The organism is Limosilactobacillus antri DSM 16041 (assembly GCF_000160835.1).
Taxonomy (GTDB): domain Bacteria; phylum Bacillota; class Bacilli; order Lactobacillales; family Lactobacillaceae; genus Limosilactobacillus; species Limosilactobacillus antri.
The window spans coordinates 710,890-767,667 of record NZ_GG700733.1 but is presented as its reverse complement, the minus strand read 5'-3'; the positions used below and the strand labels follow the sequence as shown (position 1 = coordinate 767,667).

At 52.5% G+C, this 56,778-nt stretch carries 57 protein-coding genes, 1 other RNA gene, 1 pseudogene and 1 other annotated feature (1 of these 60 only partly in view); of the genes and pseudogenes, 14 read left to right on the top strand and 45 right to left on the bottom strand.

Features of this window, described 5'->3' with window-relative positions; all coding sequences use genetic code 11:
- The 13 genes from HMPREF0494_RS07130 to tadA form a co-directional block, all read right to left on the bottom strand.
- Positions 1-69, bottom strand: partial view of a hypothetical protein gene (locus HMPREF0494_RS07130; protein ID WP_007124281.1) — the 5' portion only. 1,446 nt of this gene lie to the left of the window's left edge; only the first 69 of its 1,515 coding nucleotides appear in the window; the start codon lies at positions 67-69; its stop codon lies beyond the left edge, outside the window.
- 351 nt (positions 70-420) lie between these two features.
- The gene (locus tag HMPREF0494_RS07125; RefSeq protein WP_040458893.1) at positions 421-1,179 is read right to left on the bottom strand and encodes an acyl-[acyl-carrier-protein] thioesterase; all 759 of its coding nucleotides are present in this window, start codon (positions 1,177-1,179) and stop codon (positions 421-423) included.
- Between the two features lie 2 nt (positions 1,180-1,181).
- A complete protein-coding gene (gene rsmI / locus HMPREF0494_RS07120; protein WP_007124279.1) occupies positions 1,182-2,051 on the bottom strand; it encodes a 16S rRNA (cytidine(1402)-2'-O)-methyltransferase in 870 nt (289 codons plus the stop codon).
- 1 nt (position 2,052) lies between these two features.
- Positions 2,053-2,412, bottom strand: coding sequence for an initiation control protein YabA (locus tag HMPREF0494_RS07115; RefSeq protein WP_007124278.1), 360 nt, complete (start codon positions 2,410-2,412; stop codon positions 2,053-2,055).
- Entirely contained in the window at positions 2,409-3,440 is a 1,032-nt protein-coding gene (holB, locus tag HMPREF0494_RS07110; RefSeq protein ID WP_007124277.1) for a DNA polymerase III subunit delta', read from the bottom strand. Before holB ends, HMPREF0494_RS07115 begins: the two co-directional genes overlap by 4 nt.
- Positions 3,441-3,453: 13 nt before the next feature.
- Complete coding sequence (locus HMPREF0494_RS07105) at positions 3,454-3,777, bottom strand: cyclic-di-AMP receptor (RefSeq protein WP_007124276.1); 324 nt, start codon at positions 3,775-3,777, stop codon at positions 3,454-3,456.
- Between the two features lie 21 nt (positions 3,778-3,798).
- Entirely contained in the window at positions 3,799-4,443 is a 645-nt protein-coding gene (gene tmk, locus HMPREF0494_RS07100) for a dTMP kinase (RefSeq protein WP_040458940.1), read from the bottom strand.
- Positions 4,444-4,451: 8 nt separating this feature from the next.
- Complete coding sequence (locus HMPREF0494_RS07095; protein ID WP_007124274.1) at positions 4,452-4,700, bottom strand: YaaL family protein; 249 nt, start codon at positions 4,698-4,700, stop codon at positions 4,452-4,454.
- A 2-nt stretch (positions 4,701-4,702) separates the two neighbouring features.
- On the bottom strand, positions 4,703-5,302 hold the full coding sequence (recR, locus tag HMPREF0494_RS07090) for a recombination mediator RecR (RefSeq protein WP_007124273.1): 600 nt from the start codon (positions 5,300-5,302) through the stop codon (positions 4,703-4,705).
- Positions 5,303-5,307: 5 nt separating this feature from the next.
- The gene (locus HMPREF0494_RS07085; RefSeq protein WP_003715920.1) at positions 5,308-5,616 is read right to left on the bottom strand and encodes a YbaB/EbfC family nucleoid-associated protein; all 309 of its coding nucleotides are present in this window, start codon (positions 5,614-5,616) and stop codon (positions 5,308-5,310) included.
- 20 nt (positions 5,617-5,636) lie between these two features.
- A complete protein-coding gene (dnaX, locus tag HMPREF0494_RS07080) occupies positions 5,637-7,433 on the bottom strand; it encodes a DNA polymerase III subunit gamma/tau (protein WP_007124272.1) in 1,797 nt (598 codons plus the stop codon).
- 234 nt (positions 7,434-7,667) lie between these two features.
- Positions 7,668-7,754, bottom strand: an RNA gene (gene ffs, locus HMPREF0494_RS10805) — signal recognition particle sRNA small type.
- 41 nt (positions 7,755-7,795) lie between these two features.
- Positions 7,796-8,290 (bottom strand): tRNA adenosine(34) deaminase TadA, encoded by a 495-nt coding sequence (tadA, locus tag HMPREF0494_RS07075; protein WP_040458892.1) that lies wholly within the window; start codon positions 8,288-8,290, stop codon positions 7,796-7,798.
- Positions 8,291-8,537: 247 nt separating this feature from the next.
- Here tadA and nrdH point away from each other — a divergent pair, with 247 nt between their 5' ends.
- From nrdH to HMPREF0494_RS07045, 6 genes are all read left to right on the top strand, one after another.
- Entirely contained in the window at positions 8,538-8,759 is a 222-nt protein-coding gene (gene nrdH / locus HMPREF0494_RS07070) for a glutaredoxin-like protein NrdH (protein WP_004564562.1), read from the top strand.
- A gap of 96 nt (positions 8,760-8,855) precedes the next feature.
- Positions 8,856-11,027, top strand: a complete 2,172-nt coding sequence (nrdE, locus tag HMPREF0494_RS07065; RefSeq protein WP_007124269.1) for a class 1b ribonucleoside-diphosphate reductase subunit alpha — start codon at positions 8,856-8,858, stop codon at positions 11,025-11,027.
- 75 nt (positions 11,028-11,102) lie between these two features.
- The gene (gene nrdF / locus HMPREF0494_RS07060; RefSeq protein ID WP_007124268.1) at positions 11,103-12,122 is read left to right on the top strand and encodes a class 1b ribonucleoside-diphosphate reductase subunit beta; all 1,020 of its coding nucleotides are present in this window, start codon (positions 11,103-11,105) and stop codon (positions 12,120-12,122) included.
- Between the two features lie 330 nt (positions 12,123-12,452).
- Entirely contained in the window at positions 12,453-15,089 is a 2,637-nt protein-coding gene (gene adhE / locus HMPREF0494_RS07055) for a bifunctional acetaldehyde-CoA/alcohol dehydrogenase (RefSeq protein ID WP_007124267.1), read from the top strand.
- 272 nt (positions 15,090-15,361) lie between these two features.
- Complete coding sequence (gene mscL / locus HMPREF0494_RS07050) at positions 15,362-15,739, top strand: large-conductance mechanosensitive channel protein MscL (protein WP_040458891.1); 378 nt, start codon at positions 15,362-15,364, stop codon at positions 15,737-15,739.
- A 178-nt stretch (positions 15,740-15,917) separates the two neighbouring features.
- The gene (locus HMPREF0494_RS07045; protein WP_007124265.1) at positions 15,918-16,205 is read left to right on the top strand and encodes a hypothetical protein; all 288 of its coding nucleotides are present in this window, start codon (positions 15,918-15,920) and stop codon (positions 16,203-16,205) included.
- A gap of 274 nt (positions 16,206-16,479) precedes the next feature.
- On the opposite strand, the pseudogene HMPREF0494_RS07040 reads toward HMPREF0494_RS07045, so the two are convergent.
- From HMPREF0494_RS07040 to HMPREF0494_RS07030, 3 genes and pseudogenes are all read right to left on the bottom strand, one after another.
- A pseudogene (locus tag HMPREF0494_RS07040) lies at positions 16,480-17,517 on the bottom strand (DUF5692 family protein).
- A gap of 205 nt (positions 17,518-17,722) precedes the next feature.
- Positions 17,723-18,943: an NAD(P)/FAD-dependent oxidoreductase gene (locus tag HMPREF0494_RS07035; RefSeq protein WP_007124262.1), complete on the bottom strand. Its 1,221-nt coding sequence runs from the start codon at positions 18,941-18,943 to the stop codon at positions 17,723-17,725.
- A 24-nt stretch (positions 18,944-18,967) separates the two neighbouring features.
- Complete coding sequence (locus HMPREF0494_RS07030) at positions 18,968-19,870, bottom strand: prenyltransferase (RefSeq protein WP_040458890.1); 903 nt, start codon at positions 19,868-19,870, stop codon at positions 18,968-18,970.
- Between the two features lie 60 nt (positions 19,871-19,930).
- On the opposite strand from HMPREF0494_RS07030, the gene HMPREF0494_RS07025 reads away from it, so the two are divergent.
- Positions 19,931-20,914, top strand: coding sequence for a polyprenyl synthetase family protein (locus HMPREF0494_RS07025; protein ID WP_040458889.1), 984 nt, complete (start codon positions 19,931-19,933; stop codon positions 20,912-20,914).
- A gap of 10 nt (positions 20,915-20,924) precedes the next feature.
- Here the strand turns inward: HMPREF0494_RS07025 and cydC are convergent, their stop codons facing one another.
- From cydC to rplJ, 6 genes are all read right to left on the bottom strand, one after another.
- Positions 20,925-22,673 carry a thiol reductant ABC exporter subunit CydC gene (gene cydC, locus HMPREF0494_RS07020; RefSeq protein WP_007124259.1) on the bottom strand — a complete coding sequence of 583 codons (1,749 nt, stop codon included), beginning with the start codon at positions 22,671-22,673 and terminating at the stop codon, positions 20,925-20,927.
- Positions 22,674-24,386: a thiol reductant ABC exporter subunit CydD gene (gene cydD / locus HMPREF0494_RS07015; protein ID WP_007124258.1), complete on the bottom strand. Its 1,713-nt coding sequence runs from the start codon at positions 24,384-24,386 to the stop codon at positions 22,674-22,676.
- Positions 24,386-25,405: a cytochrome d ubiquinol oxidase subunit II gene (gene cydB, locus HMPREF0494_RS07010; RefSeq protein ID WP_007124257.1), complete on the bottom strand. Its 1,020-nt coding sequence runs from the start codon at positions 25,403-25,405 to the stop codon at positions 24,386-24,388. Before cydB ends, cydD begins: the two co-directional genes overlap by 1 nt.
- Entirely contained in the window at positions 25,406-26,839 is a 1,434-nt protein-coding gene (locus tag HMPREF0494_RS07005; protein WP_007124256.1) for a cytochrome ubiquinol oxidase subunit I, read from the bottom strand.
- Positions 26,840-27,165: 326 nt separating this feature from the next.
- Positions 27,166-27,531 carry a 50S ribosomal protein L7/L12 gene (gene rplL / locus HMPREF0494_RS07000; protein WP_003716085.1) on the bottom strand — a complete coding sequence of 122 codons (366 nt, stop codon included), beginning with the start codon at positions 27,529-27,531 and terminating at the stop codon, positions 27,166-27,168.
- Positions 27,532-27,593: 62 nt separating this feature from the next.
- Complete coding sequence (rplJ, locus tag HMPREF0494_RS06995; protein ID WP_007124254.1) at positions 27,594-28,094, bottom strand: 50S ribosomal protein L10; 501 nt, start codon at positions 28,092-28,094, stop codon at positions 27,594-27,596.
- A gap of 31 nt (positions 28,095-28,125) precedes the next feature.
- Positions 28,126-28,242 (bottom strand) — a sequence feature (ribosomal protein L10 leader region).
- A gap of 184 nt (positions 28,243-28,426) precedes the next feature.
- Between rplJ and HMPREF0494_RS06990 the strand changes: the two genes are divergently transcribed.
- Entirely contained in the window at positions 28,427-29,803 is a 1,377-nt protein-coding gene (locus tag HMPREF0494_RS06990) for an amino acid permease (RefSeq protein WP_007124253.1), read from the top strand.
- Positions 29,804-29,881: 78 nt separating this feature from the next.
- Here HMPREF0494_RS06990 and HMPREF0494_RS06985 read toward each other — a convergent pair whose 3' ends face one another.
- The 12 genes from HMPREF0494_RS06985 to HMPREF0494_RS06935 form a co-directional block, all read right to left on the bottom strand.
- Positions 29,882-31,072 (bottom strand): aminotransferase-like domain-containing protein, encoded by a 1,191-nt coding sequence (locus HMPREF0494_RS06985; RefSeq protein WP_040458887.1) that lies wholly within the window; start codon positions 31,070-31,072, stop codon positions 29,882-29,884.
- Between the two features lie 763 nt (positions 31,073-31,835).
- On the bottom strand, positions 31,836-32,528 hold the full coding sequence (gene rplA, locus HMPREF0494_RS06980; RefSeq protein ID WP_007124251.1) for a 50S ribosomal protein L1: 693 nt from the start codon (positions 32,526-32,528) through the stop codon (positions 31,836-31,838).
- Between the two features lie 94 nt (positions 32,529-32,622).
- Positions 32,623-33,048 carry a 50S ribosomal protein L11 gene (rplK, locus tag HMPREF0494_RS06975; protein ID WP_007124250.1) on the bottom strand — a complete coding sequence of 142 codons (426 nt, stop codon included), beginning with the start codon at positions 33,046-33,048 and terminating at the stop codon, positions 32,623-32,625.
- A gap of 163 nt (positions 33,049-33,211) precedes the next feature.
- Entirely contained in the window at positions 33,212-33,757 is a 546-nt protein-coding gene (nusG, locus tag HMPREF0494_RS06970) for a transcription termination/antitermination protein NusG (RefSeq protein WP_040458886.1), read from the bottom strand.
- 109 nt (positions 33,758-33,866) lie between these two features.
- Positions 33,867-34,043 carry a preprotein translocase subunit SecE gene (gene secE / locus HMPREF0494_RS06965; protein WP_003716062.1) on the bottom strand — a complete coding sequence of 59 codons (177 nt, stop codon included), beginning with the start codon at positions 34,041-34,043 and terminating at the stop codon, positions 33,867-33,869.
- Between the two features lie 11 nt (positions 34,044-34,054).
- Positions 34,055-34,204, bottom strand: coding sequence for a 50S ribosomal protein L33 (gene rpmG / locus HMPREF0494_RS11005; RefSeq protein ID WP_007124248.1), 150 nt, complete (start codon positions 34,202-34,204; stop codon positions 34,055-34,057).
- Positions 34,205-34,279: 75 nt separating this feature from the next.
- Entirely contained in the window at positions 34,280-35,026 is a 747-nt protein-coding gene (gene rlmB, locus HMPREF0494_RS06960; protein ID WP_007124247.1) for a 23S rRNA (guanosine(2251)-2'-O)-methyltransferase RlmB, read from the bottom strand.
- Complete coding sequence (locus tag HMPREF0494_RS06955) at positions 35,016-35,429, bottom strand: Mini-ribonuclease 3 (protein ID WP_007124246.1); 414 nt, start codon at positions 35,427-35,429, stop codon at positions 35,016-35,018. The genes rlmB and HMPREF0494_RS06955 overlap by 11 nt, the downstream gene beginning before the upstream one ends.
- 11 nt (positions 35,430-35,440) lie before the next feature.
- Entirely contained in the window at positions 35,441-36,856 is a 1,416-nt protein-coding gene (gene cysS, locus HMPREF0494_RS06950; protein WP_007124245.1) for a cysteine--tRNA ligase, read from the bottom strand.
- Positions 36,857-37,343: 487 nt separating this feature from the next.
- Positions 37,344-38,477, bottom strand: a complete 1,134-nt coding sequence (locus tag HMPREF0494_RS06945; protein ID WP_040458885.1) for a PIN/TRAM domain-containing protein — start codon at positions 38,475-38,477, stop codon at positions 37,344-37,346.
- 28 nt (positions 38,478-38,505) lie between these two features.
- Positions 38,506-39,882: a DNA repair protein RadA gene (gene radA, locus HMPREF0494_RS06940; protein ID WP_007124243.1), complete on the bottom strand. Its 1,377-nt coding sequence runs from the start codon at positions 39,880-39,882 to the stop codon at positions 38,506-38,508.
- 13 nt (positions 39,883-39,895) lie between these two features.
- Positions 39,896-40,432, bottom strand: coding sequence for a dCTP deaminase/dUTPase family protein (locus tag HMPREF0494_RS06935; RefSeq protein ID WP_040458884.1), 537 nt, complete (start codon positions 40,430-40,432; stop codon positions 39,896-39,898).
- A gap of 128 nt (positions 40,433-40,560) precedes the next feature.
- Between HMPREF0494_RS06935 and HMPREF0494_RS06930 the strand changes: the two genes are divergently transcribed.
- From HMPREF0494_RS06930 to HMPREF0494_RS06920, 3 genes are all read left to right on the top strand, one after another.
- The gene (locus tag HMPREF0494_RS06930; protein ID WP_040458883.1) at positions 40,561-40,857 is read left to right on the top strand and encodes a GNAT family N-acetyltransferase; all 297 of its coding nucleotides are present in this window, start codon (positions 40,561-40,563) and stop codon (positions 40,855-40,857) included.
- A 10-nt stretch (positions 40,858-40,867) separates the two neighbouring features.
- On the top strand, positions 40,868-41,551 hold the full coding sequence (rpiA, locus tag HMPREF0494_RS06925; RefSeq protein WP_007124240.1) for a ribose-5-phosphate isomerase RpiA: 684 nt from the start codon (positions 40,868-40,870) through the stop codon (positions 41,549-41,551).
- Between the two features lie 92 nt (positions 41,552-41,643).
- Positions 41,644-42,984, top strand: a complete 1,341-nt coding sequence (locus HMPREF0494_RS06920; protein WP_007124239.1) for a C1 family peptidase — start codon at positions 41,644-41,646, stop codon at positions 42,982-42,984.
- Positions 42,985-43,054: 70 nt separating this feature from the next.
- Here the strand turns inward: HMPREF0494_RS06920 and HMPREF0494_RS06915 are convergent, their stop codons facing one another.
- The 3 genes from HMPREF0494_RS06915 to HMPREF0494_RS06905 form a co-directional block, all read right to left on the bottom strand.
- Positions 43,055-43,921 carry an alpha/beta hydrolase gene (locus HMPREF0494_RS06915; protein ID WP_040458882.1) on the bottom strand — a complete coding sequence of 289 codons (867 nt, stop codon included), beginning with the start codon at positions 43,919-43,921 and terminating at the stop codon, positions 43,055-43,057.
- A gap of 1 nt (position 43,922) precedes the next feature.
- A complete protein-coding gene (locus tag HMPREF0494_RS06910) occupies positions 43,923-44,606 on the bottom strand; it encodes a 2,3-bisphosphoglycerate-dependent phosphoglycerate mutase (RefSeq protein WP_187368696.1) in 684 nt (227 codons plus the stop codon).
- A 66-nt stretch (positions 44,607-44,672) separates the two neighbouring features.
- Positions 44,673-45,623 carry an AEC family transporter gene (locus HMPREF0494_RS06905; protein WP_040458939.1) on the bottom strand — a complete coding sequence of 317 codons (951 nt, stop codon included), beginning with the start codon at positions 45,621-45,623 and terminating at the stop codon, positions 44,673-44,675.
- 169 nt (positions 45,624-45,792) lie between these two features.
- Between HMPREF0494_RS06905 and HMPREF0494_RS06900 the strand changes: the two genes are divergently transcribed.
- The gene (locus HMPREF0494_RS06900) at positions 45,793-47,553 is read left to right on the top strand and encodes a glycosyltransferase family protein (RefSeq protein ID WP_007124235.1); all 1,761 of its coding nucleotides are present in this window, start codon (positions 45,793-45,795) and stop codon (positions 47,551-47,553) included.
- Positions 47,554-47,651: 98 nt separating this feature from the next.
- On the opposite strand, the gene HMPREF0494_RS06895 is transcribed toward HMPREF0494_RS06900, so the two are convergent.
- From HMPREF0494_RS06895 to HMPREF0494_RS06875, 5 genes are all read right to left on the bottom strand, one after another.
- A complete protein-coding gene (locus HMPREF0494_RS06895) occupies positions 47,652-50,072 on the bottom strand; it encodes an MMPL family transporter (RefSeq protein ID WP_007124234.1) in 2,421 nt (806 codons plus the stop codon).
- Between the two features lie 79 nt (positions 50,073-50,151).
- Complete coding sequence (locus HMPREF0494_RS06890) at positions 50,152-50,778, bottom strand: GyrI-like domain-containing protein (RefSeq protein ID WP_007124233.1); 627 nt, start codon at positions 50,776-50,778, stop codon at positions 50,152-50,154.
- 15 nt (positions 50,779-50,793) lie between these two features.
- Positions 50,794-51,273, bottom strand: a complete 480-nt coding sequence (locus tag HMPREF0494_RS06885) for a prolyl-tRNA synthetase associated domain-containing protein (RefSeq protein ID WP_007124232.1) — start codon at positions 51,271-51,273, stop codon at positions 50,794-50,796.
- Positions 51,274-51,296: 23 nt separating this feature from the next.
- Complete coding sequence (locus tag HMPREF0494_RS06880; RefSeq protein ID WP_040458881.1) at positions 51,297-52,406, bottom strand: low temperature requirement protein A; 1,110 nt, start codon at positions 52,404-52,406, stop codon at positions 51,297-51,299.
- 41 nt (positions 52,407-52,447) lie between these two features.
- The gene (locus HMPREF0494_RS06875) at positions 52,448-53,242 is read right to left on the bottom strand and encodes an SDR family NAD(P)-dependent oxidoreductase (RefSeq protein ID WP_007124230.1); all 795 of its coding nucleotides are present in this window, start codon (positions 53,240-53,242) and stop codon (positions 52,448-52,450) included.
- 199 nt (positions 53,243-53,441) lie between these two features.
- Between HMPREF0494_RS06875 and HMPREF0494_RS06870 the strand changes: the two genes are divergently transcribed.
- On the top strand, positions 53,442-54,149 hold the full coding sequence (locus tag HMPREF0494_RS06870; protein ID WP_007124229.1) for a Bax inhibitor-1/YccA family protein: 708 nt from the start codon (positions 53,442-53,444) through the stop codon (positions 54,147-54,149).
- A gap of 402 nt (positions 54,150-54,551) precedes the next feature.
- On the opposite strand, the gene HMPREF0494_RS06865 is transcribed toward HMPREF0494_RS06870, so the two are convergent.
- From HMPREF0494_RS06865 to HMPREF0494_RS06855, 3 genes are all read right to left on the bottom strand, one after another.
- The gene (locus tag HMPREF0494_RS06865; protein WP_007124228.1) at positions 54,552-54,899 is read right to left on the bottom strand and encodes a hypothetical protein; all 348 of its coding nucleotides are present in this window, start codon (positions 54,897-54,899) and stop codon (positions 54,552-54,554) included.
- 129 nt (positions 54,900-55,028) lie between these two features.
- On the bottom strand, positions 55,029-55,610 hold the full coding sequence (locus tag HMPREF0494_RS06860; RefSeq protein WP_007124227.1) for an NAD(P)H-dependent oxidoreductase: 582 nt from the start codon (positions 55,608-55,610) through the stop codon (positions 55,029-55,031).
- Positions 55,607-56,149, bottom strand: a complete 543-nt coding sequence (locus HMPREF0494_RS06855) for a TetR/AcrR family transcriptional regulator (protein ID WP_007124226.1) — start codon at positions 56,147-56,149, stop codon at positions 55,607-55,609. Before HMPREF0494_RS06855 ends, HMPREF0494_RS06860 begins: the two co-directional genes overlap by 4 nt.
- A 207-nt stretch (positions 56,150-56,356) precedes the next feature.
- On the opposite strand from HMPREF0494_RS06855, the gene HMPREF0494_RS06850 reads away from it, so the two are divergent.
- On the top strand, positions 56,357-56,776 hold the full coding sequence (locus tag HMPREF0494_RS06850) for a YjdF family protein (RefSeq protein WP_040458880.1): 420 nt from the start codon (positions 56,357-56,359) through the stop codon (positions 56,774-56,776).
- Positions 56,777-56,778 lie beyond the last annotated feature (2 nt).

Here is a 56,778-nt window from a genome sequence, read left to right as displayed (position 1 = left end):
CAGCTCAATAATCCGCAAGCTTACTTGGTTCGGCTCCAAGTAAATTACTGCTGTTAATGACTTGGCCATTTTATCCCTCCTCAATATGGTTCGCAGTTCTTTATAGATCCATTATAGCTTATGATTCCGCCGGGCCAAAACAGAATTTATTACTAAAATCATATTTATAAATTAACGGGCAGTTAAACCGGGCCAGAATGAGGATGGGCGCCCAACCGTGAAACAGGAATCAGGATGAGTTCGTTTTTGAACGGTTCTAACGCGGAAGCCGGTTAGGACTTCCGTTTTGGTCCCCTGGGCTCGGCTTTAGGAAACAGAAATGAGGTCTAGAGTTCGACCTTGCCGAGCTTTAGACCTCATTCTGTACCACATTATTTGATTTTCAGCTTAATAATAGTGCTCCGCGTACCATTCGGCCCGTTAAGCTGTCTGCCAGCTAAGTTCAGCCGTGGTGCAGCGCCGTCCCCCGGCCCAGATTTCGTGAACGGTGGTGAGGGTTGGGCGGTCAAGAACGTAGCGGCTCTCAACCGTGGCCCCCTCCTGGACCTCCGCTTCATAGTTGATCTTAAAGGCTACTGGGCGGTGCTGCCGCAGGAAATCCGGGCCTAACGGGTCCAACATCCAGTCAAGGTAGCGGGCGTTGTTGACGTGATGGTTAATATCAATATCAAAGTAGCGCACCCGGTAGTCGCGAGCCGCGTACTCCGCGGGCAGCTGTCCCGGTTTGGCCAAACGGGGCAAGCGTTTCTTTAATGGCGACGCAAAGGGGGTAATTAACCTGGCCGGAATCCGCATCAGCCGCCGGGCCGTCAAGTCCATCATGACAAAAAGGGCCTTAACGTGGACGTACTGCTGCTGGTGGTCGAGGTCCGAAAGCCAGAACTCCCGCAGGGCAAAGAAGCGGTTGTAAGCCAGCGCCCGGGTGCCAATGATCACCTGGTCGCCAAAGCAGGGCTGGTGGGGCGCCAGCTGACCATCATAGCCAACGATTACCCAGGCCCCTCCGCTCTTATCAACAGCGGCCCGATCGAGGCCCACAAAAATTGAATGGGCGTCCGAAACCATCGTCATCATGCTCAGCAGCATACTCATGCTGGGATGACCAGAATCGGTACATTCGTAATAGGTCAGCTGGTGCTGCATTTCATAGCAATTCGCGTTTTGAATTAACTTGGTCACAACTATTCTCCTATGTGGTGGTATTCCCGGTATAATTCCTGCCGGTTAATGCGGTTGCGCTTGGCAACCAGTTTAATCGCCGCGTTGGTCGACAGCCCCCGGCTAATTTCCTGATCGACCTGTTCGACCGGGCTCCCAGCACTTTGGGGCTGCCCGGCAGTCGGGTGGTCATTGCCGGCAACCAGGATCACAAACTCCCCCCGGGACTGGTGGTCGGCAAAGTAGTCCCGTAGTTCAGCCAGCGTACCCCGGCTGAACTCCTCGTAACGCTTGGTTAGCTCCCGTGCCAGTACGGCCCGCCGGTCATTTCCCAATACCTCGGCCATCGTCGTCAGGGTCTTTTTGAGCCGGTGGGGGGCTTCATAGAAAATCATTGTTTCCGGCCGGTCAGCCAACTGCTGAAGTTCACTAACCTGCTGCTGGTGCTTGCGTTCTAAAAAGCCATAAAAGTAAAAGGGCTGGGGCGCCAGTCCCGAGGCAATCAAGGCGGTCAGGCCGGCATTGGCCCCCGGCAACGGGACAACCGGGATTCCGGCCGCCACCGCCGCGGCAACCAGTTCCTTTCCCGGGTCGGAAATTGAGGGCATCCCCGCGTCGCTGCACTGGGCAACTTGCTGTCCCGCCTTGAGTTTAGCCAGCAACTCGGGAATCCGCTGCTCGGTGTTATGCTCGTGAAAACTAACCTGACGGGTCGAAATTTCAAAGTGGTTGAGCAGCTGCTGGGTATGGCGCGTATCCTCTGCGGCAATCAGGTCGACCGCCTGCAGGGTCTTAATCGCCCGAAAGGTCATATCATCCAGGTTGCCAATCGGGGTGGGCACCAGGTAGAGCCGCCCCTGCTGGTCACCGTTAAAACTGCTAATCCGTTGCATCTCAGTCCTGCCCCCCGTTCTGCTTGTCCAAGCCGCTGAAAATTGCCTCATCACAAAAAATACAGCTCTCGTGAGGAGCAAGGCGCTCGCCAAAGTGCTTCCGACAGACGTGGAAACCCTGGTGGTAAAGCTCATTCAGCGTCCGCCGGCCCGTGGAAAGCTGCTGCTCGCCCCGCTGGTCCCGAAGCTTCTTGATTGCCTCTTGGAGGTGACGGTTTTCGATCGTCAGCTCTGCGTTCTGGGCCAGGGCTAGGTTCAACTGTGACTTCAGTGCCGCCAGTTCGTTTCCCATTTCCGTCAGGTGGCTGCCGAGCTTGGCCAGGTGATCGTAAATATTATTCTGCTGTTGATTTTCGTTCATTTGCGTGCCCCCGTATTCCCGTTTAAGGTCTGGACAATTTGAATCGTCAATTGCTCGCTAACGTTTTGGAAACTGATGTTTTGCTCCAACTGATGGCGGGTATCTAACGTTAACTGGCTGACCGCGAGCAGCTGGTCAAGTGAGTAGCGCTGGCTAACCTGCTTAACCAGGTCCAAGTCATCCGCAAAGTGCAAGCGGCTGCTTACGGTCACCCCGCTCGCTACTAATAGCGTATCCCGCCACAAGAGGGTCATCAAGTCCAACAAGACCTGTTGGCGCTCCCGGTCATGCCCCGCCAGTTTAACCAGGTCCGTCGTCACGTCAACAAAGGCCAGCATCTGCCCGGCACTGGCATGCTGGTACCAGCGGGTGACCCCCTGAACGGCATTGGATAGCCAGTCGTCCCCGCACCACCGTTCAATTGCCGCTACCGAATCGGTCAGGCCGACCGCCACCTGTGCTAATCGCTGACTGACCCCGTGATCGGCTAAGACCCTGAGGAGGTCCGCCCGCTTCAGGGGAGCCATTTCCAGCACCTGGGTCCGGGATTGAATCGTCGGTAGGACGGCACTCTTATTGCTGGTCAGCATCAAAATATAAGTGCCCGGCCCCGGTTCTTCAATAAACTTCAACAGGCTGTTGGCCGCACTGGTCGTCATCTTCTCCGCGTCTTGAATGATGAAGAGTTTCTGGCTCCCTTCCATCGCGCTCTTGGTAAACTCGCTCTTGAGGTAGCGAATGCGGTCCACTTTAATCTGCCGGCCCTCGGGCGCCGCGACAACCACGTCTGGATGGTTGCCGCTCAAAATTCGTTGGCATTCCGGACAGGTCAGGTCGGGTTCATCGTCTTGCGGGTGCAAGCAAAAAAGGCGCAAGGCCAGCCACTGCGCCACTTCACTTTTCCCTGAACCCGCGGGGCCGACGAGGAGGTAAGCGTGTGCTAATTCCTGCCTGTCAATCACCCGCTTGAGCCGGTCAATTAACGCCGGCTGGAGCTGCCGGACCGTCCTTACTTGTTTGCCTGCCACCTAAATCACCCGCTTAAAACTTGAGGAACTGTTCAATCGGCAGCACAAAGACGGTTGCGCCGCCGATCCGAACATTCACCGGAAAGGCCGAACCGCCCTCGGCGTCAACGTGCATCTGCGAGGTCACGTACTGTTCCCGTGATTCAGCATTCTTCTTAATTACGTCGAGGACGGTCTGGACCCGTTCATCCTTGACCCCAATCAAGAAGGTCGCGTTGCCCTCGCGGAGAAAGCCCCCGGTCGTGGACAGTTGGGTAACCTGAATTTCCGCCTTGTTAAAGGCCTTACGCAGACGGTTGCTGTCTTTGGATTGAACAATTGCAATAATCATCTTCATCGCATTCACCCCTAAACTTAGTTATTCAAATCGGTCTGGAAAACGTTGTTCGATTGTCTGGGCAACATCGGCAATCACCTGATCCAGGGGCTGACTAGCATCAATCAGCTTAATCCGGTCCGGGTGAGCACGGTAAAGGCGCAGGTAGGCGGCCCGCACCGTCTGATGAAAGGCGAGCTTTTCCTCATCCAGCCGGTTCACCTGGTCGGCCCGGTGTTCGGCAATCCGCCGCAAGCCCACCGCCGACTCAACGTCGAGGTAGATTGTCAGGTCCGGCAGTAGGCCGTCAATGGCAAACTGGTTCATCTGCCAAATCGCTTCCTCGCCAAGCTGACGGCCGGCCCCCTGGTAGGCAATCGAACTGTCAACGTAACGGTCACAGAGGATGACCTTGCCGGCCCGCAACCCGGGCACAATTTCCGAAACAATGTGCTGACGCCGGGCGGCCGCAAAGAGCAGGGCCTCGGTCCGGCCGTCCATGTCGGTATTTTCCGGACTAAACAGGACCCGGCGGATCTGCTCCGAAATGTGGTTGCCCCCCGGCTCCCGCGTGTACATTACCCGGTCGGCGCCGAGCTGGTCGACGAGCCGCTTTTGGATGGCCCGCAAGACACTGGTTTTCCCCGCACCGTCCGGGCCCTCAAACGAAATAAACTTCCCCCGCACTTGTTCATTCACTGGCTGATAACCCCCTTATTCAGCTTGCCGTGCAGCTTATACCGACGGGCCAGGTTATACAGATAGAGGTATTTTTGCTCTTGGATCTTAGCCCGATCGCTCAGCTCACTGCTGACGTTGGCCTCGTATACAGCCCGCTGGGTTTCGCGGGCGTGATCCCAGCTCGCCTTGGTATCGTAAATGGTATCTAGCAGGCGTTGATTCCGGGCCTGTTTCACCCGGTCGTGCTGACGCTTAAACAGCATTTTTACATCTCCGTTCGTCCTTGAACCGCCTTGAACAACGTCATTTCATCAGCGTAGTCGATGTCGGCACCGACTGACAAACCGTGGGCCAGCCGGGTAACCTTGATCTGGGCCGGCTTGATTAATTTAGCAAGGTACCCGGCCGTCAGCTCCCCGTCAGATGACGCGTTGGTGGCAATGATAACTTCCTTAACCGCTTCGTTTTTTTGCAGGCGCTTCAACAGGCTCGCAATGTTAATGTCCTCCGGTCCGGTGCCGGCAACTGGTGAAATCACCCCGTTGAGGACGTGGTACAGGCCATGGTATTCGTGCATCCGCTCCAGGGCCATAATGTCTTGCGACTGCTCAACCACCAGGATCTGGGACTGGTCGCGGGTCTTGTCCCGACAGATCGGACACGGGTCATCTTCGGTGATGTTGCCGCAAATGCTGCAGCTGTGCAGGTCCCGTTTCGCTGATAGCAACGACTTGGCAAAGTTGGTAACGTCATCTTCTTGCATCCCCAAAGTGTAAAAGGCTAGCCGGGTCGCGGTCTTTTGGCCAATGCCGGGGAGTTTGGTATAACTCTCGATCAACTTAGCTAGTGGTTCTGGGTACTGCATCGTGGCTACATCCCCATACCGCGCGTGTACTTGCCCAGTTTCTGCTGGGTCGCGTCGTTAACCTGCTTCATGCCATCGTTAATCGCAGCAACAACCAGGTCTTGCAGCATATCCACGTCATCAGGATCAACTGCTTCCGGCTTAATCTTCAGGTCAACCAGGGTATTGTCGCCCGTAAACGTGGCCGTCACCATGTCATCGGGGGCCTTGCCAATAAATTCCTGCTTAGCCAGTTCTTCGTGTTCGGCCATCATTTTCTTCTGCATTGCTTTGGCCTGCTTCATCATTTGCTGCATATTCATTCCGCGCATCATTCTTCATCATTCCTTTTCTATTAATTATCTTCTATTTTAACAATTTCGCTGCCAAATAGCTCCTGCGCCTTGCTGACCGGATCAGCCGGCCCGACAGAATCCTTCGCTGCTGGGGGACGCTGCTCGTCAGCGGCCGTACTCTCCGCCGGCTGCTGGCCGCTAGTGGACGGGGCCGCGCTTTTCTTAGCGGGTTGGCGTTTATCCAGCCCATGGTCCCGAATGTACTCGCGCCGGATCTGGGGCCACTTGTCCTTCGGTACAAACACAACCTTGCGCTCGGTCCCGGTCAGCTCCTGCAGCCCCTGTTCCATGCTCGTTAGCAGGGCTGAATCATCCATTGCCTGCTGGAAGAGGAAGGCGTAGTCAAAGGCAACGATAACGCCGCCCGTGCTAGCCGCCACCGGTTTGGAAACGTGGAGCAGCGACCGTTGGGGAACGCTCAGTTTAGATAAGAGTTCCTGCCAGAGGCCCTGAATTTCCACCAGGTCCCGCCGGGTCGCCTTCCCCAGGATCGGGTTGATCTGGCTGAGCTTAACTTCCACGTTGCGTTGCTGGACCCGTGGCTGACTGGCCGGCTTGGCTGGTTTTGCGGGCTTGGCTGCCGGAGCCGCTTGCAACTGGTTGACCGTCGCCTGTAGCTGTTTAACCGTTGCCTCAAGCTGGGCGATGGTCTGCTGGTCGTCACGAGACGGCGCCGCGGCGGGGGCGGCCGTTGCTGCTGGCGTCGGCTGGTCATCAATCTGACCCAGCTTGACCGTCAGGACCTCCAGGTAAACGTCAGGGTGGGTCGTAAACCGCATCTCCTCCTGAATTCCATTAAGGGCGTCAATCATCTGGTAGAGGACGGTGGCCGGCGCCGCAGCGCTCATCTTTTGAAAGTCCTCATCCGTCAGCCCCGTACTCTCGACCATAATCAGCTTCGGCGATTCCTGGTACAGGAGGACGTCCCGGATAAAGGAGATCAGGTCCTCAATAAACCGTTGGCCGTCCTTACCCGCGTTAAGGATGTCCTTCATTGTGTTTAGGGCGTCGGCACTCTGGTGGGCGGTCACCTCAAAGAAGTACTTCTCCAGCAGCTGTTTGGTCACACTGCCCGTCACCGTCAGAGCATCCTTGAGCTGGACCTGGTTGTCACTAAAGGATAATACTTGATCGAGGATACTCAGGGCGTCACGCATCCCCCCTTCGGCCGCGTTAGCAATCACCCAGAGGGCCTTCTCCTCATATTGAACCTGCTTCTGGTCCAAGATATACTTCATCCGCTCGTAGGCGTCCTGGGCAGAAATCCGCCGAAAGTCAAAGCGTTGGACCCGGGAAATAATTGTTAGCGGAATCTTGTGCGGTTCGGTAGTCGCCAAAATAAAAATAACGTTGGCCGGCGGCTCTTCCAGCGTCTTAAGCAGGGCGTTGAAAGCCCCCGTCGACAGCATATGCACTTCGTCAATAATGTAGACTTTATAGTCCGCTTGGGTGGGCGCATACTTAGCCTTATCCCGGATGTCACGAATTTCTTCCACCCCGTTATTCGAGGCGGCATCGATTTCAATTACGTCGTTCAGCTGTCCGTTCGTGATGGCCTTGCAGATCTCACACTCGTTGCATGGTTCCCCATCCTTTAAGTGGTGGCAGTTAACGGCCTTCGCAAAGATTTTTGCGGCGGATGTTTTACCGGTCCCCCGGGGCCCCGCAAAGAGATAAGCGTGACTGATCTGGTGGGTAATAATGGCATTTTTCAGAGTTTGGGTAACAACCTGCTGGCCAACAAGCTCATCAAAGCGTTGGGGACGCCAAACCCGGTATAATGCTTGGTAACTCATCGCGTGGCTTCCTTTCTTGCATTCTTAGTACGTTATTTAAATATTATACTAGCTTTCTGCCAATTTTCGATAATAAAAGTGCTTCCTCGTCAAACAATTTCAAGCTGCCGGCTGCGCAACTCGTCCGCCGCCAGCCGCCCCGTTAATTGGGCGCCAGCCGCCGTTGGATTGCCAGGTGCTTGCTTTAAAAAATTAAAAAGACCGGGATAATTCCCAGTCTCCGTCTAATATCACTCTAACTTAGAGCACAAGGCACATCATACTTAGTGCTGCTTCCTTCCGGACCTGACACGGTTCGTAAGCGCACCCTTGCCCTAAGGCCTTACGGCAATTAGTATCATACACTACTTCAGCCGGAAATGCTAGTCCCCGGCCCGACCTTTTTTGCGGGCAGCTTTCTTTCGCCGCCGGATTGCCCGGAAGAAATCCTTGAGCATCTGGCTGCATTCCTCCTGCATGACCCCACTTGCCACCTGAACCTGGTGGTTTAAGCGCGGGTCATTCATTAAATGATATAGGCTCTCCACCGCCCCGGCTTTGGGGTCAGCCGCCCCGTAATAGAGGTTGGCGATCCGCGCGTTGATAATGGCGCCACTGCACATTATGCAGGGCTCCAAGGTCACGTAAAGGTCGCAGCCCTCCAGCCGCCAGCTATGCAGACGTTCACAGGCCTCCATAATGGCCAGCATCTCCGCGTGGTAGGTAACGTCCTGAAAGTGCTCCCGCATATTATGGCCCCGGCCAATGATTTGCTGATCCTTAACCACCACTGCCCCAATCGGGACTTCGTTTAACAGCGCCGCCTGCCGGGCTTCCGCCACCGCCGCCGCCATAAATTGTTCTTGCTCTTGTTTCATTAAAACTTTCCCCAATTTTCTCGCCATATTACGTCAATTCAGTGTATAATATTAAATTAGTTCCGAAAACTTATCTAGTGATTAAATAAAAAAGTTTCACGCTGAATAGCCCACGCGTTTTGTACCATATGTTGTGTTTCACTGATTGCCGCTCACAACATATGGTGCTTTTTTAATTGATTTTTTTAAGATTCCAGCTATACTAAATAACATCAACAACGAATTAATTTCCTGGGAGGTTTTCATCATGGTCACTGTGTTTTCCAAGAATAATTGCATCCAATGCAAGATGACCAAGAAGTTTTTGCAACAGCACCAGATCAACTTTGTTGAACATAATATTGACGAACAGCCAGAGTACGTCGACCAGTTAAAAGCCGCTGGTTTCCTCGCAACTCCGGTAGTCAAATTACCAAACGGCAGTGCTTTTTCCGGTTTTCGTCCGGACCGGCTGCAGGCGCTGGCCTAACTAATTTGCGATTTTACCCGTTTCAAACCAGGTGCACCCGAGAGCGCGCCTGGTTTGCTTATTGTTTAGCATTTTTAAAAGGAGCACTCATTAATCATGGCCTTATCTGACATTGATATTACCAAAGTTAAATACTACGACCTCAATAACGAAGTCAACATCCCCCGCGACGGCAAGATCCAACTGGACAAGGACCAGGAAGCCCTGGCCGACTTCATCGCACAAAACGTCCGGCCCAATACCAAGCAGTTTGCTTCATTAACTGACCGTTTCCAGTGGCTAGAAGATCACGACTACATTGAAAAGGGCTTTGTAGAACAGTATAGCCCCGCCTTTTTAGCCAAGCTTTATGACTACTTAACGGCCCAGAATTTCCACTTCCACTCCTTCATGGCCGCATATAAGTTCTATGCCCAGTACGCCCTGCGGACCGATGATAAGGAATACTATCTGGAAAACTACGTTGACCGGGTCGCGATGAACGCCCTCTACCTCGCTGACGGTGACGAAGAACTCGCCATGGACCTGGCGGACGAGATTATCCACCAGCGCTACCAGCCTGCCACCCCGACCTTCCTTAACGTCGGCCGGAAGCGACGGGGAGAATTTGTTTCCTGCTTTGCGATCCAGGCTACCGATGATATGAACACTATCGGCCGGACGATCAACTCCGCCCTCCAGCTCTCCAAAATCGGTGGCGGGGTTGGGATCAACCTCAGCAACCTCCGGGAAGCCGGCGCCCCAATCAAAAAGATTAAGGGGGCCGCAAGCGGGGTTGTCCCAGTAATGAAATTACTGGAAGATAGTTTTTCCTACTCCAACCAGCTTGGCCAGCGGCAAGGTGCCGGGGTTGTTTACCTGAGCGTCTTCCACCCCGACATCATCGAATTTTTGGGTGCCAAGAAGGAAAATGCCGACGAAAAAATCCGGCTCAAGACCCTCTCACTGGGCATCACGGTTCCCGACAAGTTTTACGAACTGGTCGAAGCTGGCGCGGATATGTACCTCTTTAGTCCCTACGACGTAGAACGAATCTACGGCAAGCCCTTCTCCTACGTTGACATTACCAAGGAATACGATAACCTGGTCGCCAACGACGAGATTCGCAAGAAGAAGGTCAACGCGCGCGACTTAGAGGACGAAATCAGCAAGCTCCAGCAGGAATCCGGCTACCCGTACATCATCAACATCGACACGGTTAACCGGGCCAACCCGATCGACGGGAAGATCGTCATGAGTAACCTCTGCTCCGAAATTGCTCAGGTGCAGGTCCCATCGAAGGTTGCCGACGACCAATCCTACGAAACCCTCGGGACCGACATCAGCTGCAACCTCGGTTCCACCAACATTGCCAACATGATGGACAGCCCCGACTTCGGCCGGTCCGTCCGGGCAATGATGCGGGGCTTGACCCACATCAGCGACGTTGAAAACCTCACCGTCGTACCAAGCATCAAGCGGGGAAACGCCCTCGCCCATTCCGTGGGACTCGGGGCAATGGGCCTGCACAGCTACTTGGCAAAGAACCACATCCAATACGGCAGCCCGGTTGCCATCGAGTTTACCGGCGTCTACTTCATGCTGCTTAACTACTGGTCGTTAGTTGCTTCCAACGAAATCGCCAAGGAGCGGCAGGAAACTTTCCATAACTTTGCCAAGAGTGCCTACGCCGATGGCTCCTACTTTGACAAGTACACCACTAAGGACTGGGGGCCACAATCTGACGTGGTCAAAGCACTCTTCCAGGGAATCTTCATCCCCGGGCCAGCCGACTGGCAAGCGCTGAAGGAAAAGGTGATGCAGGACGGCCTGTACAACGAGTACCGGCTGGCCGTGGCGCCAAACGGTTCCACTTCCTACATCAATGATTCCACCGCTAGCCTCACCCCAATTACCAACCGGGTTGAGGAACGCCAGGAAAAGATGATTGGGAAGATCTACTACCCGGCACCGTACTTGTCTAACGACACGATGCCGTACTACCAGTCCGCCTACGACATCGATATGCGGAAGGTCATCGACACCTACGCCGCCGCACAGCAGCACGTTGACCAGTCAATGTCATTGACCCTCTTTATGCGGTCAACGATCCCAGCAGGTCTTTACGAATGGAAGGACGGGCGGACTAACAAGATGACGACCCGGGACCTGAATATCCTCCGGCACTACGCCTACCAAAAGGGGATTAAATCGATCTACTACATTCGGACCTTTACTGACGATAACGACGAGATTGGTGCTAACCAGTGTGAAAGCTGTGTCATTTGATTTTCATAAAAATCATTGCTAAAATTTGAATGCAATTAAAAACAGGTTGATTAAGTTAAGGAGCAGGCTAGGTAAATGAAACTTGAAGAATTCAAACCATTAAACCAGTATAAGGCAATCAATTGGAATGAAGTTTCCGACATGATTGACAAGGCAACGTGGGAAAAGCTGACGGAGCAGTTTTGGCTGGATACCCGGATCCCGGTTTCCAACGACCTCGATGATTGGCGAAACCTCGATGAGGATCACCAGTGGACCGTGGGCCACGTCTTTGGGGGATTAACCCTGCTGGACACCGTCCAATCCGAAGCGGGAATGACGGCCCTCAAGGAAGACGTTAAAACCCAACACGAAACGGCGGTGTTGAACAACATCCAGTTCATGGAATCCGTCCACGCCAAGAGCTATTCCACCATCTTTTCTACATTAAACAGTCCCGATGAGATTGACGAAATCTTTAACTGGTCTGACACCGAAGAGTACCTGCAAAATAAGGCCACGAAGATTGCGAATATGTACCTGAACCCGGCAGAAGACCCGCTCAAGAAAAAGGTTGCCAACGTCTTTTTGGAAACCTTCCTCTTCTATTCCGGTTTTTATACCCCACTCTACTACCTCGGGCACAACGAATTAAACAACGTGGCGGAAATCATCAAATTGATTTTGCGTGACGAATCTGTCCACGGTACCTACGTCGGTTATAAGTTCCAGGTTGGCCTGCACGAACGGACCGAAAAACAACAGCAGGACATGAAGGACTGGATGTACAACTTCTTGTACGAACTCTACGACAACGAAGAGAAGTACACCCACCTGCTGTATGACAAGATCGGCTGGACCGATGACGTCCTGACCTTCATCCGCTACAACGCTAACAAGGCGTTGATGAACCTCGGTCAGGACCCGCTCTTCCCAGACACGGCTACCGACGTTAACCCCGTCGTCATGAACGGGATTTCCACCTCGACCTCTAACCACGACTTCTTCAGTCAGGTTGGTAACGGCTATCGGCTCGGTGAAGTGGAAGCCATGAAGGATGATGACTACCACATTCTCGACCCGAACGCGGGCAAGGACAAGAATTCCCGCGACTAATCTAATCCAGCACGCCAGTTGAACTGCAAGTCAGTTCGGCTGGCGTTTTTGATTGCCGAAGCCGGTCATTCCCCCTTTCTAATCCACGATTGTGAATCTCTGATCATCAGCCTCTGTGCAACTGATTGCGCAAAAGCTCCTTACTTAAAATTTGGACCAATCTTTTTCGCAATAACCACGGGCCTATCACTATAATATTGGAAGCGAATTCATGGTCACCGACCATTGTGCAAGTAGTCACAAGGCGCTTGAAAAGCACTCCTGCATAGTGTACTATTAACCATGTTCAAAAGGTAACAAAAACACAAGAAACGAAGGAGAAACTTGATTATGGCAACTTCAAAGAAGCACCAAGTTGAACAAAAGCAAACTGAGCAGGACAAGCAACAAGCTGCTCACGAACTGGTTGACGGCTTAGTCAAAAAGAGCCAGGTTGCTTTTGAACAATTGCGTAACTTTACACAAGAACAAGTAGATAACATCTGTCAGGCCATGGCTCTGGCTGCGGAAGAACATCACATGGACTTGGCGGTCAGCGCCGCTAACGAAACTGGCCGTGGTGTTGCCGAAGATAAGGCCATCAAGAACATCTACGCCAGTGAATACATCTGGAACAACATCCGTCACGACAAGACGGTTGGCATCATCGAAGACAACGATGAAGATCAAACCATCACCATTGCGGACCCACTGGGAATCATTGCCGGAGTAGTTCCTGTTACCAACCCTACTTCCACCACGATTTTCAAGTCAATCATCTCCGCCAAGACCCGGAACACGATTATCTTCTCGTTCCACCCGCAAGCCTTTGAATCTTCCGTTAAGACCGCCAAGATTCTTCAAGCCGCTGCGGAAAAGGCTGGCGCGCCAAAGAACATGATCCAATGGATTCCACAATGCAGCCGTGAAAACACGAACGCATTGCTCCAGCACCCGAACATCGCCACCATCCTGGCAACCGGTGGTCCTGGTTTAGTTAAGGCCGCTTACAGTTCTGGTAACCCAGCCTTAGGGGTTGGTCCTGGTAACGGTCCAGCCTACATCGAAAAGTCCGCAAACATCGAACGGTCCGTTTACGACATCGTCCTGTCCAAGACCTTTGATAACGGGATGATCTGTGCCTCCGAAAATTCGGTCGTGGTTGATGACGAAATTTACGACCAAGTCAAGGAAGAATTCCAAAAGTGGAACTGTTACTTCGTTAAGCCGAACGAAATGCAGACCTTCTCTGATGGTTTCATCGACCCGCAACGCCACCAGGTTCGGGGTCCAATCGCTGGTCGGTCTGCCAACGCCATCGCGGAAATGTGTGGTTTGAAGAACGTCCCTGACAACACCAAGGTTTTGATTGCTGAAATCGACGGGGTCGGTGACGACTACCCGCTGTCCGCCGAAAAGCTGTCGCCAGTGCTGACCATGTACCGGGCCAGCTCCCGTGAGAACGCCTTTGACATCTGTCGCCAGCTCCTCCACTACGGTGGTGAAGGGCACACGGCCGCAATCCACACCCTGGATGACGACCTGGCTACTAAGTACGGGCTTGAAATGCGGGCTTCCCGGATCATCGTTAACTCCCCATCCGGAATCGGTGGAATTGGTAACATCTACAACAACATGACCCCATCCCTGACCCTGGGGACTGGTTCATACGGTGGTAACTCCGTTTCCCACAACGTTACCGACTGGGATCTCTTAAACATCAAGGTAATCGCGAAACGGCGGGAAAATCGTCAGTGGGTCAAGATTCCCCCAAAAGTATACTTTCAACGGAATTCACTGAAAGAATTGCGCGATATTCCAAACATTGACCGGGCCTTCATCGTTACTGGTCCCGGAATGAGCAAGCGGGGCTACGTTCAACGGGTCATTGACCAATTACGGTTACGGCAAAACGAAACTTCCTTCCTTGTCTTTGACGACGTTGAAGAAGATCCATCAACCAACACCGTTGAAAAAGGGGTTGCAATGATGAACGACTTCAAGCCGGACACCATTATTGCCCTCGGTGGTGGTTCACCGATGGATGCCGCAAAGGCAATGTGGATGTTCTACGAGCACCCAGAAACTTCTTGGTACGGGGTAATGCAAAAGTACCTCGATATCCGGAAGCGGGCTTACCAGATCAAGAAGCCAAAGAAGTCCCAATTGATCGGGATCCCAACGACTTCGGGGACTGGTTCAGAAGTAACGCCGTTCGCGGTGATTACGGACTCCGAAACTCACGTGAAGTACCCATTAGCTGACTACGCTTTGACACCAAACATTGCGATCGTGGACTCCCAGTTCGTCGAAACTGTACCGGCCAAGACAACTGCCTACACGGGTTTAGACGTCCTCTGCCACGCTACTGAGTCATATGTTTCCGTAATGGCTACTGACTACACCCGTGGCTGGTCCCTGCAAACCGTTAAGGGGGCCATGGAATACCTGCCGAAGTCGGTTAAGGGTGACAAGCTCGCCCGGCGGAAGATGCATGACTTCTCGACAATGGCGGGAATGGCGTTCGGTCAAGCCTTCCTGGGAATTACCCACTCCCTGGCCCACAAGATGGGTGGGGCATTCGGCCTTCCTCACGGTCTGCTGATTGCCATCGCGATGCCACAGGTAATTCGCTTTAACGCCCAACGGCCACAAAAGCTGGCCCTCTGGCCACACTACGAAACTTACCACGCTACTAAGGACTACGCCGACCTGGCTCGCTTCATCGGCCTCAAGGGCAACACGGATGAAGAGCTTGCCGATGCTTACGCCCAAAAGTACGTCGACGTCGCTCACGAATGTGGGGTTACCCTGAGCCTGAAGGCCAACGGAGTTTCCCGCGAAGAGTTTGACAAGGTCGTGGACAAGTTGGCTGTCCTGGCCTACGAAGACCAATGTACGACAACTAACCCGGTAGAACCGCTGGTCAGCCAGTTGAAGGAACTGCTGGAACGTTGCTATAACGGTACCGGTGTTGAAGAAGACTAATAACTAATTACCCAAACCAATCAATCTAGCACCCTATCGTGACGAGGGCCGGTGACAAAACCATGTTTTGCCGCCGGCCCTTTTAGTTTCAAACCTTTTAACGGTATCCCGTGCCCCCCAGTGCACGATGCAAGGTCCGCCTTGCAGCCCTAGCCATGATTTAAGCCCCCTTTGCATCCCTTGATTTTTCGTTAAGTTCATCCCCCTAAAATAGCCGGGCCTTCTGCTAATTTGCTACAATGTCCTTACAAATCATCATCAAGGAGGATACTATGCTCAAAGAATTTAAGGACTTCATCGCCCGGGGCAACGTCATCGATATGGCCGTTGGGATCATCGTCGGGGCCGCGTTTACGTCGATTGTCAACTCACTGGTCAACAACCTGATTAACCCCCTAGTCGGCCTGTTTATTGGTAAAATCGACCTCTCCAACCTAGCCGTTACCATTGGCGACGCCCAATTCAAATACGGGGCCTTCCTAAACGCGGTCATTAACTTCCTGATTATCTCTTTCGTGGTCTTCATGCTGGTAAAGGGAATCAATAAGTTCCGGAAAAAGGAGCAAGCGGCCCCGGCTAAGCCCAGTCCAGAGGCTCAGTACCTCAAGGAAATCACTGAACTCTTAAAAGAAAACAAGACCGACAACTAGGATAAAAGCGGGCTGGTGTCCACTGCCGGGGCAATTTAGTTTCTTTAATCCGTGAGTAATCAAATTGCAACCGTTATGGTTTGCTTTTCCGCCAATCAAAGTTATAATTAAGGTGAATAATAAATAATATTATTTGTTATTCTTTGGTAAACAATATTTATCTAAGGAGGGATGTCTTATGTTTAACACTGTATTTTGGATTTTAGCCATCTGGTTTGTTATCAACGTCATTTGGATGTGGTTCAAGCTCGACGATCAGACGTTACAAAAGACCTTCGCCTGGATTAATGTTTGTGCCATTATTATCGGTTTCTGTGTCTACTACATGGCGGGGCCAGTTGGCAGCGGAATTGATGGCTGGTTCATTGCGATGAATTGGATTAACATCGTAGTTGCTATTCTTCAATTCTACTTTGGATACCGGAGCCTGTCTGCTGGTAATATTCACCATGCCGGCAGTCACTAAAACGAAGTTCGCACTTCGTTAACCACGCGGGGGCCTGTGACAAAACTATGTTTTGCCGCAGGCCCTCGTTTTCGTGTCGAAGCCCGTAAAACCGGCACGGCGCCGGGTCGTACGGTGAAGCGGCAACTCCCTAAGCTAATTTAAACTAAAGCGGTCCCCAGAGCTTGATAAAACCAAACTCTGGGGACCGGGACCGCCCCTGCTTTCTAACAAAACTCACGGGGAGCATAACTGCTCTGGATGGTACATCCCCCACGTTTCTCGACTGGCAACACTAACGACGGGCCATTGCTTCGTCGTAATCCCTGGTACCCACGAATACTGGTTGCAGGTATGGGTTGATGTGTTGCTTGAGTGCCCGCTTCCAAATGTCAGTGAACACAACCACGTTAATCACAATTGAAAAGATAGCAATGATTCCCATCATGTGCGGGTCAGCAGCAGTCGGGTGGACTGCCGGGTTCATTACCCCGTCCCGGTAGAGAACCGGCAGGACAGAGAACTTGCTATGATCCTGGAAGAGCGGGAAGACCTGGGCAAACATACACCAGATTGCCAGGGTGTTGGCCCGGTTTTGAATCCAGCCACCCTTGTTCCAAAATTCTGCAGCAAAGGTTGGGGCGAGCAGCAGCGCTAACCCACAGTACCAGGAGTGGGTCGGCAGGTTGCTGTAAGTATACTCAAAGTTCCAAACATCGTAAGCCAGGATAAATTCCCAGGTCATGTCTGGCCACAGCATATCCTGCTCATTCTTGGAAGAGTAAATCCCAAACCAGCCGGTCATACAAAAGACATTGATAATCCCGGCCAGGCCATTAAGGACGTTCCACCAGCCACCATAGAGCCAAACCCCTTCCGAGGAGAGCCACCATTGGCTCCCCGTCGTTTGCAGGGCGTGTATTCCTCGAATTGCCGACTCAAAGTCGCTCCCTACGGCGATAAAGATGTTGATCGCCACGATCACGAACGGGAAAATCTTAAACCAGTAAGCCTTCCCCAAGTGGCCCCAGTGGTACTTAAGAATCATGAAACCGATACAGCCAAAGGTGGCCGCGTAGAGCTTTGCGTAATGAAACTAGCTGTTCATATGAAAATAGGTCGGATTATGCAGCGCCCAGGACTGCCCCTGCCCAGCACAGACGTAGATTGCAATAAAGTAAATCGTCAGTGCAATCGGCAGGACGACAAAGAAGAACAGGCCGCCGACCTTCGTCCGCCGTGCAATTTCGTTAGTAACCACCAGGCAAATAAATACGAGAATCCAACCGAATAATTGCCAGCCCGATTGACTACCATAAACTTGAAATAGCATTGAATTGTACCTTCCTTTCGTCAAAATTTGTCTTAGCTGACACCTTTATTTTGTAATGCTTCGGCTGGTATTCGGTAACCGCTTTCAATCAATTGTCGCGAAATAGTGCAGTTAAATGATACTGTTCTCAACATTTTACCGTTAATATGTCCATAAAAAAGGCAGCTCTACCGGAAGGAACTCCGGCCGAGCTGTCTTTTTGATTCTAGTGGTAAAGGTCGAACCGTCCCTTGGAAATCAGCTCTTTGAGACCGCCTAATTCCATTAGCGACTTGTTCATAATCATCTTCTTCATTACCGAAGCCGGGTAGCCCTTGAAGGAGTGGCCGCCCGCTTCCCCGAAGGCCCGGGTGTTGCCGACGGAGGCTACCGTCCCTAGGGACTTGTAAGTGTAAGCACCAGGACGGCTCGTGCCCTTTACCCGGGCCGCGATGTCTTTGGCAACGTAATTAGCCATCGACAGGGCAATCTGGGCAGTCGTTGGGTACGGCCGCTTGCCGTCCGGCGGCATTACGGCGGCCACGTCACCAACCATATAGAGATCATCGTGGTCGGGCGCCGTCAGATGGGCCGTATCCATTACCCGGCCCCGCCGTTCCTGCAGGTTCGATTCGGCAACGACCGGACTGCCGCTGACCCCGGTCGTCCAAATGATGGTGTTGCCCGCGACCTTGTGCAATGGGGTCCCGTCTGCATCATTAGCACCCTTGTAGAGAACCAGGTCCGGTTGGATTTCCTGGATCAGGGCCTCAGTAATAATGTTCACGTCCAGCTTTTCCAGCAGCTTGATCCCGTAATCGGCAAGCTTATCATTAAACATTGGCAAGAGGCGCTTGGAGGCATCGATAATGTCGATTTTAATCTGGTCCGGCGTTACCCCGGCGAGCTTGGCATAGCGAACCCGGGCATCGGCTAAGGCCCCCGCCAGTTCGATTCCGGTAAAGCCGGCCCCACAGATGATAATCCGGAGGTCGTTTTCATCCTTCGTCTGCTGGTAGTCCTTCATTTGCTCGAGGATGTGCTCATGGATAGCCTCGGCTTCCTTGACGTTGGTCATCGGCAGGCTGTTTTCCGCCGCCCCTTTAATGCCGAAGGTTTCGGAAACGAAGCCCAGGGCGAAGACGCAGTAGTCATATTCCAATGGCGCGTGCCCATCAAGGATCACCAGCCGCTTCTCCTCGTCAACCCGGGAGACGTGGGCCAGGACCAGCGTTGTCATCTTCGGGTCCAAAACGTCGCTAATCGGGAAGGTAATCTTGCTGGCCGGCAGGTTTCCCGAAGCAACTTCATGCAGGTCGGTTGCTTCGTAGTGATAATCATTTTCGTCCACCAGGGTGATTTCAACCTGCCCCCGGCACTTCTTTTGCAGTTCAACAACGGTCTTGAGGCCGGCATAACCGGCTCCTAATACAACAACTTTTTTCATTTTTAATTCCTCCAATTATCCTTATTAAATTACGATTCCGAGCCAGTAAGTAAGCAACTGGGCCAGCGAACCGACCAGCAGAATTTTGACCCCGCAGATAAATGTTTCACTCTTCACCTGCTTTTGCATCAGCAACTTGTTCTGGTGATAAGTAAACGGTAAAATAACAAGTGTCAGCCATACCGTCATTGGCGCAATTTTCAAAAATGGTGAAACAATAATCATGGCAAACGCAAGCACGTTTTTGGCCGAAAAGGCAATCAGGGCGTTCCGCTTACCAATGAAGTGTACAATGGTCGTCCGCTGGTTGTCATCATCCTCCTGAGCATCACAGATGTTATTAGCCAGCATCAGGTTGGAAATCCACAGCTCATCGGGCAGGGCGACGATAAAGACCCGCCACAGCGTCGCCCAGTTCCACTCAAACTGCTGGTAAGCATTCAGGTAGACGCTAAGCAGCACGATCATAAAGCCCATCGTAAAGCCCGACGCCAGTTCGCCACAGGGCAGGCTGGAGAGTGGGTGCGGACCGGACGAATAGAGGATGCCGACCGCAAAGCAGAACATCCCCATCCACAGGACCGGCCAGCCCGCGCGGTAGACCAGCCAGCAGCCAAGCAGGGCGGCCACCACGGAAAAGGTCACCAGCAAGGTAAGCACTAGCCGGGGGGACAGCCGTTCTCGCCCGATGATGTTGGTCTTCTGTTTGTAGTTTTGCTGATCAACTGCATGGTTATAATCGTTGTAGTTATCAAGCATATCCACCGCCATATTGAATAAGAACATCGCCACAAAAAAGATAATTGCTAAGGGCCAATTCAGCGAGTGGAAGTAGTACAGGCTAAAGGCCATCCCCAGGAAAAAGGGAACCACGCTCGCCGTTTTCGCCTTGATTTCAACCAGCTCCAAGAAAACATTTAACGACACTAAACCACATCCTTTCGGTATAATTATAACTAAAGACAGCATATAAGGAAAACTATTACTATGAATAACAATTGGCAAACTTATCCACTTATCAGCACCCAACTCAAAGCCGTCAACCAGTGCATCCAGGAACGCATTGACTGCCAAAATGCGGACCTGCATACCGCCCTGGTGACCATGGCAAATAATGGCGGCAAGTACCTCCGCCCAGCCCTTCTGCTCCTGGTCAGCCGGATGTTCACGACGGACAGCCAGGACGATGAGCGGCTGGTTAAACTAGCGGCGTCGATCGAGGTCCTCCACATGGCAACCCTCATCCACGACGACATTATCGACGATTCGCCCGAACGCCGTGGAGCAGTCAGCATCCAAGCCCGTTTTGGCAAGGATACCGCGGTCTACGCCGGCGACCTGCTCTTCACAATTTTCTTCGACCTGCTCTTGGAGGCCATCCCTTCTTCAGCCTACCTGCGGGTCAACGCCCAGGCAATGCGGCAGATCTTAGACGGCGAGTTAGGCCAGATGGGCCAGCGGTTCAACCTCCAGCAAACGCTGGCCGACTACCTCGCTAACGTAAAGGGCAAAACCGCCGCCCTGTTTAAGCTAGCCGCCCAGGAGGGGGCCCACTTTGCCGGCGGCACTGCCGACCAGGTTGCCAGTGCCGCCGCCTTTGGTCAGCAGCTGGGCATTGCCTTCCAGATGCTCGATGACATCCTCGATTATACCGGCGGCAAGGAACTCAACAAACCGGTGCTCGAAGACCTCGCTACCGGGGTCTACTCCCTTCCGGTGCTGCTGGCCCTGCAAGACCCAGCCAGCGCCGCCCAGGTCAAACCGTTGCTGGCTAAGGGAAGGCAATTAACGGCAACGGACATCCAGCGGGTACAGCAGTACGTGATCGCCGGCGGGGCAGTCAAAAAGAGCCGGCAGCTCGCCAGCCAGTTCACCCAGGGGGCGCTCACTGACCTGACAAAGCTTCCGGCGACAAAGGCCCGGCGGCTCTTACAGCATATGACATCCCAACTCTTAAAACGGACCAACTAGGCCGCCAGGATTAAAGTCCCTGGTCGGCTTTTTTTAGTTCCCGATAGCGCTGGTTTGTCCGCCACAATCCCGTTGGTGTTCCGTGCATGGCCAACTGGCCGTCCTCAATAAAAATAACCTGGTCAAAGTGGTCAATCCCCTGCAGGTGGTGGGTGATCCAGATCAGTGTCTTACCGGCAAGCTGCTTAAAGATCGTATTGATAACGGCTTGCTCAGTAATCGGGTCCAGCCCCACCGTGGGTTCATCCAGCAGGATGATTGGCGTGTCCTTGAGCAGGATCCGGGCGAGCGCGAGCCGGTGGCGTTCACCACCAGAAAAACGCAGACCCGCTTCATCAACCTTGGTATCGAGGCCGTGCGGCAGGTCGGCCACCATCTTGGCTAAACCCACCCGGCGGAGGACCGCCCAAATGTCATCATCACTAGCCGCTTCATTTCCCAAGCGAACATTATTGGCAATCGTCGTGTTAAACAGGTAAGGCTGCTGGTTAATGACACTGATGTAGTCGGCGATCTGGTCGCCAAACTGGGCGGTTGGCACCCCATTCAGGGTAACGCTCCCGGCCGTCGGGGTCCGGTCACCGCGGAGCAGGGCCGCTAAGGTACTCTTCCCGGCACCGCTCCGGCCCAGGATTGCCAGTTTTTCGCCCGGCTTGATAGCGAGGCTGATCCCCCGCAAAACCTCCTTACTCGTTTCTGGGTAGGTATAGTGGAGGTCCCGGACTTGCAGCGCAGCCGGCAGCGTAATCGTTGGAGCGGTGGTCGACTGACCGGTCGGGGCTGGCAGGTTATTCAACCGCACCAGCGAATTGGTGTAAACGTTGGTTTCCTGCGCTGCAGCCGGCAGCGGTGCGATGGCGTCAATCAGCGGAAAGGCCGCTAGGACAAAGGCCGCAATCCAGTTGGCCGGCCCGCCGGCCTGGCCGCCGAACCGGGCCGCGCCCCAGATTAGCAGACTGATTACCAGCAGCAGGACCAGCAGCTGCATCAAGAAGTCCCGGAGCCGTTCAAAACGGTGCATCGCCCGGGCGGTTGCCAGGTACTGCCGTTCGTTTTGGTCATGAAGCTGGAGGTAGGCATTGCTTCGTCCAGCCAGCACCCAGTCGGCAATTCCAAGGACGTTATCGGTCAGGTTAACGTACAGCTGATCCTTGACGTCCTTTTCGTATTCCTGACGGGCCCCGTTCACCAGGACGGACCAGAGCGGAATCGCAAAAATCATCAGGCCAAATAGGATTAGCATCCACAGCCCCATCAGCGGCGACAAGATTCCAAAAGCCACCACGATCAGGGCATAGAGCCCCCACGCCACGAACATCGGAAAGAGGGTCCGCAAGTAAAGGTTTTGGATGTGGTGGATGTCATCGGACAAGAGGCCGAGAATATCGCCCAGCTGGTACTTGCTGGAAAACGAGGTCGCGTCACGCTCCAAGGTATCATAGAGCCGTTGGCGCAGGCGGGAGGTCATCTTAAGAACCCAGTTGTGGCTCACCAGGCGTTCCAGGTAGCGGAACGCCGGCCGGGCAATCCCGAAGGCCCGGGTCAGGACGATGGGCACATACACCAGCAGGATGTTCTCCGGCCGGGTCGCCGATTTGCTAATCAGGAAACCAGCACTAAACATTAACCCGGCGCCGCAGACGAAGGTAACGACCCCGATAGTAATTGCGAAAATCAGCGTTTTCCGGTAGCGCCGCAAAAAGGGCCGGACCCAGCGGTCGCGCTTTAGGGCCCGCAATAAGGAAATCCGTTTAAACATCTAGTCTTCACCCCGCATTTCTTTCATCAGCTGCTGGAAGTATTCATTGTCCTGCTGGAGATCGGCAAAGGTCCCCTGCCCAACGAGTTTGCCGTGGTTCATTACCAAAATGTAGTCCATCTCTTTCATCCAGTGCAGCCGGTGGGTGGCAAAGAATACCAACCGCTGGTCCATCAGCGGCAGCATCCGCGCCTTTAAATCCAGCTCGGTTTCAATATCCAGGTGGGCGGTCGGTTCGTCAAAAATCATGACCCGCCGCTGCTTATCCAGGAAGGCCCGGGCCAGGGCAATTCGCTGGACCTGGCCGCCAGAAAGGACCCGGCGGCCGCTCCCGATGACCGTGTCCAGCCCTTCCGGCAGGTCAGCCAAGAGATCCTCCAGGCCAACAACCTTGATTGCTTCCAGCACCTGCTTGTCACTAACGTCTGGGGTGTAGAAAGCGATGTTTTCCCGCAGGGTCGCGGTAAACACGTACGGGTTCTGCGGGATGTAGAGGAGCTGCCGGCGCCAGTCTGGGATGTCCAAGCTGGCAAGGTCCGGGTGCCCCTGAATAGCAATCTGGCCCGCGGTTGGCGTTAAAAAGCCACTGAGGAGGTTGATCAGGGTCGTCTTGCCGGCCCCACTCATACCGATAATCCCCACCTTCTGGTAGCCACGGATGGTCAGCGTCAAGGGGGCAATGGCCGCCCCGTTTTGGTACTTGAACTGCACCCGGTCCAGCTTTAATTCATCCCCTGCCCCCCATTCGTGCAGGGCCAGGTCGACCGTGGGCGGGGTCGGCTGGTTAATCAGCTGGTGAATTCGCTTAAATGAGTTCTTGCCGTTGAGCGTCGCGTGGAAGTCACTGGCGAAGTTGCGGATTGGCAAGAAGTATTCTGGTGCCAAGATTAACACGGCCAGGGCGGGATAGAGATCGATCTTTCCCTTAATCAGGTCAAACCCCAGGTAAACCGCAATGACGGCAATTGACAGGGTCGTGAAAAAGTCTAGGGCGAAGGTCGAAAGCATGGCAATCTTTAATACCCGCATAGTCCGTTCCCGGAAGTGCTCACTTGAGTTGAAAATACTCCGCGAGTAGCGCTTGCTCAGCCCTAAGTATTTGAGTGTCGCAATCCCCCGTAGGGAGTCGATAAAATTATTTGATAATTTCTGGAAGTTGCCAAACTGCTTCTCCGCCTTTGCCTGGGCCGCTTTTCCCAGGATAATCATGAACATTACGATTAACGGGTACATCAGCAGGAGGATGGCCGCCGAACGCAGGTCCAAGCAGCCGGCCGCAATCAGGACCACCACCGGCACGATCATCATCGCCAGGGTCTTGGAAAACAACAGTTTGATGTACTGACGGACCTCGGCAATCCCGTCGAGGGTCATCGTAATCATGCTCCCCGTCCCCTGGGCTTGCACCAGGGCCGGCCCCTGCTGGAAGAGCTTTGCCAACAGCCGGCGGCGTAATGTCTGCGCGGTCTGACCCGCGTAGTGGTCAAGCCAGCGGTCGCTAAGCCAGGTTAACAGCTGCCGGCCGGTAAAACAGGCCGCAAAGCCCGCCAGCAACGGCCAGTTTAGGGAATGGCCCTGCCAGAGCTGCGTAATGACGGCGCTCAGTGCTAAAGCCTGGCCGACAATCAAAAAAGCTTGCAGAACGTCCAGTCCCGCAAGCTTTTGACTGATTGATTTAGCTCCCGCGAGTTGAAATAGCTCTCGATCAATCATTAATAATTTGCCTCCCCCACGCGTGGCATGGCAATCCGTTTCCGGAAGATCCAGTAAGCCCAGACCGTGTATGCCAGGACGCATGGTACTAAAATTACTGTGGCAATCGTCATCACAATTAGGGTGTAATTGGATGAGGATGCGCTTTGAATCATCAAATCAAACTTGCTGCTGATTGAAGAAATCATTACCCGTGGGAAGAGACCACAGAAGATCAGCGCAACCAGCGCAATCAGGGTTAAGCCACTCGCCGTAAAGGCCTGCCCCTGCTTGTCCTTAAAGGTAGCAACGTGGGCCCAAACAGAGAAGCCGACGATCAGGACTAAGCACAGCAAGGTGAGCACTGGGTGAACCGCCAGGAAGTCGGTCTGGAACAGTAGAAGCAGCGCAAAGACTACTTCACCGACGTACAGTACCCAATAGAGGGCCTGGGCGTAGTTCTGGGACCGTTCAGAAATTGGTCCCTTAGTCTTTAAGGTGATGTAGTTCAGACCATGCAGGTAGGTCAGCAGTGCCAGGGCAATCCCGCCGACGATTGAGAACCAGTTAAAGTAGTCAAAGAAGTGGGCGTGGATATTCCCCGCAGCGTCAATCGGCATCCCCTTGATCATCGAGATAAACATTACCCCGAAAAGGAATGGGGCAAAGAAGCTGGACCAAGCCAGGATACGGTCCCAAACCGGCTTCTTGCTGTCTGAACTCTTCGCCCGGAATTCAAAGGAAACACCCCGTAAAATCAGGCTGACCAAAATCAGCAAGAGGATCAGGTAGTAGCCAGAGAAGAGGGTGGCGTACCAGTACGGGAACGATGCGAACATCGCACCACCGGCGGTAATTAACCATACTTCGTTGCCGTCCCAAACCGGACCGATCGAGCGGATCAGCTGCGTCCGCTCACCCTCATCGTGGGCAAGCGTCCCGACTGCCATGCCGACACCGTAATCAAAGCCATCCAGGAAGAAGAAGCCCGCAAACAGGACGCCAATCAGGATAAACCATAAAATTTGCAGAAATGACATTTAGAAGGCCCCCTTTGCGAATGGATCCGTGGCCTTTTTATCTGCCTGGGCTTCATCCCATTCCACTGGGTCGTTGCGCAAGAAGCGCACGATCAGTACAATCAGGATAATTGCCAGGACGGTAAAGAGGATAAAGTAAACGATGTTTGACGTCAGCAAGGACGCAACCGAAACGTTTGGCGAAACACTCTGCGCAATGGTGAACAGTCCGTAAACGGTCCACGGTGCCCGACCAAACTCGGTAATGAACCAACCGGCGGTGTTAGCCAGGAATGGTGAGAAGGTCAAAATGGCTAAGACCCACAGCATCCAGCGGTGGTTGTACAGGGTTGGCTTGCTCTTCCTGGTCATAACCAAACCGACGATGGAAACCAGGGCGAGCAGCGCCCCAAAGCCACACATTACCCGGAAGCTCCAGAACAAGGTGTTAACCGGAACGTAGTAGTTCATCTTCTGCCCATCAATGTGGGTACCGTACTTCTTTTCGAGCTGGGCGTTGATTTCTTCCATCCCTTCGACAGAACCAGAAAGTTTGTGGTAGGAAAGGACACTCAGCATTGCGGGAATCTCAACCTTGCCCTTGACCTGGTGGGTCTTGGTGTCGGCGATTCCGACAACCGTCCACGGTGCCGGGCTCTTAGTCGTCTTGTAGACCGCCTCGGTTGCCGCAAACTTCATTGGCTGTTCCTTAATCAAGTACTGCATCTGCATATCACCGGCGACGATGGCACCAAGTGAGAAGATCAGCATCAAGGTTAAGCCGAGCCGCATCGTCTTGTGGTAAATCAGCTTGTTTTCATCGGACAGGGCCCGCTTCTTCAGTAGCTGGAAAGCGGCCAGCCCGGTGATAATGGTGGCCCCAGTCAGGACCGCAGTCAATAGAACATGAGAATATTCAAACATTAATTGCGGGTTAGACAGTAAGGCGCCAAAGTCGACCATTTCGGCCCGGCCGTTGCGAACGGTAAAGCCAACCGGGTGCTGCATGAACGAGTTCGCTGATAAAATCCACAGGGCGGACGTCATGGTCCCAAAGACAATCATCCACATAAAGAACAAGTGCAGGCCCTTCTTGACCCGGTCCCAGGTAAAGACCCACAGACCGATAAAGGTCGATTCAATAAAGAACGATAGCAGAGCTTCAAAGGCCAGTGGCGCACCGAAGATGTCCCCCATGAACCGGGAGTAGTCTGACCAGTTCATCCCAAATTGGAATTCCTGAATCAGCCCGGTAACAACACCGACTGCAAAACTCAGCATAAAAATATTGCCCCAGAACTTCGTCATCTTTTTATATGACGGGTTGTTCGTATGGACATACATGCTTTCCATAATTGCAACGACGAGGCCCGTCCCAATAGTAAATGGGACGAAGAAAAAGTGGAAAACCGTCGTCATCGCAAACTGGAAACGCGCTAAACTAACAATATCCATTGTTAATCCCCTCCAGTAAACGAAATAACTTATCACAGTTTAACAATAATTGCTTATTACATGTTAAGTTTACAACGCAAAGCGCTTACTTGCAAGGACGATTAAATTTTTTATATCACGATTTTCAAAAAGTACTAATTGATAATGCTAAATAGGCTTTATTACGCCCCTATAAGCATAAATTGCCCTTCCGAAAGCCAGTGCTCGCGGGCTTTCAAATCGCTAATCAGTAGATAACAAAAATCCCTAATAAATAGAATTTAAACTACTAAGCTACAAAAAAATTTAAAATAAAAAAGGCCGCCGGATGGCAGCCTTTTGAAGAACTACTTAAGGGTAACAGTAGCACCAGCGGCTTCAAGCTTTTCCTTGATGTCGTTAGCTTCGTCTTCCTTAACGTCTTCCTTGATTGCTGAAGGAGCACCGTCAACAAGGTCCTTGGCATCCTTCAGGCCAACACCAGTGATGTCCTTAACGGCCTTAATAACCTTAACCTTAGCAGCACCTGGTTCAGTCAATTCAACAGTGAAGCTGTCCTTAGCAGCAGCGTCGCCACCGGCAGCACCAGCAACAGCAACTGGAGCAGCAGCTGAAACGTCGAATTCTTCTTCGATTGCCTTAACAAGATCGTTAAGGTCAGAGATTGATGCTTCCTTTAATGAAGCAATGATAGCATCCTTATCAAAAGCCATGTTTATTTCCTCCAATATTTAGGTAATTGATTTTAATTTGATATTGAACCGATAAACGGTAATTATGCGGCTTCGTCTTCCTTGTCGGCAACGGCCTTGACTGCCCGGGCAATCTTGCGCATTGGGTCTTGCAATGCGGATGCAAGCATGGACAGCAGGTCTTCACGACTAGGCATCGTAGCGTATTCGTTGATTTCATCAAGAGTCTTAACACTCTTTTCGATGAAGCCACCCTTGATTTCAAGAGCGTCGTGGTCGTCAGCGAACTTCTTTAAGATCTTGGCTGGGGCAATCGGGTCCTCATCGGAGAATGCCACAGCAGTTGGGCCAACAAAAGTCGACCGCAGATCTTCGTAGTCGGTACCTTCAACGGCCCGGTCAAGAATCTTGTTCTTGATAACTGACATCTTAACGCCAGCGTCACGGAGCTGTTGACGCAGTTCAGTAACTTCGGCAACAGTCAAGCCACGGTAGTCAACAACGATAGCTGTTTCAGCAGCGTTAATCAAATCAGCGGTTTGCTTAACGATTTCTGCTTTCTTAGCAATAGCTGCTTCACTCATGAATTTTCACCTCCCGCAATTTATTTTGACCGGATTTATAAAAAAATCCCTATGACCGCAGACATAGAGAAGGAATTTACATTTCTTCCTCGGCAGGCATAATTAAGGCGGGTGCCACCTGAGTCTTAGGCAGAGTCATATTTAATCAACTCAGATAGTATAGCACGATCCTCAGCTTGTTGTAAAGGAATTTCTTCCCCCCTCCTGATTTTTCAAGGAAGCATTTTACATTAAGTAAGGAAATCATTAAACTGGGTACCATAAAGAAGGAGTGATTTAATTTGCATAATCAAGGTCAGATTCGGCACACGCTCCAGTCCCGTCACCTGTCGATGATCGCACTCGGCGGCACGATCGGGACCGGCTTATTTATCGCTAGTGGCTCCGCCATCACGACGGCGGGACCCGGCGGCAGCCTCGTCGCCTATTCCGTGATGGGCCTGATGGTGTTTTTCTTGATGACCAGTCTTGCGGAGATGGCAACCTACAACCCCCGGAGCGGTTCGTTTGCGGAATATGCCAACCGCTACGTCGACCCGGCACTCGGCTTTGCAATGGGCTGGAACTACTGGTTCTGCGGTGCAATTACCGTCGCAGTCGAACTGTCAACCGTCGGTATCGTAATGAATTTTTGGTTCCCGCACATCCCCGGCTGGATTTTTAGCCTGCTCGCCTTTGGCATTATTTTCATCATTAACTACTTCTCGGTGCGGGCCTACGGGGAAACCGAGTTCTGGCTGGCCCTGCTCAAGGTCGCGGCCGTCGTCATCTTCGTGGTTGTCGGGATCGCGGTTATTCTGGGCCTGATTGGCGGTCACCACGCACTGGGTTTTAAGAACTTCACCTATAAGCAGGCCCCCTTCGTCAATGGGATTCCCGGCATCATCAGTGCCTTCGTCGTTTCCGGCTTCTCCTTTCAAGGAACCGAAATGGTTGGGATCGCTGCCGGTGAGTCCGCGGACCCGCGGCATAGCGTTCCCCAGGCAATCCACGCCACCTTTTGGCGGATCCTGCTCTTCTATGTCCTGACGATTTTCGTGATTGCCTGCGTCTTGCCGTACACGAATAAGAGCCTCCTGTCCGCCGACGTCACGGACATTGTCACCAGTCCCTTCACCCTGATTTTCCAGTATGCCGGACTACGATCGGCGGCCGGAATCATGAATTTCGTCATCCTGATCGCGGTGCTTTCGTCGGCAAACTCCTGGCTGTACGCCATCTCACGAATCCTGTTCTCCCAGTCAATGGACGGTTTCCTCTGGAAGGGCTTCCGGGCCGTCAACCGGCGGGGAATTCCGATCCTGAGCTTTTTGGCAATGTCGTTCCTGAGCTTGGCAATGTGGGCCCTGCAATTTATCGGCCCCAACGTCTATAACTACCTGATTTCCGCCAATAGTCTCGGCGGCTTTATGGAGTGGCTGGGCATCGCAATTGCTCACTACCGTTTCCGCCGCGGCTTCCTGCGCCAGGGCCACACCCTAGACGAACTCGACTACCACGCCGGCCTCTTCCCGTTTGGTCCCATCTTTGCTTTTATCCTCTGCATCGTTGTAATTGCGGGACAGAATGTCAACGCCTTCGTCAAGCTGGATTGGTCGAATATTTTAATTACCTACATGAGTGTGCCGCTGTTTATCTTTTTCTATTTTTACTATAAGCTCCGCCACCACACGCACCTGGTACCGTTAGGCCAAATGAAATTGAAGTAAAAAAATAAGGGACTGTGACAAAACTTGCCGCAGTCCCCTATTTAATTCGCGTGACTCAACTAAACTACAATTTCCCCGTTACTTAACGGCTTCCTGCAGGGCTTCACCCAACTGCTTCATCCCGGCTTTAATCTTGTCCTCTTCAGCGTTGGAGTAGTTCAAGCGGAAAGCTCCTGGTTGCGGCTGCCCGGCAAAGAATGGGTCCCCCGGCACAAAGGCAACGTTGTGTTCCAGGCACTGCTTGAACAGTTCAACGGTGTCCTTAACTCCCGGTACCTCAACCCAGAGGAACATCCCGCCCTCCGGATCAGTGTACTTAACGCCGGCGGGGAAGTACTCTTTGATTCCCTCAACCATCAGTGCCTTGCGCTTGCCATAAAGGGCGCTGATTTCCTTTACGTGCGCATCTAAATCGTTATGGGCTAAGAATTCAACCACGGCGTACTGGGCCAGGTTGTCGGTATGGAGATCAGCAGACTGTTTGAGCACCGTCAGCTTATCGACTACCTTAGCGTCGGCCACGAGCCAGCCCAGCCGGAAGCCCGGCGCCAGCGTCTTTGAGAAGGTGCTCATGTACAGAACGTGACCATCCTTATCAAAAGACTTGACCGCCGGAACGTGCTGCCCAGCAAAGCGGATTTCACCATAGGGGTTGTCCTCTAAGACCAGGACGTCATACTTAGCGGCTAATTCCGCTAACTGTTGACGACGGTCGGCAGGCATCGTCCGGCCAGTCGGGTTTTGGAAGTTCGGCACCGTGTAGACTAGCTTAGCCGTCGGGTTGGCCTTCAGCGCCGCTTCCAGCGCATCCATCTTCATCCCATCATCGTCAGTAGCAACGCTGACGAAATCGGCCCCGTAGGACTTGAAGACGTCAAGGGCACACAGGTAGGTCGGCTGTTCAACCAGCACCGTGTCTCCGGGATTAACAAAGGCCTTCCCAACCAGGTCCAGGACCTGCTCAGACCCCGTGGTTACCAGGACGTTTTCTAACTCCCCGGTCACATTTTCTTTTTCTTTTACGTGTTTTAAGATTTGTTCACGCAGGGCGGTTACCCCTTTAGCGGCCCCGTATTGCATCGCTTCTTGGCCGTGCTCTTCAAAAGCCAGGTCAACCGCAGCCTGCATTTCCTTAACTGGGAATAATTCGGGTGCCGGCAACCCTCCAGCAAAGGAAATAATTCGCGGATCCGCCGCTGCCTTTAAGATGGCTCCAACCGCATCCGTGCCGTCTGCTGGAACTCGTTTAGAAAATTTAAACTCTGTCATTGTCGTCACTCCTCTTAGATAAAGATCGGCTAGTTTTAATTTGTTTTTAATAAACTGCCGTTGGCACGTAGTATACACTAATTGCCAACTCTTGTTAAGCACCAAAGTTGATTTTCCTGAACTTCAGGCTCCCCCAGAAACACTTTCTTCATAAAATGGCGACCATTTAAAAAATCTTTTTCTCAGGAAAATGCTAAAATCTTGGTTGACAAATTAAAAAACAGTGAGTATAGTTTAGCTAAGTTTAATTCTAGAAAAACCATGCACAGGAATTTGCGGGTGGTAGCTGGCAGCAGAGAGCTAACGGTTGGTGAAAGTTAGCCGCGGCCCACCACGCAAGATCACCTGCAAGTTAGCCGCTGAAATGAGTAAGCCGGTTTGGCCGTCGACCATTATCCTGACCACAGATTATTTGTCTGGTAAAGGTGGGCTTGCCCACGAAAAAAGGTGGTACCGCGACCCGTTCGCCCTTTAAACATCAATCCTGGTGTTTAAAGGGCTTTTTCTTTTTCAGATAACGGTGCGGTAACATCATGAAAAACACCCCACGCCTACGTCACCCTAACTTTCCACCCCGTGTCCCAAATGAGGAGGTTCCCCCATGCCCAATTGCCAAATGCCGCAACCGTTAACCCTGCCGTCAAAGCAAGACTTAAATCATCCTGAACTAAGCCCGTGAAAACTGACCCCCGCCGATGACCTTTAAAACAAAAAAACAACGGCGGAGTTCTCCGTCGCTGTTTCCCCTTCTAATTTTTAATAATTAGAATGATTCGAGATCAAGCGTAACGCTTGGGCCGAAAGTAGACGCAATCGATGCGTGCTTGATGTAAGTACCACGTACTGATGCTGGACGCGCCTTAACAACGATGTCTTCCAAAGTCTTCAGGTTTTCAACCAGCTTGTCAGTGTCGAATGATACCTTACCAAATGGCACGGCAACGTTACCATCCCGGTCAGTCCGGTAAGTTACTTGACCAGCCTTGGCGTCAGAAACAGCCTTGGCAACGTCCATCGTAACCGTACCAGTCTTCGGGTTTGGCATTAAGCCCTTTGGACCAAGGACCCGACCCAGGCGACCAACCTTTGGCATCATGTTTGGCGTTGCGATTGCAACATCAAAGTCTAACCAGCCGTCTTGGATCTTTTCTACCAAGTCATCGGAGCCAACAAAGTCAGCACCAGCGTCTTCAGCAGCCTTGGCGTTGTCACCTTCAGCGAAGACGATCACGGTTTGGTCCTTACCAGTACCGTTTGGCAAAACAACGGCACCACGTAATTGTTGGTCTGCTTGCTTAGTATCTACGTTTAAGTTGAATGCAACTTCGATTGAAGAGTCAAAGTTAGCAAAGTCAATGTCTTTTACCAATTGAACTGCGTCGTTAACAGCGTAAGCTTTCTTAGTGTCAACCTTTTTAAGCGCATCTTGGTACTTCTTACCACGATTCTTAGCCATCTTGTGTTTTTCCTCCTTGCAAATGTGGTCGAGCGGAGTTAATACCTCCCACGGAGACGCACCACTTTAATGGAACGTCCGGACTGCCGAGCAGTTAGTCTTCAACAGTGAAGCCCATGCTCCGGGCAGTACCTTCGATCATGCGCATCGCTGCTTCAACGTCAGCGGCGTTTAGATCTTGCATCTTCGTTTCGGCGATTTCCTTAACTTGAGCCTTGGTTACAGAAGCAACCTTCTTCGTGTTAGGTTCACCGGAACCGTGTTCAACACCAGCGGCCTTCTTCAGTAAGACAGCAGCAGGCGGCGTCTTAGTAATGAAGTCAAATGAACGGTCCTCATAAACGGTAATTACAACCGGGATCAGCATACCCTTTTGGTCAGCGGTCCGGGCGTTGAATTCCTTCGTGAAGCCCATGATGTTAATACCTGCTTGTCCAAGTGCAGGACCTACTGGTGGAGCTGGTGTTGCTGCACCGGCAGGAATTTGCAACTTGACAACGTTCGCTACTTTCTTTGCCACGAGACAAAACCTCCTTAGTCCGTGTTGTGGTCATGATGAGGCAGAAAATTTACCTCTCCCACAGTATGTTAATAGCATACCTTAAAAAAATACCATAATTAGGCGGGCATTTCAAGCCTGGATACTCGGCTCCGCAAATCAGCTTGAAAGCCCCACGGCCTTTTTATTCCACCGTGTCGACCTGGTCGAAGCCCAGTTCAGCAGACGTTTCCCGGCCGAACATCTCAACGTTGACCTTCAGCTTCTGCTTTTCGTGGTCAACCTCGGTTACCTTGCCAGTCAGGTCAGCAAACGGTCCGGCGATAACCTTGACGGTGTCGCCCTCCTTGACGTCGATGTCACTGACGGTAATGTCGGCACCCATCCGCTTCATAATCCGTTCCACTTCATCGGGAAGTAGCGGCGTCGGCTTGGAACCACCACCGTGGGAACCCAAGAATCCGGTTACCCCTGGCGTGTTCCGGGCAATGTACCACGCTTGATCGGTCATAACCATTTCGACCAGGACATACCCTGGAAAGGTATTTTCCGTGACCTCTTTTGCTTGGCCATCCTTGACTTCCCGAACCGTCTCTTCAGCAACCACTACCCGAAAGATGTAGTCCTGCATCCCCATTGACTGGGCCCGTGACTCCAAGTTGCTCTTCACCCGGTTTTCGTAACCAGAGTAGGTATGCAGCACATACCAGCGTTTTTCATGCGATTCCACGATGAATCCTCCTCGTTAAGTTAACTTTTGCCAAAATAAAAAAACTTCGTATCTCCACGAAGCTCATCACAGTTAGTATAACAAACCGCCATTTGTTTTGCCACTATTGTTAAACAAATAGCTTCATAAATGATTGAATTAACCAGTCGAATAAGGCGAAGAACAGGACGAAAAACAGGGTCAGGGAAATGACAATCGTCGTATCCCGGCGGTTCTCCCGTGCCGTTGGCCAAACGACCAGCTTCATTTCATGGTTAACACTCTTAATAAATCGAATCAAGTGCATAGTACCCTCCACTATTTACTCTCACGGTGCAACGTATATTCCCCGCAGCGTTTGCAGAACTTGCGCAACGCTAACCGGTCTTGGCGGTGCGGGTTAACGGCAACCGTGTAATTCCGTGCGCCGCACTTGGTACACTCCAAGGCCACTTTCTTTTGGGACATACTAACACCTCCACATCCAGTATAGACTATCACGAACCTGCAACAAAAAGCAAGCTGCTTGGTCGGAGAACAGCCCTATAAGGGGTGGCGGGAATTAAAACCCTGGTAGATCAGCAGGCCAGCGGCCACACTGGCGTTCAAGCTCTGCACGTGACCAACCATTGGAATCGTCAGCATCTCGTCGCAGTTCTTCTTAAGCAGGGATGAAATTCCCTTGCCTTCATTGCCGATTACCAGGGCCACGGCGCCATGGGCATCCCAGGTCCGGTAGTCCCGTCCCTTCATGTCGGTCCCAAAGAGCCACACCCCGCGGTTCTTGAGTTCCTTGACCGTTTGCACGAGGTTGGTGACCCGGGCCACCGGTACGTGTTCCAAGGCTCCGGTCGACGTCTTCGCCACCACCGAGGTCAGCCCCACTGCCCGGCGCCGGGGAATAATAATGCCATGAACCCCCGCCGCGTCGGCAGTCCGGATAATCGAGCCCAGGTTATGCGGGTCCTCTAGCTCATCTAAAATCAAGAAAAACGGGTCCTCGTTCTTCCGGGCGGCATTGGCAAAGAGGTCGTCCACGTCGGCATAATGGTAAGCCGCTACCGCCAGCGCCACCCCCTGGTGGTTCTGGTGGTCGGTCAACTGGTCCAGCTTGGTCTTCGGAACCGTGGAAATTACCAGCCGCTTCTGCTTGGCCAGCTTGATAATCTCTGCGATGGCGTCCGCCTTTAACCCCGCCTGGACGAAGACCTTATTGATCTCCTGGTCGGCCTTGAGGGCCATCACCGCCGGGTGGCGGCCAATAATAAAGTCAGTATTTTCAGTTTTCATACTTTGTCCGCCCCTCTTCAACTTGTTGAATGCACCACGCTGCTAACTCCGCCAGCCGTTCCTGCTGACCGGAAAGCTGGAGGTAACCCATCAGGGCCTCAAAGCCCGTAGAGATACGGTAGGTCAAGACCGATGTGTGCTTGGCGTGAGTGTGGCTATTAGCATTGCGGCCCCGCTTAAAATAGGCCCACTCCTCTGCCGTTAACAGCTGGTCGGCCTTCATCAGGTCGATCAGTGCCGCCTGGGCCTTCGCCGAAACATAGTGGGTCGCGATATGCTGCAGCTTGGTCGGCTTACTGAGCCCCTTGCTCAGGAGGTGCTGGCGGATAAACACTTCATAGACCGCGTCGCCCAGGTAGGCGAGCGCGATCCCGTTTAACTGCTGGTAGTTTGCTTCTTCCATGCTGTTCGTTATTACTGCTCCTTCTTGTAGCGCGTTCCTTGGGGGGTATCCTCCAAGATAATCCCCCGCTGCTTTAATTCGTCCCGGATTTGGTCACTGCGGGCAAAATCCTTATTCTTGCGGGCCTGATTCCGTTCCTCAATCAGGGCCTTGATCTGTTCGTCGTCAATCTGGTTATCTCGAGCGACCAGTTTGATGCCAAAGATGCTGACTAATTGCGCCAGCTTGTCCTTGTATGCCTGGAGAGCCCCCTGTTTAACGACTGGCTGCTGGGCATAGGTGTTGGCCGCCTTGACCAGCTCGTAAACCACGGCAATCCCGTTTTGGACGTTGATGTCATCGTCCATGACCGCGGTAAAGCGCGCGGTAAAGTCAGCCAGCTGCTGGCTGACTACTTCATCGACCCCCACCTCTGCATCCTGCTCCCGGTAAGTCAGGTTGTCGTAGGCAGTCCGGATATGCTCAAGGTTATTTTGCGCGTCCGTCAGGTTGTCCTCACTGTACTGGATTGGCCGCCGATACTGGGTCGTCGCCATGAAGAAGCGCAACACCTGCGGATCAACCGTCTTGATGATGTCGTGGACCGTAATAAAGTTATGCAGGGACTTGCTCATCTTTTCGTTGTCCTTGCCAATCGTCACGAAGCCGTTGTGCATCCAGTAGCGGACGAAGGGCTGCCCGGTCGCCGCCTCACTCTGGGCGATTTCGTTTTCGTGGTGGGGGAACTCGAGGTCCTGGCCGCCGGCGTGAATGTCGAGGGTCTGGCCAAGGTACTTTGTGGACATCACTGAGCACTCGATGTGCCAGCCCGGCCGTCCCTTGCCCCACGGCGAATCCCAGCTGATTTCACCGGGCTTGGCCGCCTTCCAAAGGGCAAAGTCCATCGGGTCCTCTTTTTTGCCAATTTCATCAGCACTGACGTGTTCACTCGCCCCGACTTCCAGGTCATCAATCGACTGGCCGGACAGTTGGCCGTAGTTGGCAAACTTTCGCGCCCGGTAGTAGACGTCCCCGTCGCTCTCGTAGGCGTAGCCATTCTTAATCAGCCGCTGCACGAAGGCAATGATTTCTGGAATGTTCTCGGTGGCCCGGGGGTGCTTGGTGGCCGGTTCAATGTTGACCGCCGTCGTATCCTCCATGAAGGCCCGGATAAACTTGTCCGCGAGTTGGGGAACCGTAATTCCTTGTTCGTGGGCCGCCTTAATCATCTTATCATCCACGTCGGTAAAGTTTGATACGTAGTTGACCTGGTAGCCTTTAAACTCAAGGTAGCGGCGGACGGTGTCAAACGCGATGGCACTGCGCGCGTTGCCAATGTGGATATAGTTATAAACAGTGGGACCGCAGACGTACATATTAACGACCCCCGGGTGCAGGGGCTTAAATTCTTCTTTTCGCCGGGTTAAAGTATTGTATATCGTCAGCATTCTAATCGACTCCCATCGCTGATTGAAATCTTCCCAATAATTTTAACACATTCACTGCCCCACTTCGGAGTTTTCTCGCCATAAACAATTTTTGAAACTTTGGTCACACTTTCTTCACATTTAATTGTTACTATAATAACCGTAGCAAGGAGGAATCCTTACTACATTCAATGAAACCTATTATTTTTCAATTACTCCTCCCAATAGTAACCGAAAAAATAATAAAATTGCGAAATCTCCCCCAAGATTATCGTAATACTCCCTAATGAGATAGCTCCCAAGCTATCTCTTTTTTTGTACTATCTAGCCAAGCAACGGCGCAGTACACAAAGGGGCTTCAGAGTTCGGCTTTGCCGAGCACTGAAGCCCCTTTGTGTACTGCGCTGTTCGCTTTTTGTTAAAGTAATAGAACTTATGTCACAGCCCCATTTTGCGTTCTCAAGACTGAATGCGTGTCCTCACACACCCAGCCGTTACCATTCTTAGATTACTTCTTGTCTTTCTTATCCTTGGCAGGACTCTGACTATTAATCCCCCGTTGCGAGTGCAGCGGCCGGGCAAAGATCATCCGGCCCGCATCAGTCTGCAAGGCACTGGTGACTTCGACTTCAATCGGTTTGTTCATGAAGTAGCGGCCATCTTCGACCACGACCATCGTCCCGTCGTCAAGGTAGGCAACCCCCTGCTGGCGTTCGGTCCCATTCTTGACCACAACCACCTTCAGGGTTTCACCCGGAATGACCCGGGGCCGCAACGACTTCGCCAGGTTATTGATGTTGAGAACGTCAACATTTTGGAACTGGATCACCTTGTTGAGGTTATAGTCGTTAGTGACGATCACCCCATCGACCTTTTTCGCCAGGGCAATCAGCTTGCTGTCAACTTCGGGAATGTCTTCAAAGTCGCCGTCGTACATCTCAATCGGGACGATCTTTTCCTTCCGGAGTTTGTTCAAAATGTCCAGCCCCCGCCGGCCACGCACCCGCTTGATGCTCTCGCCGGAATCGGCGATGTATTGGAGCTCATAGAGGACAAAGTTCGGCACCAGCAGGGTTCCTTCGAGGAAACCAGTCTTGACCAAGTCGTAGATCCGGCCGTCAATCAGAATGTTGGTGTCCAAAATCTTGTAATGGTGGTAGTTGGCATCCTGCTGCTTAATCACCGCGTGCGGGCCACCGGCCTCTTTGTTGCGCCGCTGGGTCACCAGGTTCTTCCAGTCATCCAAGCGCGAGGTACCAATCTTAAAGCCATAGTAGCTGAAGACAACCATCAGCAGGATTGGCAAAACGTTATTGATTACCGGAATCCGGGTCCGCCAGAGGGGAATTGAAATCAAAACGGCCAGTACCAGGCCCAGGATCGTGAGCAGGGCCCCAAAGAAGATATAAATCGGGCTCTTGCTGGTCAGGTCGTGTTCCACCTGGTGAATCACGTTCAAAGTCGGCTTCATGAGTGCTAAGGATAATAACCAAAAAATAATAGCACCGATGGCAACATCCATGAAGAACAGCAGTGAACGGTCAAGCTGCCAATTAAAAATGTCCCAGAGCAACGGCAGGTAGTAAAAGCCAACCGTGGCGCCCAGTAAAATATAAATTAAACGAATTATTCGTTTCAGCATTAATTGCATCCCTCCTTTAAAAATTAACCTAGCCGAGGGCCAAGCGGAGTGCTTCCCGCAGGGTTGTCACTCCCACGACTTCAATCCCGGCCGGCGGCGTCCAGCCCTTCAGGTTATTCTTGGGGACAAAGATCCGCTCAAAGCCCAGTTTTTGTGCTTCGGCGACTCGCTGTTCGATCCGGTTGACCCGGCGGATTTCGCCAGTCAAGCCGACTTCACCGACAAAGGCGTCAGCAGGGCGGGTTCCCTTGTCCCGATAGCTGGAGGCAATACTGACCGCGATTGCCAGGTCGATGGCTGGTTCGTCCAGCTTGACGCCCCCCGCGGCCTTGAGGTAGGCATCCTGGTTTTGCAGCATCAGGTTCGCCCGTTTTTCTAGTACCGCCATAATCAATGATACTCTGTTTCGGCTCAAACCGGTAGCAGTTCGCTGAGCGTTGCCGTAAACCGTCGGCGTCACCAGGGCCTGAATTTCGACCAAGATCGGTCGGGTCCCCTCTAATGAAACCACGACGGAGGAGCCGGTGGCATCCCGCAGCCGTTCCTCGAGGAAGATCTCCGAGGGGTTCTTAACCTCGCTTAGGCCGTTAGCGTGCATTTCAAAGATCCCCAGCTCATTGGTCGACCCAAACCGGTTCTTAACCGAGCGCAGGATCCGGTAGGTATGGTGGAGGTCCCCTTCAAAGTAGAGCACCGTATCTACCATGTGTTCCAAGATCTTCGGCCCCGCTAAGGCCCCGCCCTTTGTCACGTGGCCCACGACAAAGACCGTGATGTTGTTGCTCTTGGCAATCTGCATCAGTTGGGCAGTAACCTCCCGAATCTGAGAAACACTGCCGATGGCCGAGCTGACGTCCGTCGCCTGCATGGTCTGAACGGAGTCGATCACCACGTATTCGGGCTGGAGGTCCCGGATGGTTTCCTTAATGCTGTCCATGTTGGTTTCTGGGTAGACGTAAAATTCGTCCCCGGCCACGCCAAGGCGTTCCGCCCGCATCTTAATCTGGGTGCCGCTCTCCTCACCGGAAACGTACAGGACCTTGTGGTGCTCGTCACTGAGCTGGCCGGAAACCTGAAGAAGGAGGGTTGATTTCCCGATACCGGGATCCCCACCAATCAGGATTAGGGAGCCGGGCACGATCCCGCCACCGAGGACCCGGTTCAACTCGTTGAGCTTGGTCTTGACCCGGGGCGTTTCCTTGCTGTTGATTTCACCAATCTTCTGCGGCTTGGCAACCAGCCCCGTTAAGGTCGTTGTTGCCCGGGTCGGCGCGGCCTTGCTTTCAGACTGAACCTGCTCTTCTACCAGCGAGTTCCATTCCCCGCAGTTGGGACACCGACCAAGGTAACGGCGGGAGCTATAACCGCAATTTTGACACACGTACTGTGTCCGCACCTTTGCCATTTGCTATTTCTCCTTACTTTTTCGTTGAGCCAAAGCCGCCCGTCCGCTGGGCCTGGGGCGCCGCTTCATCATCGGCAAGCAGGTAGGGCAGGAAGATGCCCTGGCCAATCCGCTCCCCCTTTTTGATCCGGTAATCCTTCAAGCCGAAGTTAATTAGCTGGAAGAAGATTTCCCCCTCGTTGCTCTCGTTATCGTAGTAGTCCGCGTCAACAATCCCAATCCCGTTGGGCAGGATCAGCCGCCGCTTAAGGGGCCCGCTTGACCGGTTCGCCAGCAGGAGGAACTCGTCCTTACCCATGTAAGCCTTGATCCCGGTCGGTACCAGGTACGGTTTCAGACACTTGTCCGCCGCCTGGTAGTCGTTATCCCCGAGCCGTTTTTGCTGGTGGAGCGCCCACAGTGCTCTGAGAAAGTTGCCCTTCCAGATTGAGGGCAGGGTAAAGTCCTCGGACGCGGCGAAGTCATAGCCCGCTGCCTGAGCAGTCTGCCGCTGGGGAAGGTTCAATCCTTGCCCCTCTTTCGCCGTCACAACCTTAAATCCACGTTTCACATTCATTCACCTCGTTAACGTAATCAGTGCTTTTAATATTATAGGATAGATTAAAAGTTAATGGTATTGCTTAGCTTGACTTTTCAGCTGACTTTATTGAAAATTAAAGTTGAATGGATGTGATTAAGATGCAATTTCAAGTTGAGGATCACCGGATTGTTGCCAGTGCCCCTGGTCAGCCATTAATCGGCGAAATCAGTTTCCCCGCCGTCAGCAATGACCGGGTCGTGGTGGAACGCGTTTTTGTCCACCCGGACTTCCGGGGACAGGGAATTGCGGCCCAGCTGGTTCAGCGCTTCGTGGACTACGCCAAGGAGCAGCACTGGACCGTCAAGCTGATGTGTCCATACGCCAAAGCCCAATTCCGGCTGCATCCAGAATACCAAGAGCTGCTGTTACCCGCAGATCGGTTCAACACGAATTAGGAGGATAAAAATGAATCAAGACGAATTAAAAGCACAAACGGGACGGGAATCTGTCAAGTACATCCAGTCCGGCATGATTGTCGGCCTCGGTACCGGATCCACGGTCCGCTACATGGTCGACGAGCTCGGCAAGCAGGTTCAGGAAGGCAAGCTCACCGACATTATCGGGGTGACGACTTCCACCCGGACCGCTAAGCAGGCCCGCGACCTGGGGATTACCATCAAGGATATTGATGACGTTGACCACATCGACCTGTGTATCGACGGGGCCGACGAGGTCAGCGACGATTTCCAGGGCATCAAGGGTGGCGGTGGCGCCCTCCTCTGGGAAAAGATCGTTGCCAACGCCTCCAACAAGATTATTTGGATCGTGGACGAAAGCAAGCTGGTTCACAAGCTTGGCAAGTTTCCGTTGCCGGTCGAAGTAATCCCCTTTGGTGCCCAGCTGGTCTTTAACCGGCTGGAAAAGAAGGGCTACAAGCCAAGCTGGCGGATGGACGGCGACCACAAGTTCCTGACTGACGAGAAGAACTACATTATCGACCTCCACTTAGGAGAAATCGACCACCCAGTGGAACTGGCCGACGAGCTGATCCACATGGTTGGGCTCGTTGAAACCGGCCTCTTCTTAAACCGGGTTAACGACGTCATCGTCGGTACCCAAGACGGTCCCAAGGTGCTGCACGCACGGTAATTATTGATGGTGCGGACAGACGGGGAGTTGCTTCCCCGCCCTGTCCGTTTTGTTTTATAATAGAAACTAAGTAATTCTAAGGAGGATTTCCAATGAGTTTTTCCATTTCTAACGAAGACATTGCCAACTTCCGGGCCGACTACAACAGCCGGCGGGATAGCCGAGTCTTAGAACGGACGGTCACGAAGAACGGGGTCCGCAACGCCAGCTTTGACTGGCACTCGATCGCTGACGACAGCCCGCACTTTTCGATTGACCTCAAGACCGGGGACGTTGCCGACCAAAAGCAGTCCGGACGCTGCTGGCTCTTTGCGGCCCTCAACACGATGCGGCACGAAATGCAGCAGAAGTTTAACCTGCCGGACAATTTTGAACTCTCCCAGGCTTACCAATTCTTCTGGGACAAGTTTGAAAAGGCCAACTACTTCTACGAAAACGTCATTAAGACGGCTAGCAAGCCAACCGATAGCCGGAAGGTGTCCTGGCTGATGGCCGCGCCGCAAAGTGATGGCGGGCAGTGGGATATGCTCTGCGCTTTAATCAGCAAGTACGGGGTCATGCCCAAGTCAGCCATGCCGGAGTCCTTTAACTCCAGCAACTCCCGGGGAATCAACGACGTCTTGAACAACAAGCTGCGCCACGACGCCGTCATCCTGCGGGGAATGATCAACAATGACCGCGCTAGCGAAGCGGAGCTGACCGCGACCCGGCAAAAGATGCTGAATGAGGTTTACCGGATGCTGGCCTACACCTTTGGCGAACCGGTCCAGCACTTCGACTTTGAGTACCGGACCAAGAAGGATAACCAGTACCACCGCGACGCCAACATCACCCCACAGGAATTCTTCCAAAAATACGTCGGCTGGAACCTCGATGACTACGTTTCCATCATCCAGGCCCCAACCGCGGACAAGCAGTACCACCAGACCTACACCATTGAGATGCTGGGCAACGTGGTCGGTGGTCGTCAAATTAAGCACCTCAACCTGCCAATGGACGAGTTCAAGCAGCTGGCAATCGACCAGTTGAAGGCGGGTGAAAGCGTCTGGTTCGGTTCCGACGTGGTAAAATACTCCGAAACCAAGCTGGGAATCATGGCCCTCAACACTTATAAGTATGATGAGCTCTTCGATGTTGATCTTGACATGAGCAAGGCCGAAATGCTCGACTACGGGCAAAGCATGATGGACCACGCAATGGTCCTGACCGGGGTCGACATCGTGGACGGCAAGCCAAGCAAGTGGAAGGTCGAAAACTCCTGGGGCAACAAGGTCGGCCATAAGGGCTACTTTGTCATGAGTGACGCCTGGATGGACCAATACTGCTTCCAAATCGTCATCAACAAGAAGTACCTGTCCGACAAGCTCTTAAAGGAGCAGGCCCAGGAACCAATCGTTCTCAAGCCGTGGGATCCAATGGGAACCTTGGCCTAACCGCCAGCTTTTTAGTAAAAAATAAAAGACCGCAGCCAAACACCATTTGTTCGGCTGCGGTCTTTTGTTACTACATGACCTTTTGATCCAAAAACTCCAGAACGGTTTGGTAAATTCGCTCGCTCCAGAAGTCCTTTTCGTGGTTCGCTCCCTTAACCCGGTAAGCGGCGACATCATAGCCATCCGCTTCCAGCTTATCATACATCCTGACCATCTGCTGGTACGGGACGACCTTGTCGGCATCGCCATGGAAGAGCAGAAACGGCGGGTAGTCCTGGCCCGGCTGAACCTGGTCAAGCGGGCTCATCGCCTTAGCAATTTCCGGCCACTTCTTGCGGTCCATCCCCAGCAGGCAGAACTTCAGCAGCTCGCTTCCCGGCACCGCGGCGGTGTAATCAAAGGTATCCAGGACATCCATTGGCGCAAAGCAGCTGACCACCGCGTTCACCCGGTCGGACTCGGTCCGGTAGAGGTGCCCGGCGTAACGGGGGTCATCGCCCGTCAAGCCGACCAGCATCGCCGCGTTGGCCCCGGAAGACGTTCCCCAAATCGCTACCCGATCGGGGTCAATTGCAAACTTAATGGCCCGCAGGCGCAGGTACCGAATCGCGGTCTTCACGTCCTCCAGGAAGGCCGGGAATGGGTAGCCGTCGAGGGTGCTGCGGTGCTGGACCGTAGCGACAACGTAGCCGGCCCGGACAAATTGAACTAGCTGGGGAATCTGCTCCCCCAGCTTGCCGACCCGCCAGGAACTCCCCTGGACAAAGACGATCACTGGCCGTGGTGCGGGGTGGTACTTGAGGGGGAAGCGCTGGGTCCAAGGCTCCAGGAGCGCCATCTTCAGCGGCCGGCCGTCTACCGCCGCGTAGGTAACGTTGTCAATCAGGCGGACCTGTCCCTTCAGTCCTGGGTTATTTTCAATCTCATGAATTGCCATCTTATTCATCCTCCGTCGTGATAAAGGTCTTCTTAATTACGCGCAAGTGCTGGTCGAATTGGTACCAAATGGGCTTGCCGTTGGGAACCTCCACCTGGTCAATCTCATCGTCTGGAATTTTATCCAGGTATTTGATCAGGGCCCGTAACGAACTCCCGTGGGCTACGATCAGCTGGTTTTTGCCATCCAAGAGCCGGGGCGCCACCTGGTCTTGCCAAAATGGCAGCAAGCGCCGCTGGGTCATCGCGAGGCTTTCACTCAGCGGTATCTGCACTCCAAGCCGGTCATAACGGCGGTCATGCTGGTGGTGGGTAAGTTTTGGTGGCACTTCAGTATAACCGCGCCGCCAGCGGTGGAGCTGGTCAGCACCGACTTCCGCCTTCACAACTGCTTTATTGCGGCCGGACAAGGCGCCATAGTGGCGTTCATTCAAGCGCCAGGTCTTGTGGACCGGAATATATAACTGATCAATTTCACCCAAAATAATATTAGTCGTGACAATCGCCCGGGCCATATAAGACGTGTTGGCATCGGCAAACTGGATGCCGGTCTGCCTGAGGGCCCGGCCAACCGCCACCCCCTGCGCAACACCCTTGGGTGTCAACGGAACGTCGGTCCAGCCGGTAAAAATATTGTCACGGTTGGCCTGGCTCTGGCCGTGACGAACAATTACTAAGTCTGCCATTTTCATTCTCGCACTCCCTTTACCCCTTTAATAATAGCGTACTTTCGGCGGCTTTACCAAAAAATCCTACAAGAAGGTCTTGATGATGACCATCAAAATCGGAATCACCACCACGCTGAGGACCGGCGTTTCGGTCACCATGATGGCGGCATAGCTATCATCGGCATGGTAGAGCTTGGAAACGACCGGCGCGTTGGTCATCACCGGCATCGCGGCTTGGAGAATGAAAACCTGCTTCATCAGCGGCGACATTGAACTGGGCAGCACCAGCAGGGCCATCAGGGCCGGCGCAAAGAGGAAGCGGCCGAGCAAAATTCCCCAGGCGTCCCGGGAAAGTCGCATCCGGCTGAGCCCGGCGTTGGAAATCGCGATCCCGATAAAGATCATCGACATTGGAATCGTCAGGGCACCAATGTAGGAAAGGTCGCTCATCACAAACTTCGGCAGGCTGACGTGGAGCATGACCAAGATTACCCCAAGAATAAAGCCCAGCAGCGGCGGGGAGAAGATCTTCTTGAGGGCCGTAAGCGGGTCGATCTTGGCTTCGTGCAAGCCGTCTTTTTGGATCAGCCAAACGCCGAGCGTCCAGAAGAAGGTCGTGTTTGCCATGTAGTAGACCAAGACGTACGGAATCGACGAGTTGCCAAACAGGGCCAGGTTGATGGGGAGGCCGATAAAGACGGTGTTGGAATTAAAAAACATCGACGAGAAGAGCCCGATGTGGGACCGTTTGATCCCAATCACTCGGGCGACCGCAAAGGAAAGGGCAAAGAGGATCAGCATAGAAATCACCGGATAACGGAGGTCGGGGAGCAGGGTCCGCAGTTGACCAGCCGAAAAGTCGTGCATAATCGTCGTCACCATGTAGCACGGGAGCGAAATCTGGGTGACCAGCCGGGAAATGATCCGCGGCGATTGTTCGTTAAACCAGCCGCGCTCGTTCAGCACGAAGCCGACAATGACCATTATTAGGATAATCAGGACGCCGGAGACGGCGGACAGGAAGATTGAGATCATTTTTTCATCTACTTTCGCTGATAAGATATCGTTATTGTACACCCCGAAAGCGATACCATTGTGGCGAATTTTACGACAAATTTGGTAAAACGATTCAAGTTTGCCCCACCCCCTAATCCTAATTAGCTTATAATAGTTTTAGTTACTAAAATAAGTTGTGAGATGGATAATGAAAGCAAAATGTAAAAAAGTGCTCAATTGGGCCTTACCCTACCTGGCAATCGCCACGATGACCTACATTATTATGTACCCCCAGGTGATTTCCCACGGAGTGATTCTCGGGACCGACTCGATTTTCCACTTCAACCGGTTTTATGATACCGCCAAGCAGATTCAGCAGGGCAGCTGGAGCTATTTTCAAAGCAATTTTTCCTTTCAGCAGAGCGGTCGGGTTATCAACGCCGTCTACGGCCCCCTCTTTGCCTACCTCAACGGCATCCTGCTTGGCCTGCTGGGGACCTGGTTCCATTACCAGGTCGTCTCCAGTTTCCTCGTCTACTTCATCGGTGGCGTGGGGATGTACCGGCTGGCGGTCAAGGTCAACGCTAGTCGGCGGATTGCCCTCCTCGTCAGCATGATTTTTCTCTGCCTCGGCTGGCTGCCCCGCTGGGAATTAGCGCAAAATATGAACGCCTGGGGCGCCACCCTCGCCCCATTCCTGATTATGCTTGGGATTACCATGCTCCAAGATCGCGCTCAGCCCGTACACTGGCTTTCGCTGATGACTTTGATGACCATTATCGTCCAAATTCACCTGCTCAGCTCGGTGTTCTTCACCCTGACCCTCATCCCCTTCTTCGTAATTGGCCTGATCCGCACGAACCACCGGGAACGGATGCTGCTGGCGACTTTAAAGGCCATCGTGGGGACGGTGATCCTGACTGCCAACGTCTGGGGAGCGCTTTTGATGCTCAACCTCCACAACCACATTGCCAAACCCGCGCCCTTTGACATGGTGGACAACGCATTAAAGCCCACCCGCTTTTCGAGCACCCGGGACTACCTGATTTACTTTTGCTGGCTCCTGTTTATCCTCCAGCTGCTATACGTCCTCTTCACCTTCCGGCGGTCGCTCGTCAACTCGACGGTCACCATCCTGGGGGCCGTATTGCTCTTCATCAGTTCGGTCTGGTTCCCTTGGTCACTTGTCCAGCACGCGCTGCCGGGCTTGCAAACGACCCTGCAATTTCCTAATCGGCTGACGATAATGGCCTACCCCCTGCTCTTAACGGGGGTCGCATGTACCTGCCAGCAGCTCATCACAGCACCGGGGGCCGATAAACTCCGGCTCCGCATCATCACCGGACTGCTCCTCTTCGCCCTCTTTCAGGTGGCAATTCCGACAACCACCAGTGTCTTTCAGCGCACGGCAATTTATGAATCGGACGAAGTGCTAAACACCTCCACCGCCCTCGCCTGGGTGACCCCTAATGCTAAGAGCATCCGCCAGGCCGTTCATAATGACTACCCCGGTCAGCTCCTGCTCCGGGTGGAAAAACGGGCCCCGGATTACCTGCCGATCCCGGAGAAGTACCTGCACAAAAAATACGTGCGATCTTACGCGTACCAGGATCAGGTGATCCGCCACTCCAAGGAGTTCAAACATACTGTTCTTCCAGGCGGCCGGCTCCAGCTGAGCTGGCGGGCTAAGCAGGCCGGCCCGGTTCGGCTGCCAATCATTACCTACCAGGAATCCCGGCTATCCGTCAACGGCCACCAGCTGCACCACTATCCCCGCTCCCGGGTTGGGGCCCCAACCGTTTACCAGCGCAAGGGAAACAACACGGCGGTACTAAGTTTTCAGCAGGCGGGCTGGTTCACCTTCCTCCTGGTGGTTTCGCTAACCGGTTTGACCGTGCTATGCGCTTACGGCCTCTACCGACTGGTGCGCTGGGTGCCACAAAAGTATCGAGAAATTATTAATCAATAGTCAGCAAAGGACCTGTGGCAAAACAATGTTTTGCCACAGGCCCTTTTATTGAAGCTTCTAAAGTAACTCCTCTTATAAACAGGAGCACAACACTAGTTCTACTTCCGGGCAGCCTGCTTTGCCTGATTATCGCGGACCGCCGACCGCATTGGGTAGGTCAGGTGAATCGTACTTGGTACCACCAGGGGAATGATAATTACCAGGATGATCAGTCCGATTACCACCGTCATTGCCACTTCAATCAGGGTCGGAATGCCGGACGGAATCAGTGAAGCAAAGGTCCCGCTAAGAATAACTGCGGCCGAGATTACTACCGTCCCGATGGCCGAGGCAGCCATCACAATCCGCTCCGTCGGCAGGTAGTGGTGGTTGTCTGTATTCCGGTAACGCATGATGAGGAAAATACTGTAATCAACCCCCAGGGCAATCAGCATAATAAAGCTGAAGAAGGGGGTGTTCCAGGTCAGCATGGTCCGGCCAAGAAGAAGCCGGGTCAGCAAGTGCGTAATCGACAGCGAAGCCATGTAGGCCGTCACCAGGGTCCCGAGCACGTAAACCGGCTGAAGGAGTGACCGGGTAACGTAAACCAAGGCTAAGCCAATTCCGACGATCATGATAATCGCGGTCCGTAAGAAGTCGCCGCCGGCAATTGTCTTGGTGTCGTTAATCTTGGAACTCTGCCCACCGACAACCACCGTTGCGTGGCTCAGGGCCGTGCCCTTCAGCGAATACTTGCTGATCTTGGTTAACCCGTCAACCGCGCTGGTGGCCCGGCTAGCACTCGGGTTAGAATTTAAGATCACCAGCAGCTTAGCGGTTTTCTTGTCGGCCGACAAGTAGTTATTAACCGACTGCTGAAATTCCGGATTGCGGCGCTGGTTATTCGGAAGATAGAAGCTATCCGCCGCGGCCGACTTTTGCAGGCCGCTGAGGTAATCGCCGCCCGCTTGCAGGCCGGAAGACATTTGCCCCATCCCGGCTACCATCGCCTGGTCAGAAGCTGCGCCACCAGTGGCGGCTGCCTGCATCGCCATCCCGGAAGACAACTGGGAAAGGCTGCTCTGGGCGGTGCCAAGCTGACCGGTCAGCTGCCGGAGCTGGTTATTGACGTATAGCTGGCTGACCTTCGTGCCCGCCGGCTGGGTTACCGAAGTTACCGTCTTCACGTCAGCGCTATCCTTGAGCTGGTTTGTCAAACGGTCAATTAACAGCAGGTTTCGTTCATTATCAAGTTTGTGACTGGATTTAATGTAAATCGTCACAGGTTCTGCCGTTCCCTTGGAAAAGTGGTCTTCAACCACGTTAAACCCTTTCTTGGAGGGCGTAGAATTACTGATTTCATCGGCGTCGTTATAGTTTAGCTGCCCATGGTTGACAAACCCCACCGGGAGGAGGATGGCGAAGACCAGCAGCAGGGTAATTACCGGGTGGTGGACGGAGCCGTTGGCCATCCGCCGCCAAAGCTTGCTGCTGGACTCACCGGTAAAGCGCTTGTCCGGCCAGAACATCTTCTTGCCGAGGACCGCCATAAAGAACGGGTTCAGCGTCAACAGGACGATCAGAAGAACCGCCACCCCGATGGCCACCCCCACGGCCGATTGGTAAACTGAGAACCGGGCCAGGCCAAGGGAGGTAAAGCCAATCAGCAGGGACGAGCCGGAATACAGGATCGTCCGGCCGGCCCGCTTCTGGGCATCCTTGGTTGCGGCCCACTTCTCCATCCCCTTGCCGAGGTTTTCCTTGAACTGATTATACAAAAGGATGTCGTAGTCGGTCCCGATTCCAAACAAAACGATAATCATAAAGACCTGGGTAAAGTTGGAAAACGGGAAGTTAAACTTATCAACCAGGTTGGTAACGATACTAAACGAGGTCAAAAAGGAAATTCCGACCATTAAGAGCGAAATCAACGGGGTAATTGGGGAACGGAAGACGATCAAGAGCACAATGAAGATAAAGATTACTGAAATGACTTCTGTCTTCTTGATCCCCTGCTGTACGGCACCGGAAAAGTCGTCATTCAGGATGTCGGCACCGGTAACGTACGTCTTGAGGCCATTCGTTTTCACCGCTGAAGACAGCTGCCGGTTGATTTTCTGCAGGGTCCCGTGGTCCTTACTGATGTTCAGCTGAACAAGCTGGGTTGTCTGGTCCTTTGAAATCAGCTGCTTGCGGGTAGCGGCATTATCGTTCGGCCCCATCACGGCCTTAATTCCGTACTCAGCCTGGTGTTTCCGTAAATAGTCCACCGTCTCCTGGACCCGCTGCCGGTCAGCAGCCGACATCTTCTGGTCGCCATTATTGAAGACCGCCACGACCTGGTAGGTGTTATTGACGTGGTGTCCCCAGTGCTTTTGTTCGATCGTCTGTGCTATCTGGCTCTGGGTGCTTTGGGGCAGTGTGATCTGGGAGTGTTCACGGGTCAGCTGGTTCACGTTTGGAAACGCCAGCAAAGAGAGCACTAGGATAACTACCCAGGCAAGCAGGGCGAAGAAATGATTATGAATTAGTTTTTTCAAACTTCCTGCGCCTTCCTTTCTTGTTAGCCAATGTCGATTATCAGTTGAAGCCACCGCCTAACGGTTAGGCCCTCCTTGGTCAGCCAACCGGGAGCCGAATCACCGTTTTGAGGTTGGCGGGCTTAGTGCGCCGCGGGTCGGAGAGGTAGATCTCGTGGTGGTGCCGCTGCGCAGAGTAGTCCGGCTTGAGTTTAGCCTGCGCAATAAAGCGCCGGAGTTTGCTGACTGTTGCGGGTTCGTCATCAAAGGGACCCCGGTGAAGGACCTGCACGCACTTTCCTTCCGTAAAGGTTCGCAAGCTGACCCGCGAAAAATCGAGTTCTTTCTTGGCGCCAGCTTCCCTTACCGCCCAGTCAAAGACCGCCGGGGTCACATAGTCGGGCACCCGCAGGCAGGAAATAAAAGCGAACTTTTCCTTGTGCTTGTAGTCCATCCCGTTGATCCCCGTTTGCCACCAAAAGCCCTCAAGCGGCGGTACGACAAAGTCAAAGTAGCCAGCTGGCTGGTAAGTCCCCTTCTTACTCATCTTAATGGTATAAGCTAGGCTGTATAATAGCTGAATTGACTGCTGGTACTCGCTTTCCGGCTGGTTCGGATCCCCCTGCCCCCGAACGGTTAAAAAGGTCATCGCCGGGACGTCCACCAGGGTCGGCTGTTCACCGGGCCGGTAAAGTTCTTTTTGCGCCTGCTTAAAATCATAGGCCATTGAAAACGCCCCTTTCTACAAGTCTAAGACAATCAGTTCGTTCCCCCAGCGTTTAATTAACGCCAGGAGGTCGGGAATTGCCAGCATGACCGTCTGCCGGTTGGTATTCGGGTGACAGCCGATCCGGTGTTCCTGTTCAATAATCGTGCGGTCCATAACCACCCGCACGTCATGCTTTGAATTATTGACCAGGTTTAGCGGTGAGACCGCCCCGGCGGCGATCCCCAACTGCTCCTGGAGCTGGTCAGCCCTTGCAAACTGCAGCCGTGAACTATGCAGCTGCTTCCGAAGGGCCCGCAGGTCTAAGCGTTTCTGCTCGTCTATAACCACCAGGTAGAATGCCTGCCCGGCCCGCAAGAACAGGTTCTTGGTGCGGGCAAACTGGTAGCCCTTGACGTACTGATCCGCTTCCTGAGCGGTATACACCGGGGGATGGTTAATCAGCTGGTAGCTAACCCCCGCTCGCTGCAGTTCATCAATCACGGGATTATCCATTAATATCCGACCTCCTCAACGCACTAGCGTTTCTTCTTCACGACAGCCGCCTTGACAAACAGGTCGGCAAAGATGGCGATACTCGTCAAACTAAAGCCCAGCACTAAGCCAACGTTTGCTGACTTCAGAGCAAACGAAATGGCGCTGCCAACTATTACCAAAGCCCCCAACAGGCAGTAGTCCCAGAAGCCGTCCCGGGAACGCTGACGGCGGTAAACGTCATTGACCAGGAGACATAAGTAGTAGCCAGCGCTACTGGCGGTGATTAACACCCAGACAAATAACCGGCTGACCGCGTGATCTGCAAGGTAGTCCAGCCCCACGGTCATGGACAATATTGCCAGGACCATAAAAACGTGCGAGTACATCAGGACAAATCCCCGGGACCGCTGGTGATGATTAATCAGCTTCTCGGTCTGGATAACATAGGAACCAAACATCGCCGCAAGCAGGACAAAAATGAGCAGTGGGAGCGGCCGAAAAAGCGCGCCGGTAAAATACCGGGTGACGTTCACCAGGGCTTCGCCAAAGCTAATGATGATAATTAGGCCAAGCCGCTCCAGCAAGTGCGGGAAGTTAACGTTGGCCGGAATAAACTGGTGGTAAATCGCCAACGGCATTAAGAAGCCGAGCAGACCGCCAAAGACACACCAATAGATCCCGTAGCGGTAGCCGCTCAAAAGACCCACCAACACCGCAAGCAATTCGAGGCTGAGGGTAATGGTAAAGGCCCGCACGTCACGATCGCGCAGGGGTGCCTTTTCTGACCCGCAAAGGTACTGTCCCAACAACACGGCCACCAGTAACAGGACGGCCGAATTAAAGGAGTGAAAGGTTAGCGACCACTCAGTGTTAATATTGTTTGCCAGGTAGGCCATCGCGTACATATTGATCAGCAGGCCAGCCGTATCAATCACTCGGCTACGGCCAAAGCGGTTGATATAGAGCACTTGGTAAAGCCAGAGCTGCATTACCATCACGACCACGAACATAAACTCGACGTACGCCAAGGGCGGCAGCCCACCGGCGACCGGGTGGTGAATCATCCCGGTAATCTTAGAGATCGCATAGACAAAAATCAAATCATAAAATAATTCAAGCGTTGAAACCCGCTTAGCAACAATTTCTTTCAACTCAATCCTCCACAAGTCCGAATACTAATCACGAAAACGAGCTAATACAGGGTAGGTACTAAGCCGCCATCAAGCCGTAACGCCTCACCGGAAAAGGAGGACGAATACGGGCTCGCGACAAAGGCCGTAAAGCGGCCCACCTCTTCCGGCCGAATCAGCCGCTGAATCTGCGATAACGGGCGGTGGTGCTTCATAAAGTCACCCTCCCACTTGCTTTCTGGCAGGCCACTGTCCTTATACATCTCGACCAGCATCTGCTGGACCCCTTCCGTCAGGGTTGAGCCGGGCATAATCGTGTTCACCGTTACGTGCGTCCCCTTGGTTAGCTTGGACAGGCTCTTTGCTAGGGAAAGGTTCATCGTTTTGGTCAAACTATACTGGGGCATTTCGCCGGACGGCATGACCGCCTCTTCGCTAGCAATAAAAATAATGCGGCCAAAGTCCTGGTCCAGCATTTTCGGCAGGTAGAACTTGGCCAGGGCGTTCCCGGAATAGAAATTAACGTCGATAAAGTGCTGCCACGTCGCTTCGGAAATTTCAAAGTAGTCCATCGGCTTGAAGATCCCCATATTGTTCACCAAAATGTCAACCTGCGGGAGCTGGTCAAACAGTTGCTGCCGCTGGTCGTCCAAGGAAAGGTCAAAAGCGGCCGCGCGCGGACTAGTGTGCGGGTAGGCCGTCTTAATTTCCTTTACGACCCGGGCGACATCCGCCTGCTTACGCCCGTTAATAATTACGTTGGCACCCTCCTTCGCCATTTCAATTGCAATCGCCTTCCCAATTCCCTTCGTCGAACCGGTAATCAGCGCGGTCTTATTTTGTAAACCAAGGTCCATAATTTCAACCTCCGATAAATCAATTAATGTTTCCAGACTCAGTAAATACTAAGTTAATGATATTATAGATAATTATTATTCAGGGCACCAGTAAGTTATCTCAAACCGTTCACTCCCACTTGCTAATTCATTGCAATTTAATTATTTTCTTTATATTATATAATAAATAGCGGATTTAAGCTGTGAAAGGAGTGTAATTATGGATAGATTTCCTAGCAACCGGCGGCCTGTCGCCGATCTGACCGGATTAAACAGATTTTTAACTAAGATGTATGGCTTGATGACATTCGCAGTATTGATTTCCGCTCTGACCGCGTGGCTAGTTGCCAACGTTTTTGCTAACCAGTTTGCTGCCTTTTTGGCCAATAACCGTTGGGGAATTTGGCTAATCATCCTACTCCCCATCTTTCTCACCTTTGGAATTAGTTTTAACGCCACCCGGAGCCCCGGTATGAGCCTATTTCTCTTAATCCTTACCGCAATTATTTATGGGATTACCTTTGCCTTTATCGCTGGTGCCTACACCGGTGCCGACATCTCCACCGCTTTTCTTTCTTCCGCGGGGATTTTCCTGACGATGGCCCTGATCGGTACTTTTTCGCACCGCGACTTTTCACGGATCGGCTCGTATGCTTCGGCCGCGTTGATTGGCTTAATCATTGCCATGCTGGTGAACCTCTTTCTCCACAGTCCCGCCGTCGACTACGTGCTTTCGGTCATCGCGGTAATCATCTTCACGATTCTGACCGCCTGGGATGCCCAGCGGATGAAGAGCATTTACACCGGCTATGGCGACCAGCTTTCCGTTAATGGCCTGGCAGTCCTGGGGGCGTTGCAGTTATACCTTGACTTTATCAACCTCTTCATCAGCCTGCTTGATATTTTTAGTTCAAGCGATGAACGGTAGGCTGACATAAAGTATTAAAAAGTAAATAGCGCAGTAGCTGCCTGGTAGGTCAAATGGGCTTGCTGCACTGCGAAAGGCAAGCATCCCCAATCAGTTTTTCAGCTGATTGGGGATGCTTTTTCTCACTCTTTTTTCATCAAGAAGGCTGCTTTCCATTTGCCTTTCTATTGAACAACAATTTTACAGCATTTAATGACTTAACCGTGCTAAGCTCAGTTACTAACCAATCATTTCCCGGGAAATACTCTATTAGGAATCACCTCGCATACCCACTAAGAGCTGTTTAATCATGCTCTATATCTTTGCATCGCAAGATTCTTCCATTCCCGGACATATTTGAAACTTGAAACCGGCGAACACCCAAGTAAGGTGTCCGCCGGTTTGTGAAAGTGTTTAATTAAACTAGTCATCAATCCGTTCCCAAATAAAGAAGCCAATCCCAATAAGCAAACTGATTGCGGCGTATAAGAACAGCCAATGGTTAAAGAAACCACCAACGATGCCGATAACCCCCGCAACAATTAGTAAAATGAGGCCAGTGACGGAACCGCCCAGTGAGTCGCTATTTTCAAAGATAATATAGATGATGCCGGCAGCAATTAGTATCCCGGCTAAAATAATTTCTAAAACGCCAACAACTAAATTGCTGCCAAACCAAGTCCCAAGGATTCCATCCATGATCCCATCGATTAGGAGCCAGATAGACAGCAATAATAGAAAAATTCCAGTAATTAATTTTGCAATTCTCATCTCAAAGTCCCCTTTCCATCTCTACACTTCTATTATTAAATAAATTATAAAAATTGCCAAATAATTACTCTTATAACTATCTATTTTCGAGCTGATGAATTACCTTAAATTATGATTCTGCTCTTTAGCCTAATTAAAGCACTGCCGGTGTAGTTTAGCTAGGTAGCAACTCCGGCGGCTAGCTGACGAGCCCGTAATCAGCCCAAAGTTTTGCCAAACGCAATGCTTGAAGCCTAACTGCCGGAGCGTCTGCTTAATAAAAATCCGTTTAATCGCGTTACCATTCAAATACTTAATATACGCAGTCGGTGAGCTGGAACTCGTCAGCACATAGCAGTGCTTAATATTGGTCAGCTCTCCCTTCACGCCGGTCTTGTGTACGGTATGAGTTAGCCCCGGTCCCTCCTTCATCACCTTATCGATAAAGCCCTTTAGCATTCCCGGGATGCTGTTCCACCAAATGGGCGTAATAAAAATAACGGTCTCCGCTTGTTTGAGCCAGGCTAAATATCGCTTTACCAAGGGATCAACCGTTTCACCCGCATGGTACAAACGTAATTCCTGAGTAGAATAAACCGGTGAAAAATGGTCAGCGTAGAGGTCGATTACTTGAAAAGGCTGATGACTACTCGTTAAGTTTTCCACTACCGCTTCCAGTTCCGCATGGTTAAAACTGCCGCTAAAGGGGTGGCAGTACACAATTAAAATCACTTGCCTGCTCCTTTCCCGACCAGCTGGTTTAACGTTGTTGCAACCAGGTCAGCATCATAGTCAGCGGCACCGTTCATTATCAGGAAGGTATAGCCCTGGATAAACGCCCAGACTTGGGTAAACAAGTCCTGATCGCTAACCGTACCCGGATTCAACTGGCGGATAAGGACCATGACCTGGTTATAAAACTGAAAGTCACTATTCGTGTGCTGATAAAATTCTTTCAGGCCGGGATTAAAAAACAGGAAGTCAACCAGTTGGGGCCGGCTAACGCACAGTTGGCACAGGCTGTTTGCTAGTGTCAGCAATTGTTCCTTCGCCGGTAATGACCGGTCCGGGAGCAACCGTTCTGCAACCCGTTGTGATAAGCGCACGGAAACTTGATAAAACAGTTTCTCCTTATTGCGGTAGTGCTTGTACAAGGCCCCAGTTGTCATCCCAATTTGCGCTGCCAATTTCCGCATGGATAGCTGGCGGTAGTCTGCGGTCATTATCCACTCAATCGTGGCCTGAATTATCTTTTCTTCTGTTTGATCCATATTCAGCCCTCCAGATAACGATGTTATTTGCGTTTTAAAGATAACACTGTTATCCAAGGACGTAAAGGGGGTAATTAGAATGTGCTATAATTTGAGCGAAGGTAAAAACACAGTTTGGTTGGTAGTCCAAACCTCGGTTAATGCTGAGCAGTATCCTTCCCCTCCGGGATGTCCCGCCTTCAGAAAAATAATCAAGGAGGGGACATGATGGTTATCCAGTCTTGTCTAACGATAGTTTTTGACGGCAGTTTTTACAGGGCGGTTTGGGAACGCCACGACGGCGCTACTTATTCGGTCGCTTCGGTTACCCTTGGCAGCTCGATGCCAAAGATGCCGGTAATATTGCGGTTAGTAAACATAGGCTGGCGGCAATTCCACTTTCACCAGGTCAACGCTGACCAGCAAAAAGCAGTTCGGCGGCAGAATCCCAAGCGGGCCCAACGGTTAGCTAACCAGGCGCTGAAGACGCAGGGCATCAGTACGAAGGCGCAGGTCGCTTTGCAAAGCCAACTGGAAGAAAAACGGACGCTACGAAAAGATGCCTATACTGCCCAAAAACGGTTATTGAAAAAGCGGCGCTACCAACAGCGCGTTCAAAAACGACGGAATAAACATCGTGGACACTAAAT

Coding starts and splice junctions, on each gene's coding strand:
- HMPREF0494_RS06900 (WP_007124235.1), top strand. CDS start 45,793: ATGAAAGCAAAATGTAAAAAAGTGCTCAATTGGGCCTTACCCTACCTG.
- HMPREF0494_RS06850 (WP_040458880.1), top strand. CDS start 56,357: ATGGTTATCCAGTCTTGTCTAACGATAGTTTTTGACGGCAGTTTTTAC.
- cydC (WP_007124259.1), bottom strand. CDS start 22,673: ATGTTTAAACGGATTTCCTTATTGCGGGCCCTAAAGCGCGACCGCTGG.
- rplA (WP_007124251.1), bottom strand. CDS start 32,528: ATGGCTAAGAATCGTGGTAAGAAGTACCAAGATGCGCTTAAAAAGGTT.
- HMPREF0494_RS06855 (WP_007124226.1), bottom strand. CDS start 56,149: ATGGATCAAACAGAAGAAAAGATAATTCAGGCCACGATTGAGTGGATA.
- secE (WP_003716062.1), bottom strand. CDS start 34,043: ATGCACTTGATTCGATTTATTAAGAGTGTTAACCATGAAATGAAGCTG.
- HMPREF0494_RS06920 (WP_007124239.1), top strand. CDS start 41,644: ATGAGTTTTTCCATTTCTAACGAAGACATTGCCAACTTCCGGGCCGAC.
- cydD (WP_007124258.1), bottom strand. CDS start 24,386: ATGATTGATCGAGAGCTATTTCAACTCGCGGGAGCTAAATCAATCAGT.
- nrdE (WP_007124269.1), top strand. CDS start 8,856: ATGGCCTTATCTGACATTGATATTACCAAAGTTAAATACTACGACCTC.
- HMPREF0494_RS06915 (WP_040458882.1), bottom strand. CDS start 43,921: ATGGCAATTCATGAGATTGAAAATAACCCAGGACTGAAGGGACAGGTC.
- rsmI (WP_007124279.1), bottom strand. CDS start 2,051: ATGCAACGGATTAGCAGTTTTAACGGTGACCAGCAGGGGCGGCTCTAC.
- HMPREF0494_RS06865 (WP_007124228.1), bottom strand. CDS start 54,899: ATGAGAATTGCAAAATTAATTACTGGAATTTTTCTATTATTGCTGTCT.
- HMPREF0494_RS06870 (WP_007124229.1), top strand. CDS start 53,442: ATGGATAGATTTCCTAGCAACCGGCGGCCTGTCGCCGATCTGACCGGA.
- rpmG (WP_007124248.1), bottom strand. CDS start 34,204: ATGTCCCAAAAGAAAGTGGCCTTGGAGTGTACCAAGTGCGGCGCACGG.
- HMPREF0494_RS07025 (WP_040458889.1), top strand. CDS start 19,931: ATGAATAACAATTGGCAAACTTATCCACTTATCAGCACCCAACTCAAA.
- HMPREF0494_RS06930 (WP_040458883.1), top strand. CDS start 40,561: ATGCAATTTCAAGTTGAGGATCACCGGATTGTTGCCAGTGCCCCTGGT.
- HMPREF0494_RS07095 (WP_007124274.1), bottom strand. CDS start 4,700: ATGCTGTTTAAGCGTCAGCACGACCGGGTGAAACAGGCCCGGAATCAA.
- HMPREF0494_RS06990 (WP_007124253.1), top strand. CDS start 28,427: ATGATCGCACTCGGCGGCACGATCGGGACCGGCTTATTTATCGCTAGT.
- HMPREF0494_RS06955 (WP_007124246.1), bottom strand. CDS start 35,429: ATGGAAGAAGCAAACTACCAGCAGTTAAACGGGATCGCGCTCGCCTAC.
- HMPREF0494_RS06905 (WP_040458939.1), bottom strand. CDS start 45,623: ATGATCTCAATCTTCCTGTCCGCCGTCTCCGGCGTCCTGATTATCCTA.
- HMPREF0494_RS06875 (WP_007124230.1), bottom strand. CDS start 53,242: ATGGACCTTGGTTTACAAAATAAGACCGCGCTGATTACCGGTTCGACG.
- HMPREF0494_RS07005 (WP_007124256.1), bottom strand. CDS start 26,839: ATGGATATTGTTAGTTTAGCGCGTTTCCAGTTTGCGATGACGACGGTT.
- dnaX (WP_007124272.1), bottom strand. CDS start 7,433: ATGAGTTACCAAGCATTATACCGGGTTTGGCGTCCCCAACGCTTTGAT.
- rplL (WP_003716085.1), bottom strand. CDS start 27,531: ATGGCTTTTGATAAGGATGCTATCATTGCTTCATTAAAGGAAGCATCA.
- tadA (WP_040458892.1), bottom strand. CDS start 8,290: ATGAAACAAGAGCAAGAACAATTTATGGCGGCGGCGGTGGCGGAAGCC.
- HMPREF0494_RS07035 (WP_007124262.1), bottom strand. CDS start 18,943: ATGAAAAAAGTTGTTGTATTAGGAGCCGGTTATGCCGGCCTCAAGACC.
- cysS (WP_007124245.1), bottom strand. CDS start 36,856: ATGCTGACGATATACAATACTTTAACCCGGCGAAAAGAAGAATTTAAG.
- HMPREF0494_RS06910 (WP_187368696.1), bottom strand. CDS start 44,606: ATGGCAGACTTAGTAATTGTTCGTCACGGCCAGAGCCAGGCCAACCGT.
- HMPREF0494_RS07115 (WP_007124278.1), bottom strand. CDS start 2,412: ATGAACGAAAATCAACAGCAGAATAATATTTACGATCACCTGGCCAAG.
- HMPREF0494_RS06885 (WP_007124232.1), bottom strand. CDS start 51,273: ATGGATAATCCCGTGATTGATGAACTGCAGCGAGCGGGGGTTAGCTAC.
- radA (WP_007124243.1), bottom strand. CDS start 39,882: ATGGCAAAGGTGCGGACACAGTACGTGTGTCAAAATTGCGGTTATAGC.
- HMPREF0494_RS06985 (WP_040458887.1), bottom strand. CDS start 31,072: ATGACAGAGTTTAAATTTTCTAAACGAGTTCCAGCAGACGGCACGGAT.
- nrdF (WP_007124268.1), top strand. CDS start 11,103: ATGAAACTTGAAGAATTCAAACCATTAAACCAGTATAAGGCAATCAAT.
- HMPREF0494_RS06945 (WP_040458885.1), bottom strand. CDS start 38,477: ATGCTGAAACGAATAATTCGTTTAATTTATATTTTACTGGGCGCCACG.
- mscL (WP_040458891.1), top strand. CDS start 15,362: ATGCTCAAAGAATTTAAGGACTTCATCGCCCGGGGCAACGTCATCGAT.
- HMPREF0494_RS07105 (WP_007124276.1), bottom strand. CDS start 3,777: ATGAAGATGATTATTGCAATTGTTCAATCCAAAGACAGCAACCGTCTG.
- adhE (WP_007124267.1), top strand. CDS start 12,453: ATGGCAACTTCAAAGAAGCACCAAGTTGAACAAAAGCAAACTGAGCAG.
- HMPREF0494_RS07085 (WP_003715920.1), bottom strand. CDS start 5,616: ATGATGCGCGGAATGAATATGCAGCAAATGATGAAGCAGGCCAAAGCA.
- rplJ (WP_007124254.1), bottom strand. CDS start 28,094: ATGAGTGAAGCAGCTATTGCTAAGAAAGCAGAAATCGTTAAGCAAACC.
- rpiA (WP_007124240.1), top strand. CDS start 40,868: ATGAATCAAGACGAATTAAAAGCACAAACGGGACGGGAATCTGTCAAG.
- rlmB (WP_007124247.1), bottom strand. CDS start 35,026: ATGAAAACTGAAAATACTGACTTTATTATTGGCCGCCACCCGGCGGTG.
- HMPREF0494_RS07045 (WP_007124265.1), top strand. CDS start 15,918: ATGTTTAACACTGTATTTTGGATTTTAGCCATCTGGTTTGTTATCAAC.
- recR (WP_007124273.1), bottom strand. CDS start 5,302: ATGCAGTACCCAGAACCACTAGCTAAGTTGATCGAGAGTTATACCAAA.
- nrdH (WP_004564562.1), top strand. CDS start 8,538: ATGGTCACTGTGTTTTCCAAGAATAATTGCATCCAATGCAAGATGACC.
- cydB (WP_007124257.1), bottom strand. CDS start 25,405: ATGTCATTTCTGCAAATTTTATGGTTTATCCTGATTGGCGTCCTGTTT.
- HMPREF0494_RS06890 (WP_007124233.1), bottom strand. CDS start 50,778: ATGGCCTATGATTTTAAGCAGGCGCAAAAAGAACTTTACCGGCCCGGT.